Source organism: Ottowia sp. oral taxon 894 (genome assembly GCF_001262075.1).
Classification (GTDB): domain Bacteria; phylum Pseudomonadota; class Gammaproteobacteria; order Burkholderiales; family Burkholderiaceae_C; genus Ottowia; species Ottowia massiliensis.
This window is the reverse complement of sequence record NZ_CP012073.1, coordinates 1,576,570-1,631,862: the sequence shown is the minus strand read 5'-3', so window position 1 is coordinate 1,631,862 and position 55,293 is coordinate 1,576,570. Positions and strand designations below refer to the sequence as shown.

The following is a 55,293-nucleotide window of genomic DNA, read 5'->3' as shown; positions in this document are numbered from 1 at the left end:
CGCCAGCGCAACGGCGTGCTGGTGTATCTGAACCTGGCCGCGCGCGCCATTGAAATCGTGCCCGATCGCGGCCTGGCCGAGCGCGCGCCGCCGCCCGAGTGGGCCGCCGTATCTGAACGGCTGGCTGGCGCGCTGGGGGCCGGGCGCTTTGAAGAAGGGCTGACGAACGCGCTGGCTGAAGTCACGGCCCTGCTTGAAAAGCACTTTCCCGAGTCGCCGGATGCCGCCTGCCGCCCGGCGCCGGATAACCAGCTGCCCGATGCCGTGGTGCTGTGCTGACCCCCCTCTTTCCCTTCAAAACGCTTCCCGAATTCCAGCAAATCGAAAGGCAGACTGACCATGCAAGACCTCACTCCCGCCCAGGCCGCCCTGCGCGACGCCGCCCGCAACTACCACCGCCAGCCCACGCGCGGCAAAGTGGCCGTGGTGCCCACCAAGCCGCTGTCCAACCAGCATGATTTGTCGCTGGCGTATTCGCCGGGCGTGGCCTATCCGTGCCTGGACATTCAGGCCAATCCAACCCTGGCGGCCGAATACACGGCGCGCGGCAATCTGGTGGGCGTGGTCACCAACGGCACGGCCGTGCTGGGGCTGGGCGACATCGGCCCGCTGGCGGGCAAGCCGGTGATGGAAGGCAAAGGGTGCCTCTTCAAGAAATTCGCGGGCATCGACGTGTTCGACATCGAACTGGCCGAGCGCGACCCCGACAAGCTGGTGGACATCATCGCCGCGCTGGAGCCTACGCTGGGCGGCGTGAACCTGGAAGACATCAAGGCGCCCGAGTGCTTTTACATCGAGCGCAAGCTGCGCGAGCGCATGAACATTCCGGTGTTTCATGACGACCAGCACGGCACCGCCATCATTGCGGGCGCGGCGCTGCTCAACGGGCTGGAGCTGGTGGACAAGCGCATTGAAGACGCCAAAGTGGCCGTCAGCGGCGCGGGCGCGGCGGCGCTGGCCTGCCTGGACGTGCTGGTGGGCCTGGGCGCGAAGCCGCAAAACATCTTCGTGTGCGACTCCAAAGGCGTCATCTACGAAGGCCGCCCCGGCGGCTTTGACGAATCCAAGGCCCGCTACGCACAAAAAACCGAAGCGCGCACGCTGGCCGACGTGGTGCGCGGCGCAGACGTCTTTCTGGGCTGCTCCACCGCCGGCGTGCTCAGCGCCGACATGGTCAAAAGCATGGCCGACAAGCCCGTCATCCTGGCGCTGGCCAATCCCAACCCTGAAATCGACCCCGCCGAAGCACGCCTGGCGCGGCCCGACTGCATCATCGCCACGGGCCGCAGCGATTACCCCAACCAGGTGAACAACGTGCTGTGCTTTCCCTACATCTTCCGTGGCGCGCTGGACTGCGGCGCCACCCGGATTACCGAGGAAATGAAGCTGGCCTGCGTGCGCGAAATCGCCGCGCTGGCCAAGGCCGAATCCAGCGCCGAAGTGGCCGCCGCCTACGCGGGCAAGGAACTGAACTTCGGCCCCGACTACATCATCCCCACGCCGTTTGACCCGCGCCTGATCCTGCGCATTGCCCCCGCCGTGGCCGAAGCGGCCGCGCGCTCGGGCGTGGCCACGCGGCCCATCACCGACATCGCGGCCTACCGCGCCTCGCTGGAGCACTACATCTACCAGTCCGGCATGCTCATGCGCCCCGTCATCTCCGCCGCCCAGGCTGTGCCCGCCGCGCAAAAACGCGTGGTGTATGCCGAAGGCGAAGACGAACGCGTGCTGCGCGCCGTGCAAAGCGTGGTGGACGACGGCCTGGCCACGCCCCTGCTCGTGGGCCGCCAGTCCGTCATTGAACGCCGCATCGCCAGAGCCGGCCTGCGCCTGAAAGTGGGGCGCGACGTGCAGGTGTGCGACCCCGAAACCGACAGCCGCTACGAAACCTGGTGGAAGGAATTTCACCGCCTGATGGCGCGCAACGGCGTCACGCAAGAAGCCGCGCGCGCCGCCGTGCGCCGCTCCACCACCGTGCTGGCCGCCCTCATGGTCCGCATGAACGACGCCGACGCCATGATCTGCGGCACCCTGGGCCGCTTTGACGTGCACTTCCAGCACGTCAGCGACATCATCGGCAAGGAACCGCACGCGCCCTGCATGGCCGCGCTCAACGCCCTCATCGCCGGCGGCCGCACCCTGTTCATTGCCGACACCTACATCAACAGCGACCCCGGCCCTGAACTGCTCGCCAGCATCGCCCGCCTGGCCGTGCAGGAAGTGCGCAACTTCGGCCTGCCGCCCAAAGTTGCCTTCCTCTCGCACTCCAACTTCGGCTCATCCACGCGCCCCTCGGCGCTGAAGATGCGCGCCGCGCGCGACCTGTTCCGCCAGCAAATGCCCGATGTGGAATGCGACGGCGAAATGCACGGCGACGCCGCCCTCTCGCCCGAGCTGCGCGCCCGCAGCGTGCCCGACAGCACCTTGAGCGGCGAGGCCAACCTGCTCATCTGCCCCAGCCTGGACACAGCCAACATCCTCTTCAACGTGCTCAAAACCACCGACGGCAACGGCGTCACCATCGGCCCCATCCTGCTGGGCGCGGCCGCGCCGGTGCATGTGCTCACGCCCAGCGCCACCGTGCGCCGCCTCATCAACATGACCGCCCTGGCCGTGGCCGAAGCGCAAAGCCGCCGCGCCGCGCACTAACGCTGGCGAACCATGAGAAAAAAAAGCGGGCCAAGGCCCGCTTTTTCATGCCCGCAACAGCCGCCCCAAGCGCCGAGAAACCGACATGCCGCAGACATGCAGGCGTGCCGTTTTTAGCTCCTTTATCAATAGCATGATGTCCTTATGAAACATGCTGTGAATGGGTTTTTATCCCCCTCGAATTCGCTACTGTTTTTGACACCTTCTGGCAGGCGCGCCGGGGCTTGCCCGGGGCTGGCCGCGAGCAGGCTTTCATGGCGGCTTCACAGCGGCCTTACAGCTGCATTTCGTGCTCGTGAAAGCGCCGCAGGCTGCTGCGGTGGGCGATGCTCACGAGGGTGAGGCCGGGCAGGTCGCGGGTGAGGCGGGTGTAGAGGCGTTCTTCGGTTTCTTCGTCCAGGGCGCTGGTGGCTTCGTCCAGAAAGAGCCAGCGGGGGCGGTGCAGCCAGATGCGGGCAAAGGCCAGGCGCTGCTGCTCGCCGGGGGAGAGCTGGCGCGCCCAGTGGGCGCTCTCGTGCAGGCGGTGCGTGAGGGCGGGCAGGCAGGCCCAGCGCAGGGCGGCCTGGCAGTCGTCGTCGCTGAAGGCGGTTTCGAGGGCGGGGTAGGCCAGGCAGGCGCGCAGGGTATCGATGGGCAGGTAGCTTTGCTGGGGCACGAAGAGGGTTTCGGCGCGGGGGGCTGCCGCAGCGCCGGGCGCTGTGGCTGTTTTGGGCGTTTCAGCGGTTTCGGGCGCTTCAGCGGTTCCGGGCGGGGTGGCAATGTGGCCGTGGCCGTGCGTCCACAGGCCGGCCAGGGCGCGCAGCAGGGTGCTTTTGCCTGCGCCGGAGGGGCCGCGCAGCATCCAGCGCTCGCCGGGGGCGATGCGCCAGTTCACCACGGGGGTGAGGGGCCGCCCGCCGGGGCCGAGGGCTTGCACGCCTTGCAGGGCGTAGCCGCTGGCGGCGGGGCCGCGCTGGCGGGTGATGCGGGGGGCGCTGGCCGTTGCGCCGCTGGCGGCTTGCAAGGCGGCGTCAAATTCGGCCAGGCGCGCCAGGGCCGAGCGCAGCAGGGCGAGGTCTTTGTATTTGTAGATGAACCACGAGAGGGCCACGCGCACGCGCATGAAGCTTTGGATGAGCTGGGTGAGGTCGCCCAGGGTGATGATGCCTTTGAACAGGCGCGGGCCTTGCAGCATGTAGGGCACGAGCGCGCCGACTTCGGTGTAGGCGTTGTCGGCGATGGTGATGCGCTTGGTGTAGTTCATGATGTCGCGCCAGTTGTGGCGCACGGCGGCGAAGCGGGCCGAAAGGCGCGCTCTTTCGGCGCTTTCGCCGCCGTAGAGGGCGATTTGTTCGGCGCTTTCGCGGATGCGCAGCAGCGCGGCGCGAAAGTCGGCTTCGGCCTGCTGCTGGCGGTAGTCGATTTGCACCATGCGGCCGCCGATTTTTTCAATGGCCCACGAGCCGCCCAGCGCGTAGATGAAGGCCACCCAAAGCATGTAGCCGGGCACTTGCAGCGTTTGGCCCCCGAGGGTGATGGCCAGTGCGCCCGACAGGCCCCAGACGATGGCCGAGAAGGTAAAGAGGCTGACGAAGTTGCTGATCAGCCCCAGCCCCAGGGTGAGCGTGCCGCTGGCGACCATGCGCAGGTCTTCAGCCACGCGCTGGTCGGCGTTTTCAAGGCTGCCGCCGCGATGGCTGCCGCCTTCGCCCTGATCGCCCTGATCGCGCTCCAGCCGCCAGAAGGCGTTGCCCGCCAGCCAGCGGCGCAGGTGTTCTTCGGTCATCCAGGCGCGCCAGCGCATTTCCAGCGATTGCGCCAGCCAGGTGCGGGCGGTGTTGAGCACCAGCCCCGTGAGCGCCAGCGCGGCCAGCGCGGCCAGTTGCGGCCAGAAGGCGGCTTCGTTGAGCTGCTGGAGCGCGTCGTAGAAGTCTTTTTGCCAGTAGGTGATGCGCGCGGCGCGCCACACCAGCGCCAGATCCAGCGCGATGACGGCAGCCAGCAGCCGCCAGCCCGGCCCGCTGTCAGGCGAGACCCAGTAGGCGCGGATGATGGGCCACGCGCCCGCGCGCGAAGCGGGGGCGCTCATGTGCGTAGGGGCCTCGAAGGCATCAGAAAGAGAAGCAAATTCAAGGGGGTAAGAATCCCGTTATGCGCAGTATTCACTAGGACCTCATGCTATTGATAGAGAAGCGAATTCAGAGATGAAAAACGCCCCGCAAGCGGGGCGCGGGCGCTCAGGGCCTGCCCATGATCTGGCCGCAAGGGGCGAAGGCGCGGATCGGAATGGACTGCGAGGCAGCAGACCGCCCGGGTCCGCGCCCCATCCATGCTTTCCGCCCCCACGGACTGCGAGCGGGTTTTCAGAACTGCGCGCGCAGCGTGAGCTGGAAGTTGCGCGGATCGCCGTAGGTGTTGTAGGTGCCCAAGCCGCCCAGGCGGGTGTAGTAGGTGCGGTCAAACAGGTTGTTGGCGTTGAGCTGCACGTCCCAGTGGCTGTTGATGCGGTAGCGCGCCATCAGGCTGGCGACGGCGTAGCCGCCCTGGCGGCGCGGCGAGAAAGCAGAGGAGGCGGTTTTGCTGAAGGCGCTCACGCCCAGCCCCACGCTCAGGCCCTGGAGCGGGCCGGATTCAAAGTGCCGCATGCCCCAGAGCTTGAGGTTGTGGCGCGGCTCCCAGAACTCCCAGCGCATGCCGGCGTTGTTTTTGTCCACGATGTATTTGGAGTTTTGGTAGGTGTAGCCTGCCTGCACTTCCCAGCCTGGGGCCAGGCGGCCTGTCAGCTCCAGGTCCGCCCCCCGGCTGCGCACCTTGCCCAGGTTCACGTAGAAGCCGGGGTGACTGGGGTCTTCCATGGCGCGATTGACGTCGCGCATGTCGTAGATGGAGGCGGTGAACAGCGCCCGTCCGTCCAGCAGAGCGGCCTTGGCGCCCACTTCGAACTGACGCCCTTCGCGCGGGTCAAGCGTGCTGCCGTCCACGCGCTCGTTGGACAGCGGGGTGAACATGGTGGAGTAGCTGGCGTACACCGTCCACACGGGGTTGATGTCGTACAGCGCGGCGGCGTAGGGCGTGAAGTGGTTGCGCGACTTGCTGCCGCCTTCCTGCCACTCGGTCGGCTTGGAGGGCGCGATGCGGCGGCTGCGGGTTTTGTAAGTGCTCCAGCGCCCGCCCAGCACGATGGTGAGCGGCTCGGCCGCGCGCAGGCGAAGCTGGCCGTAGAGGCCATGCTGGCGATCGGCGGACTGGCTGCCCGATTCAAAGGGGCCGCCAAAGTCGCTGATGCTGTTCGGCTGCCCGAAGGGCACATTGGGCACGAGGTCCCACGGGCGCAGCCACTTGTGGCCGTAGGTGGTGGCGTTGAAGCGGTCCAGGTTCGCGCCCACCAGCGCGCGGTGCTCGCGGCCCCACAGATGGAAGGGGCCGCTGGCGAACACGTCCGCCGTGTGGCGCGTGTCGGCAATCTCGCCGTGGCGGCGCACGTAGTTGAGCGTCATCGTGGCGCGGTTCACGCCGGAAGAAGGGAAAGCATCGTGATACAGCTGATCGCGCTCCCAGCGCGTGAGCTTGGCCGCCAGCTTCCAGCCGTTGGCAAAGCGGTGCTCGGCATCGGCCGTGTACCAGCGGTGCGTCCAGCCGGTGCGGTTCCAGTCTGGCGAGACGTTGGTGCGGCGCGAAATGTTCAGCAGCTCGCCCGTGGACCACGCGGGCAGGCCCGACATGCCCGCCCGCAGGCGGTCGCGCTGGTAGGCGGCGGCGACGGAAAGGGTGGTTTGCGGCGTGGCGTCCCAGTCCAGCGTGGCATAGCCCACCTGCTTGCGGGTATGCGCGCGTTCGATGGACCAGCCCTTGTCGGTGAGCGCCAGCACGGCGCGGCCGCGCAGCGTGCCGGCGGCGTTCAATGGCCCCGTCACGTCCACGCTGGCCTGGTGGTTGCGCCAGGTGCCTGTGCCCACGCTGCCTTCCAGGCCGAAGGCATGTTTGGCGCGCTTGCGCGCCAGGTTCACCGTGCCGCCAAAGTTGCTGCCCGCGCTGCCCGTGAACAGGCCGGAAGGGCCGCGCATGACTTCCACGCGGTCGTAAACGGCCAGGTCCAGCTGCTGCTGGCCGGAGAGATTGCCGCCCGGCACGCCGTCGTACGTGACGTTCATGCCGTAGCCGCGCGAATAGAACTGGCTCTGATGCATGTCGTTGCTGATCACCGTCACGCCGGTGGCCATGTTCAGCGCCTCCGTCACCGTGGCGGCGTTCTGGTCGCGCACGCGCTCGCTGGTGATGACGGAAACCGACTGCGGCACTTCGCGCGCGCTCAGCGGCTCTTTGCCGCCCACGGTGGTTTTGCTGATGTAGCCGGACGATTCGGCGCTGTCGGTCACGCGCACTTCTTCCAGCGTCTGAATCTTCTTGGGGTCTTGCGCCTGCTCGTCGGCCACGGATGCCTGCGCCGCCGCCAGCGCGGGAAAGGCCAGCGCCAACGCCAGCGTCAGGGGCCTGAGAGCCAGGCGCGAGGGGTTTGGATGGAAATTCATGATGGGTATCCGGAGGCGCGCGCGGCGCCCCTCTTGTGAAATGGAATGGAAAAGGAATGAAAAAGCGGATCGCCGCGCGCCTGGGCGCATCAGCCCATGCCGCGCAGGCGCGTGATGCCTTGCAGGCCCGCGCGGCCGCCGCAAGGGCGCGCCCCGGCAGTCAGCAAGCGTCAGGGGAAAGTCAGCGGAAAAGAGGGTTTGAGAGGAGGCGCGGACTGGCGCACAGCGGCCAGCGGCCCCGCTTCGCCCAAAAAGGCCGTCAAAGGGGCGGCCCGCGCCCTGGCAAGGCGCGCAGGTGGCGCGCTGCCTCCACGGGCGGCCGCCATGCGGGCGCGGTCAGCACGCGAACCAGGCGCGCCGCGCTGGCCCGCGCCAGCGCCCCCGCAGGCGCGGGCGGCGCAGGCAGCAGCAGCTGCATGAAGACGCACCACGGGCAGCCCGCAGGCGCAGACTGGGCCAGCGGCTGGAAAGGAGCGCCGTCCTGGGCCTCGCCTGCCACGGCCACCCACTCCATGCCTTGCGCCGTGCACAGCAGCACCTGCTCGCCCGCCGCTGCGTTCAGCAGGGCCGGATGCGCCGCCGCCCAGAGTACGAGCAGCGCCGCCGCCAGCGCCCAGAAGCGCCGGGCGGAGACAGGCAGGCGGCACAGCACGCCAGGCCGGGAAAATGCACGAACAGTCAAGAAAAGCCCCGAAAACTGCAACAAGACTTGGAAAAAGGTGGCGCAGTGTAGGGGCATGCGCGCCAAAAATCCAGCGTCCGCAAGCTGCCTGCAAGCCGCCCGAGTGCGGCGTTTGGAACCTGTTCAGCGTCTGGCCGTGAGGGGGCTGCACGAACCTCGCGCTCCGGCAGGGCGTTCGCAAGGCTCCAGAGCGCCCAAGCCCGCGCTTCTCGTGCTTTTCGTGCTTTTCGTGCTTTTCACGCCTGCGGCGCAGCTTGCACGCAGGCATCTGAAAACGCCGCCGCGCGCCGCTGGCGCTGCTTGCAATTTTCTTGATTCAAGATAAGAAGAAAGGCGGCGCGCGGTGTGCCTGCAACAGCGCGGCCAGCTCGCCCATGTGGGCGAGCACGCGCGACGCGCCTGCGGCCCGCAGCGGGTGCGGGCTGGCGTGCGGATCGTCTGGCGGGCAGTAGGCCCAGACGGTGCAGCCAGCGGCCACGCCGGCGGTGATGCCGGGCACGGTGTCTTCCACGACCAGGCAGCGCCCGGGGCTGACGCGCAAGTGGCGGGCGGCGGCCAGATAGACGTCAGGCGCGGGCTTGCTGGCGGGCATTTCGTGGCCGCTGAAAACGGCGGTGCCAAACAAAGGCGCAAGGCCGGTCTGGGCCAGCTGCATTTGCACTTTCTGCCGGTCAGCGCCGGAGGCGCAGGCGATGCGGCCGCCAGTGCGGGCGTGGGCGGCGTGCACGGCTTCGCGCGCGCCGGGCACGGCTTGCAGGCGCGCGGCCAGCTCGGCATTGCGGCGGGCGTAGAAAGCCTGCATCCACGCCTCCGTCAAGGGCTGGCCGGTGTGCTGCTCGATGACGGTGCGCTGGCTGCGCACGGTGACGCCCAGAAAGCGCGCGCGGCATTCGGCTTCGCTCATGGCCCAGCCGCGCTCGGCCAGCATGTGGCGCAGCACGCCGAGGGTGATGGGTTCGCTGTCTACCAGCACGCCGTCGCAGTCGAACAAAACGGCTTCAAACCGGGCGGGCGGGCGAGGGGCGGGCGGGGCGGAAGACATGAAAAAGAGGAGCAGATTCAAGGCCAGTAAAAACGGCTTTTGCGCACATTCGACCAGGAGGTCATGCTACGAAGAAAGGAGCGAAATGAGGCCGCAAAATGAGGCCGCAGCCGCTCACGCCGTCAGCCGTTTGACGCCGGGCAGCTCGCAAGCGTAGATGGCGTTGCGCAGGGCGGCAATGGCTTCGTAGCGGGTGAAGCTGCGCCGCCAGGCAAGGACGATGCGGCGGGTGGGCGCTTGCTGGCCTTCGCCGCGGGCGACAACGGGCAGGTAGCGCACATGGGGGTGCATGAAGCTGGTGCGCACGGCGTGGGCCTTCGCGCGCCGGCCTCGCGCGGGCGCGTCCGGCGCGTTGGATGCGTTTGGCGGCTGCCAGTTTTTGGGCGCGGCCATGCGGGGCACGAGGGTGATGCCCATGCCGGCGGCCACCATGTGCTGAATGGTTTCGAGCGAGGAGCCTTCAAAGCTCTTGCTGATGCCCTCGGCGTTGCTGGAAAAAAGGGCGTGCTCGGGGCAGACCTGGAGCACGTGGTCGCGAAAGCAGTGGCCTGCGCCCAGCAAAAGCATGGTTTCGTTCTTGAGCTGGCGGGTGGTCACGCTGGGCAGCGCGGCCAGCGGATGCGATTCGGGCACGGCGGCCAGGAAAGGCTCGTCGTACAGGGGCGCGATGGCCAGGCCCGCGTCAGGGAAAGGCTCGGCCAGGATGGCGCAGTCGATATCGCCCGTGCGCAGCATCTCCAGCAGGCGCACGGTGAAGGTTTCCTGCAACAGCAGGGGCATTTGCGGCGAGAGGCGAATGTTTTGCTGCACCAGATCGGGCAGCAGGTAGGGGCCGATGGTGGGGATGACGCCGAGCTTGAGCGGGCCGCTCAGGGGGTTTTTGCCGCGCTTGGCGATTTCGCGCACCCCGTTAGCCTGCTCCAGCACGCTTTGGGCCTGGCGCACGATTTCTTCGCCCAGCGGGGTGACGGTGACTTCTCCCGCGCCGCGCTCGAAAATTTTGACGTCCAGCTCTTCTTCCAGCTTTCTGACGGAAACCGATAGCGTGGGCTGCGAGACGTGGCAGGCCTCAGCGGCCTTGCCAAAGTGCTTGTGGCGGGCCAGTGCAACGATGTATTTGAGTTCAATCAGGGTCATGGAGGGGCTGTTTTTCTGTGCTTGCCGCCATTGTCGGCGGTGCGCGGGGCGGCGAGCGCCAGAAAGCATCTGCAAGAAAGGCAGCCGCCGTGGCTTCAGCGCCCTGGCCCTGGCCGCCGCAGCTCTCCGGAAGCTGCCCCGGGCTGTCCGGAATACGCGCGGCTGCGGCGTGCCCTCTGCGCCCTGTGCAAAAGGAGCCGGAAAAGCGCCGGGCGCGCAGCCCACAGGTTCAGCCCACTAAAAAAGGAGCAAATTCAAGGGGGCCAAAACAGCGCCTTGCGCAATCTCCACTAGGACCTCATGCTCCAAATAGAGGAGCAAATGTTTTGCTCCTCTTGCCCCGCCTGGGGCCAGCCTTTGCGCCGCCTCTCAAAGGCTGGCAAACAAGTCGTTGAGCGCCTCGCTCATGGTGGGGTGGGTGAAGATTTGGCTCTTGACGTAGCTGGCGGGCACGCGGTGGTCGATGGCCATCTTGAAGAGGTTGATGATTTCGTGCGATTCGGCGCACAGCAGGGTGACGCCCAGAATTTCACCCGTGCCGGCATCGGTCACGGCCTTGAGCAGGCCGTCGGTCTGGCCCAGGATCTTGGCTTTCGGAATGGCCTCGGCCTTGAGCGTGGCGACTTTGATGTTGCGGCCCGCCTGGCGCGCGGCAGCTTCCGTCATGCCAATGTGCGCCAGCGGCGGCTGGGTGAAGACGGCCGTGGGAAACGACGCGCGGTCTGCCGTGCTGCGCTGGCCCTGGCCAAAGAGCTGATCGCGCACGATGCGCCAGTCGTCCAGCGAGATGTAGGTGAACTGCGGGCTGCCCGCCACGTCGCCCATGGCCCAGATGTGCGGGGCGGCGCGCAGGTGTTCATCCACCTGGATGAAGCCGCGCTCGGTCACGGCCACGCCTGCTTTCTCAAGCGCCAGGCCGTCGGTATTGGGGCGGCGGCCCGTGGCCAGCAAGATGGCGTCGGCGTCAAAACGGCCTTTGGAAGTGACGGCGGTGGTGTGCTGCGCGCCTTCTTCAAAGCGCTGCGTGGCCGCGCCCAGCACCAGGCGCACGCCTTTGGCCTCGAGAATGCGCTGCATCTCGGCGGCGATGTCGCGGTCTTCGCGCGGCAGGAAGGTTTCGCCTGCATCCAGCACGGTGACTTCGCTGCCGAAGGCGCGGTACATGAAGGCAAATTCCAGCCCGATGTAGCCGCCGCCGACGATGAGCAGGCGTTGCGGACGCTCGGCCAGGGAGAGCGCGCCGGTGCTGTCGTAAATGCGCTTGCCGTCCACGCCTTCGATGCGGGGCACAACGGGTAGGCTGCCGGTGTTGATGAAGATGCGATCAGCCGTCACGCGCAGCTCGCCTTCGGGGCCGCTCAGCATGACGGTGTGCGCGTCTTCAAAGCGGGCGCGGGCATTGATGACGCGGGCGCGTTCCAGGCCATCGAGCTTGGCGAAGTTGGCGGCGCGCAGCTTGGGAATGAGGCCGTTTTTGGCCTGCATGGCGGCGCCGAACACGGCGGCCTTGTCGGCTTCCAGCGCGCGGCGTTCGCCCTCGGCGATGAGTTTTTTGGAAGGGATGCAGCCCACATTGATGCAGGTTCCGCCGTACATCTGGGCAGATGCCTCGGCCAGGAGAACGTCCTGCCCGTGCTGGGCCAAATCAGCGGCCAGCGTTTTGCCAGCCTTGCCAAAGCCGATAACGAGATTGGGTGTGTGCAGGGTTTGCATGAAGCGCCTTTTTGAGAAAAGCTTTCGCCAAATAAAAGAAGAAATGAAAGAGAAACGCTGCTTTTTCTAGCTGCCGCCATGCAGCCCGGCCCGTGCAGGAGCTGAAACAGGCGCGGCGGCAGAAGCCGGGGCAGGCTTTTTGGCGGCCAGCTGGTCAAGAAGCCGCTTATTGACGCTGTGCACGGCTTCGAGTTCCTGCTTCATGGCCTTGGTCACCTGCATGAGCGCGGACAGCTTGCGGTTGGATTCGCGCAAATGCTCCGCCATGCGCTGCGAGAGCGTCATCAGCAAATGCACAGCCACCTTGGGCTGCTCTTGCGTGAGCTGCAAAAGCGTGTCGCGCGTGAGCACGGCCAGCGCCAGGTCTGTGGCGGCTATGCAGGTGGCCGAGCGGGGCACATCGGCAATGAAGCCCATCTCGCCAATCAGGCTGCCGGGGCCAAGAATGGTGACGACCACGCTTTCGTCAGAGGCGGAGGCGCTTTCCACGGTAACTTCGCCATCAACCACCAGGGCCATGAAGCCGCTGCCCGCAGCTTCGCCCTCGCGAATCAGCACTTCGCCCGCATTGACCAGCTGCGGGTGCATGTAGCCCACGATCAGGCGCGCCTCAGCCAGGCTCAATCCCAGCCGCGCGCCGCCCGATACCAGCAGCTGCGCGGCTCTTTCCTGCGCGGAATCACTCATCATCCCAGCCTCCAAAACCTGAAAACCTGTTCACAACCCATCCTGATCCGCCCCTGGGCCACGCACGGACAAACGGTGAACAGGTTCTAGCACAGGCCATATCTGCCAACGCGGCGCATGCCAGACGAAATCAGAAACGCCGCCAGCAGCCAAGGCGCAAGGGCTTTTCCCATTCCCATGATGCATGGCAAATTTTCTTTAACCAACGGGCATGTATTTTCCGATAAATCGAATTATTTTCCCAAAGCGTACTTCGTGAATCATGAGCGGCAAGACATGCTTGCCGCATTCTCCCGCAAAACACTTGCCCCGGTCATTTTACGCCTGCGCGAAAAAATAGCTTGCAGATCCCAAAGCGGTGCCTCATGGCGTTCGTCTTAAACAAAATTCTTGCGCCAAACTCACCCACTGGACAAGCATATTTCGTTCACAAATAAAAAGCCCCGCATAAAATGCGGGGCCTTATCGTTTATATAAGCCATTTGGCATCGAATCTTGATCTGTTCACATTAACGCAAGGATTGAGTCGCACGCACCGAATGAAAAGACTCCATCGAACAGCGCGCATTATTTGATTGATATCGACGCCTGGCTTATTTTCAAACAGAATCAACGTTTTTGACGGTACTTGCGCAGGGCCGCAATTTCAGCGGCCAATACCGCCAACTCGGATGTGGCGCGGGCCATATCGATTTCACTCTTGGCATTGCGCAGGTTTTCTTCCGCTTCTTTTTTGGCGGCCTGGACTTTTTTGTCGTCCAGGTCTTTTCCGCGAATGGCCGTGTCGGACAGCACCGTCACGCGATCGGGTTGCACTTCCAGAATGCCGCCTGCCACGAAAATGAATTCTTCCCCTTTACTGGTGTGAATGCGCACCGACCCCGGCCGGATGCGGCTGATCAACGGCGTATGACGGGGATAGATGCCCAGCTCTCCCAATTCGCCCGGTAGCGCCACGAAAGTAGCCGTGCCGGAAAAGATGGACTCTTCCGCGCTGACCACATCGACATGAAAGGTTTCAGCCATGCTTGCTCCTGTGCTGGGGCGCGGGCCATATGACCGCAAGCCAGGGCTTTGCCCTTTCTTGCGCCACGCACCCGCGCCAGTCGCTGGATTTCCGGCAGGAAATCAGATCTTCTGGGCCTTTTCCATCGCCTCGTCAATCGTGCCAACCATGTAGAACGCCTGCTCAGGCAGATGGTCGCACTCGCCATTGACGATCATTTTGAAGCCGCGAATGGTTTCTTTCAGCGGCACATATTTGCCGGGCGATCCCGTGAACACTTCCGCCACGTGGAATGGCTGAGACAAAAAGCGCTGAATCTTGCGGGCGCGGGCTACGGCCAGCTTGTCTTCAGGGCTGAGTTCGTCCATGCCCAAAATGGCAATGATGTCGCGCAGCTCCTTGTAGCGTTGCAGCGTGCCCTGCACCTGGCGCGCCACGTTGTAATGCTCTTCGCCCACAACAAGCGGATCCAGCTGGCGGCTGGTGGAATCCAGCGGATCAACTGCGGGGTAAATGCCCAGCGCGGCAATGTCGCGCGACAGCACCACCGTGGAATCCAGGTGGGCGAACGTGGTGGCGGGCGACGGGTCGGTCAAGTCGTCAGCGGGCACATACACCGCCTGGATGGACGTGATGGACCCCACTTTGGTGGAGGTGATGCGCTCTTGCAGGCGCCCCATTTCTTCGGCCAGTGTGGGCTGATAGCCCACGGCGGAAGGCATGCGGCCCAACAGGGCGGACACTTCCGTTCCCGCCAGGGTGTAGCGGTAGATGTTGTCCACGAAAAACAGCACGTCACGCCCTTCGTCGCGGAAGGATTCGGCAATGGTCAGCCCTGTCAGCGCCACGCGCAGGCGGTTGCCGGGCGGTTCGTTCATCTGGCCGTACACCATCGAAACCTTGGACTCGCCCAGGTTCTGCTGATTGACCACGCCCGCGTCGGACATTTCGTGATAGAAGTCATTGCCTTCGCGGGTGCGTTCGCCCACGCCAGCAAACACCGACAAGCCGGAGTGCGCCTTGGCAATGTTGTTGATGAGCTCCATCATGTTCACGGTTTTGCCTACGCCCGCACCGCCGAACAAACCCACCTTGCCACCCTTGGCAAAGGGGCAAACCAAGTCAATCACCTTGATGCCCGTTTCCAGCACTTCCTGTGAAGGCGAAAGCTCGTCATAGGCAGGCGCCTTGCGGTGAATGGAGGCCGTCATCGTCTGTTCGATGGGGCCTCGCTCGTCGATGGGATTGCCCAGCACATCCATGATGCGGCCCAGCGTGGCTTTGCCTACAGGCACCGTAATGGGGTGGCTGGTATTGCTAACCACCATGCCACGGCGCAGGCCGTCAGACGATCCCAGCGCGATGGTGCGGACGATGCCGTCACCCAGCTGCTGCTGAACTTCAAGCGTCAGCGCAGAACCCTCCATCTTGAGGGCGTCATACACCTTGGGCATGTGCGTGCGCGGAAACTCGACGTCCACGACAGCGCCGATGCACTGAACAATTTTTCCTTGAACTTGGGCCATATTTGCTCCAATACTGAATTTCTTTATATAGATGCGGTACGGGGCTTTCCCGAAATCAAACGGCTGCTGCGCCTGCCACGATTTCCGTCAGCTCGGTCGTAATGGCCGCCTGGCGCGTCTTGTTGTAGACCAGCTTCAATTCATTGATGACATTGCCCGCGTTGTCTGTTGCCGCTTTCATGGCGACCATGCGGGCGGACTGCTCGGACGCCATGTTTTCAGCGACGGATTGATAAACCAGCGCCTCAACGTAGCGAACGAGCAGATCGTCAATCACGGACTGGGCATCAGGCTCGTAGATGTAATCCCAATTGATATTGCGCACATTGCTGTCGCGCGCCTGCTGCTGCATTCGTTCGGCTGACAGGGGCAGCAATTGCTCAACCACAGCTTCCTGCTTCATGGTATTAATGAAGCGCGTATAGGCAATATGGACCGCCTGCAATTCACCCGCTGCGTACTGATCCAACAGCACTTTTACTGGGCCAATAAGCTTCTCGAGATGAGGCGTATCGCCCAGTTGAGTAACCTGCGCCACCACAGGCGCCCCAATGCGGTTCAGAAAGCCCAGGCCTTTATTGCCAATAGCCACGGCTTGCGCAGCAACGCCCTCGCTTTGAAGCTCGCGCAGCTTGCCCGTGATCAGGCGCATGACATTGGTATTCAGACCGCCGCACAACCCTTTGTCAGTCGTGACAACGATCAGCCCCACAGCGGAAGCCTTATTGATTTGCATGAAAGGGTGCACATAATCTGGATGCGCCTGCCCCAGATTAATGGCTATATTGCGCACCTTCTCCGCGTAAGGGCGAGCCGCACGCATGCGGTCCTGCGCTTTGCGCATCTTGCTGGCGGCCACCATTTCCATGGCCTTGGTGATCTTTTTGGTGTTTTCCACCGATTTGATCTTGCCGCGTATTTCCTTGCCAACTGCCATTGCTGCTTCCTTGTATCAGGCCCAGCCTGGTCAGGCAAAGGTTTTCTTGAACGCCTGAATGGCCGCACTCAATTCGGCTTCTGCATCAATGCACAGCTTCTTGAACGCCTTTTTCTCGTCGCTATCTGAGTCTTTGGCAGGCTTGGCATCCCATTTGGCGCCGTTCTTTTCGATGGTTTCAAGCAATGCAGCATGCTTATCTTTCAGATAAGCATGCAAGCCACTTTCAAACGCCAATACCTTCTTGACATCCACATCGTCCATGAAATTATTGTTCACGGCGAAAAGAGACGCTCCCATCAGACTGATAGACAGAGGGCTATATTGGGGCTGCTTGAGCAATTCCGTCACCCGTGCGCCACGATCCAACTGCTTGCGAGTCGCTTCATCCAAATCAGAGGCAAACTGGGCAAACGCCGCCAATTCACGGTATTGCGCCAAATTGGTACGAATACCGCCCGACAAACCTTTAATCCAGTTGGTTTGCGCCGCGCCACCCACACGAGAAACGGAGATACCCGCATTGATGGCGGGACGGATGCCAGCGTTGAACAAATTAGTTTCAAGGAAAATTTGTCCATCCGTGATCGAAATCACGTTTGTTGGAACAAAGGCGGACACGTCACCCGCCTGCGTTTCAATAATGGGCAAAGCAGTCAGAGACCCCGTTTTGCCTTTCACTTCCCCTTTGGTGAAAGCCTCAACATAGTCCGCATTCACACGGGCTGCGCGCTCCAGCAAACGGCTATGCAGATAAAACACATCACCCGGGAAGGCCTCGCGCCCAGGCGGTCGGCGCAACAAGAGGGAAACCTGACGATAAGCCACGGCCTGCTTGGACAAATCGTCATAAACAATCAGCGCATCCTGTCCGCGATCACGGAAATATTCGCCCATGGTGCAGCCAGAATACGCGGCCACATACTGCATGGCGGCAGATTCAGAAGCTGACGCTGCCACCACGATGGTGTATTCCATGGCTCCGGCCTGTTCAAGCGCGCGCACCACATTCTTGATGCTGGACGCCTTTTGCCCAATCGCCACATACACGCAGGTCATATTCTGACCTTTCTGATTGATGATGGCATCAATGGCTACGGCCGTTTTACCAGTCTGGCGGTCGCCAATAATCAGTTCGCGCTGACCGCGTCCCACAGGCACCATGGAATCAATCGCTTTCAAGCCAGATTGAACAGGCTGACTGACGCTCTGACGCGCAATCACGCCAGGAGCCACTTTTTCAATAACGTCCGTCAATTTGGCATCGATTGGACCTTTGCCGTCAATTGGCTGCCCCAGCGCATTGACCACGCGTCCAATCAATTCAGGTCCCACGGGCACTTCCAGAATGCGTCCCGTGCATTTGACAGTATCACCCTCCGAAATATGTTCATAGCCCCCCAGAATCACGGCGCCAACAGAATCGCGTTCCAGATTCAGCGCCAAGCCAAAAGTGGCCTGGCCATCAGGCGCCACAGGAAACTCCAGCATTTCGCCCTGCATGGCATCGGAGAGGCCATGAATGCGAACAATGCCATCAGTGACAGAGACTACTGTGCCTTGGTTGCGAATTTCGGAGCCAACGCCCAGCCCTTCAATACGGCTTTTGATAAGTTCAGAAATTTCGGCTGGATTGAGCTGCATGACTCTTTCCTTTGTTCATTGGGTTATCGGTCCGCTTGCGCCGTCAGGCGGAAAGGGCCATCTTCATTTGCTGCAAGCGTGCGCGCACTGAGGTGTCAAGCACTTCGTCGCCCACCTTGACTCGGATGCCGCCAATCAAATCCGGCATTTGCTCCACTCGTAGCCGCAATTGGCAGCCAAAGCGTTTTTCGAGTGTTAATTTGAGCGCCTTCAGATCCGGCTCGGCAATAGGAAATGCGCTGTAAACAACTGCATCAGCCTCTTCCGTCACGCTGCTAATCAGCGCACGGAACTGTCGCGCCACTTCCGGCAGCGCTGCCAAACGCTCGTTGTCAATGACTACGCGCAGAAAATTTGCTCCGCGCTCAGGCAAGGCTTTGGGAAGCAACCCCGACACAAGCTGAAAAACCTGCCGCGCATCGACACGCGGATCAGCTGCGAACTCAAGCAGCTGACCATCAGCTGCAACGGCAGCCAATGCATCAAGCCACTCCTGAGCCGCAGATAAATCTGACCGCTCCGCCTGAAACAACGCTTCCGCATACGGACGCGCAATAGTGGCTAGTTCAGCCATGAGCACTCCTCGCTTTTCAGATCACAGCTCAGCCTTCAGGCGATTCAACAAATCCGCATGAACGCTGGCATTCACCTCTTTGCGCAGGATTTGCTCCGCCCCCTTGACTGCCAATGCGGCCACATCTTCCCGCAAAGCCTCGCGCACACGGACGGCCTGTTGCTCGGCTTCAGCTTTGGCGGCAGCCAGGATTTTGTTGCTTTCTTCTGCCGCCCTGGCTTTGGCCTCTTCTATGATGGTTTGCGCCCGGCGATCGGCATCTGCCAAGCGTTGCGTCGTTTCATTGCGCGAGGCAGCCAGCTCTTTCTCGACACGTTGATTGGCGGCAGCCAACTCGGTTTTTGCCTTATCGGCAGCGGCCAGTCCGTCGGCAATTTTCTGGGCACGTTCGTCCAGCGCTTTTGTGATCGGCGGCCACACGAACTTCATCGTGAACCAAACCAGGATCGCAAAAACAACGGCCTGCAGAAACAGGGTCGCGTTGATATTCACGGTTCAACTCCTTTCATCCCGGAAAGGGAGAACCGGTCAAGCGGCGATCTGGAAAGGATTGGCAAATGCGAACAACAGGGCAACAGCGACGCCAATCAGAAAAGCGGCGTCAATCAGCCCTGCCAAAATGAACATTTTGGTTTGCAGCTCATTCATCAGTTCAGGCTGACGGGCAGAGGATTCAAGAAACTTGCCGCCCATGAGCGCAATGCCAATAGAGGCGCCAATGGCACCCAGGCCCACAATAAATCCACAAGCCAAAGCGACGAGGCCGAGAATGTTTTCCATGATTGCTCCTGATAAGAAAAGGAAAAGAAAAAGGAAATCGTTGAGAATCAGTGCGAGTCGTGCGCCTGCCCCACATAAATTAACGTCAGCATCATGAAGATGAACGCCTGCAGGGTAATTACCAAGATATGAAAGATAGCCCAAGCGGAACCGGCAATCACGTGCCCGACCGCCAGCCAGAAACCACCGGAAACGGGATTGAACTGCCACGCCCACGCACCGCCCATCAAAGCCACCAGCATGAACACCAGCTCGCCCGCGAACATATTGCCAAACAGCCGCATGCCATGCGAAACCGTCTTGGCGATGAATTCGATAATCTGCATCACAAAGTTGATTGGATACAAAAATAGCTTGTCGCCAAACGGCGCCGCTACCAGCTCATGCGCCCAGCCGCCCACACCCTTGATTTTTACGTTATAGAACAGGCAAACAAGAAGAACGCTGACTGACAGACCCAGCGTGGTAGAAAGATCGGCTGTTGGAACGACGCGCATGTAATCCTTGTAACCCATCGCCGGGCCTGCCGAATGCCACATGGCGGGTATCCAGTCAACTGGCAGCATATCCATGGCATTCATCATGAAAATCCAGACAAACACGGTAAGCGCCAGGGGAGAAACCAGTTTACGGCTCTTGGCATTATGAATCACGCCTTTTGCCTGATTCTCAACCATCTCAGCCAGTATTTCGACAGCCGCCTGAAAGCGGCCCGGAACACCGGAAGTAGCCCTTCGCGCCCCCAGCCACAACAGCCAGCAACCGAGTGCACCACAAACAACAGACCAAATCAACGAATCGACATTGAAGAGGCTGAAATCGACAATGCTCTTTTGCGAGGCGGCCTCAAAAGAAAAATTGCTTTGCAGATGATGCAAGTGATGCTGGATGTATTGTCCAGCTGATGGCGCGTGCCCAACAGTTTCAGAAGCCATGTTGATTCGTCACAAACCTTGTTTTCTCATGTCCTTTAAGACATCGCTTTCCGGCGCGCCGACTGCCACCAAAGAGATAGCCAATACGACTTGATCACCAGCACGAAACCAGCCAGCAACGCCAGCCAGTCAAGTTGCGATCCCAGCAGCCGGGGCGCCATGCACAACATGGCTACCGTTAGCGCAATCTTGGCACCTTCCCAGACAAAAAGACGAAGAAGCGACACGCCCGCCAGCGGGGTCTGCGGCCGCCACAGGCCCGTTGTGCCAAAGGCGAACAGCGCTGCTGGCAACACTACCGCCGCACTGCCGTATGCGACTGATCCAGCCGCACTGCGCGATTGCGTCAGCGCCCAGACCAACAAGCTCACAAACGCGCCGACAGTCATCTGCATCAGCAGCGTGCCTGTCAGCGACAGAGACCGATGGTTCTTGCGCCATTGCTGCGCCTGCTGGGCAGTCAATGGGGGCGGTGTTGTCTCGACTCCATCCTCATCAGGAAAACTTGCGAATTCCACTTCAGACGACGCCTGCGCGGCACATTCAGCCATCTCAACGTCTCCTTCAAGGTTTTCGCAAACTTTTGCAATTATATGGACAATCTTTTGCCCTTCCGCCTCCTTTTGAACCCTTATTCAAAGCAGCAGATGGGGCGCGCTTCTGCTTCTTTCTTTTAGTTAGGCCAAGGACCGTCACCCAGGCGCAGATTGGTTTGCACGGGCGCATCGGGATCAATCAGCGGCTGCGGACGCGGGCCGGGGCGGGCCATCGCAGCGACCGGGCTGTTTTGGGTTTCGTCGCGTTCGCAGAAAACGGGAGCGGGAATGCCTGTGTAATGCAGCGCCACCAAGCGTTTGTGCAACCCCAGGCCGAATTCGGCCCGTAGCGTTTCATCGGCATACTGCAGCGCGCCGCCATCGGCATCCGCACCGGCCTGGCGCTCCAGCACGACAAAGCCGCGCAGCCCCTCCACAATGGCCATGTCCTGATACAGGCGGGCCTCAAATTGCAGCTCGTACGGACAGTGGTAGCGCAAACGCGGTGCATCGAGCATGGCGGCACATCCTGGCAGCGCAACCGCTATCAGAACCATAGCTGCACGGGCTGTATTGACGGGGACTTGCGGCATTTTTTAATCTGATCCGCAACCCCGCTTCACCGGGGCCAAAGCGCCCACATGCGCAGCGGCTGCTTCAGCCGTCCGGCCAATGCGCCCGCTTCCTCGCCCCAGCCTGCAAAGTAGTCGGCCCGAACCGCGCCCGTAATGGCGCTGCCCGTGTCTTGCGCCAGCACCAGCCGGTTGAGCTGCGCCTGCGGCCCCGAACTGGAAATCCACACGGGCGTGCCATAAGGAATACTTTGCGGATCCACGGCGATGGAGCGCCCCGGCGTCAGCGGCACGCCTTGCGCGCCGCGCGGACCAAAGTTCGCATCCAGCTCGCTCATGGCTTCCTCGCGAAAAAAAGTCACGCGCGGATTGCTCCACAGCATCTCCTGCTGGCGATGCGGGTTCCGCGCCGCCCATGCCTTGATGCCCGGCCAGGTCGCGTCTGACACCGCTCCTTGGTCCAGCAACCAGCGGCCCACGCTCTTGTAAGGATGACCGTTCGTGGCAGCGTAGGCCAGCCGCACCAGCCGCTGGCTGCCATCCGGCTCGCTCACCACGGCCCGGCCCGATCCTTGTATTTGCAGCATCAGCGCATCCACCGGATCGGCCAGCCACATCAGCTCCTGCCCGGCCAGCGCCGCGCGCGCCTGCGGCAGCTGCTCCATCTGCTGGCGCGAATACCACGGCCCGCGCGCGCTCACGCCTGGCGGCGGGCGATGCAGCGGCACGGCAAAACCCGGGCGCTGCACGCGCGAAGCTCGCACCACCGGCTCAAAGTAGCTCGTCAGCAGACCCTCACTGCTCGCACTGGCAAGCGCCTCCACGCGATAGGGCCGCAGCCGCGCGCGCATCCATTGCTGCTGCTCCTGCGGCGTCGCCAGTGTCAGGCGGCGCACTTCATCGCACAGCGGCGCAAAAACTGGGCCAGGGCGCTCGCAGCTTTGCAGCCATGCAAACCAGGCTTGATTGGTATCGTCTTGCTCAAAGCCGGGCAGCTCGGCCCAGCGCACCGGCGTCCAGCGGCTGCGCGCGCGAATCATGGGCGGCGGCAGCGGGGCTGAATCCGCAGGGTCATACGCCATAGGCGGCAACGGCGGCGCCAGCTCGCTTTCATCAGGATGAGGGACGCTGGCACAGCCAGCCAGCCACGCGGCCAGCGCCAGCATCATCAGCCAGGCGCTGAAATGGATTGTTTGAGGCATGGGGCGCGATTGTGCGCAAAGGCATGCAAGGCGGCGTTTCTTGCTGCAACGCGCTCAGAAATCGCCCTCAAACACAAAGCCCCGCCGGCAAAGTTGGCTCATCCCTTCAATCAAGCGGTCTGGCATGGCAGGCCATGCGCGCCAATGTGGCGCAGCTGCTAGATGGGCGAGTGTGTTATCCGTCAGCCGCGCTTGCGCCTTGTCGCCCACGCCCGCTTTTCAGCGCTTACCGGCGCGCCGTGAACAAAGTTTTCACATGCGGCCAAAGGCCCAGCCGGTGGCGGCGGGCGCGCCTTCCACCTGATCAAGCAGGCGCAGCAGCGGAGTCAGTTCAGCGTAGCGGCCAGCGGTGTGGCGGATGTAGGCCAGAAAGCGCGGGGCGTCGGCCAGGTATTGGGGCTTGCCGTCGCGCAAGGTGAGGCGCGCGAAGATGCCAGCCACTTTCAGATGGCGCTGCAAACCCATCCACTCCACGGCGCGCCAGAAGCTGGCGAAGTCGGCATGCCAGTCTTCAAAGTCCATCAGGCCGGCCTTGCGCGCCTGCTCCCAGTAGCGGATGGTGATGTCGAGCACGAATTCCTCGTCCCAGCTCATGAAAGCATCGCGCATGAGGCTGGCGATGTCATAGGTGACCGGGCCGCAGACGGCATCCTGAAAGTCCAGCACGCCCAGCGGGCCGCCGGCCTGCGCGGGGAGCATGAGGTTGCGGGGCATGTAGTCACGGTGCACAAAGACTTGCGGTGCTGCAAGGTTGCGGGCGGTGATGAGGCTGAAAACGCCATCCAGCGTCTGGCGCATTGCGGTATCCACGGCCATGCCCTTGTGCCGGGCCAGATACCACTCGGGAAAGAGTTCCAGCTCGCGCCGCAGCAAAGCCGCGTCATACGGCGGCAGCGCGCCGGGGCGGCTGGCGGCCTGCCAGCGGATGAGGCTTTCAACGGCGGCCATGAACAGCGGGCGGGCGGCGTCCACGCGGGTTTCGGGCGGGGTGGCATCCAGCGTCTGAAGCATGGTTTGCGCGCCCAGGTCAGTCAGCAGCATGAAGCCGTCTTCCTGCGCCCAGTCCAGCACGCGGGGCACGTGCAGGCCCGCCGCCTGCATGAGCGCGGCCACGTGCACGAAGGGAGCGCAGTTTTCGTGCGCGGGCGGCGCGTCCATCACGATGAAAGAGCCGCCGCCTGCCGCATCCACGCGCAGGTAGCGGCGAAAGCTCGCGTCCGCCGAGGCCGGGCGCACGCTGGCAGGCAACAGGCCGTAGGCCGGGGCCACGCGGGCCAGCCAAGCGTCAAAAGCGGCATGGCGGATGGCGTCAGACCACGCAACGGCGGGCGGAGAAACGGAATCGGCAGTCATGGAGCGGACGGTGCAAGAAAAGAAAGAAAAAAGGAGAAAGCGGGGCGGCCGCGTGACAGCGTTGAAAAGGTGCGAAACGGTGAAAAAGCGCCGTGAAAGGCAAGCCGGAAAACCGGCTGGCGGCCGGAAAGAGTGAAGGGCAAAAGCAGGCCAAAGAGGCGCCCAAAGGGTGCTCATGGATAATTCAAATTCATTCTACGAACGCTGCGCTGCCCGCCCCGGGCGGCTTTTTCCTGCCCCCGCCGTGCCGAAAGCGCCCCTTCCTTCTTTTCTTCATGCCGCTTCACGCCTTGCGCCGCTGGCTTGCGCCGCTTTTTTCTGTGCGGCGGCGGCTGCGCAAGGCTCTAAAAGCAGCGCGCCGCTGGCCTTGCGCGCCACGCCGCAATTGCGCGAAGCCCTGCCGCCCAGCGGCGCGGCGCTGCCCGTGGCGGTGCGCGCTGATGCGTTCACAGGGCAAAGCCGCCAGCGCGTGACTTTGCAGGGCAACGCCGAACTGCGCCGCCCGGGCCTGACGATCAAGGCCGACTGGCTGGAATACGACCAGGTGAGCGACACCGCCCGCGCCCGGGGCCATTTGCGCATCAACCGCGCGGGCGACCGCTACACAGGCAGCGAAGGGCAGATGCAAGTGGAGGCTTTTGAGGGCCATGTTCTGGAGCCAGGCTACGAGCTGCTGGCCACGGGCGCGCACGGGCAGGCGGCGCGGCTGGACTTTCTGGATCAGGACCGCTTCACCGTGCAGCAGGGCGACTACACCACCTGCCAGCGCGGCGGCCCCGATTGGGCGCCCGACTGGCTGCTGCGCGCTGACGTGCTGGAGATCGACCAGGAAGAAGAGATGGGCCACGCAAAAGGCGCGGTGCTGCGCTTCAAGGGCGTGCCGCTGCTGCCGCTGCCTTCCATGAGCTTCGCGCTGGGCAGCCAGCGCAAATCAGGCTGGCTGCCGCCCACCGTGGGGCTGGACAGCACGTCGGGCCTGAACCTGATGGTTCCCTACTACTGGAACATCGCCCCCAACCGTGACGCCACCGTCACCCCCGCGCTGATGAGCAAGCGCGGGCTGGATTTGGCCGGGCAGTTCCGCTACCTGGAAAGCGACTACGCGGGCGAAATCAATGCCAATGTGCTGCCCAATGACCGCCTGCGCGGCCGCACGCGCTGGGGCCTGTTCACGCGCCACAGTGGCACGCTGCGCGCGCCATTGGCCGCAGGCGGGCCTATCGGGCTGTACATGAACATCAACCGCGTAAGCGACAACGATTTCTGGCGCGACTTCACGCACCGTGGCGTGTCGCTTTCCACGCGCCTGCTGGCCACCGACGGGGGGCTGAGCTGGTCGCGCGGCCATTTTTCGCTCACCGCCCGCGCCCTGAAGTGGCAGACGCTGCAAGACGCCGACTCGCCCATCGTCCCCCCTTACGACCGCCTGCCGCAGCTGGCCGCCCGCTGGGCGCGCACCAGCGACGCCGGGGCGCTGGACTATTCCGTAGAAGCCGACTTCACCCGCTTTCGCGCGCTGGCCCATCTCACCGGCCAGCCCAATGCCAGCCGCGCCTACATTCACGCGCAGGCGGCCCGGCCCTGGACGGCGGCCTGGGGCTTTTTCACCCCCCGGCTGCAAGTGCACGCCACCAACTACCAGTTTGACGGCGAGCTGGGCAATGGCCGCCGCAGCGCCAGCCGGGCGCTGCCCACCGCCAGCCTGGACGGCGGCCTCATCTTCGAGCGCCGCGCCAGCTACTTTGGCCGCGCCTTCCGCCAGACGCTGGAGCCGAGGCTGATGTACGTCTACACCCCGTTTCGCGACCAGAGCCATCTGCCCAATTACGACTCGGGTCTGTACGACTTCAACTTCGCCACCATCTGGGCCGCCAACGCCTTTGCGGGCCATGACCGCGTGGTGGACAACAACCTCGTCACCTTTGGCCTGACCAGCCGCCTGCTGGCCGCTGACAGCGGCGCCGAAACCGTGCGCCTGGCCGTGGCGCAGCGCTACCGCTTCGCGCCTCAGCGCGTTACCCTGCCCCACGGCACGGGCACCAACAAGGGCCTGTCTGACGTGATGCTGGGCGCCAGCACCCGCTGGCAGACCGATGGCGGCGCGCGCTGGATTTTTGACGCCGTGGCGCAATACAACCTCGACAAGCACGAATCCACCCGCACCACCGTCTCGGCCCGCTACACGCCTGGCGAATACCGCACCGTCAACGTGGCCTGGCGGCGCGAGCGCGATCTCGGCTCCCAGCAAATCGACCTGGGCTGGCAATGGCCGCTGGACCGCATCTGGCAGCACGAAAGCTGGCGCGGCCAGACCAGCGCCGCCAGCGGCTGCAACACGGGCCGCTGGTACGGCGTGGGCCGCATGAACTACAGCGTGCCCGACCGCAAGCTGGTCGATGCCGTGCTCGGCGTGGAGTACGCCGCCGGCTGCTGGATAGGCCGCGTGGTCATGAGCCGCCTGCAAACCAACACCACATCGGCCACCAAGAGCCTGATGTTCCAGCTCGAATTCACCGGGCTGGCGCGCATCGGCAACAACAACCCGCTGCAAACCCTGCGCAACAACATACCTGGCTACCAGACCTTGCGCGACGAAACCGTGGCTCCCAGCCGCTTTACACGCTATGACTAACTCCTTCCTGCGCCGCCGCCCCCAGCGGGCGGCCCTCGCCGCCGCCTTGCTGGCCCTGCCCCTGCTGGCCCTGCCCGCCCGCGCCACTGACGCCGCCGCCGATACACAGCCCGGCAAGGCGCAGACAAACAAGCCCGCCCAAAAAGCGGCCTCAAAGCCCGCCCGGCGCGCTCCCAAGCCTGCCAAGGCCGCTGCCCCAAAACCTGCGGCCAAACCTGCCGCAAAACCGGCAACGAAGCCCGCCGCCAAACCGGCTGCGGCAAAGCCCGCCGTGCCCTCCGCTTCCGCCGCTTCCGCAGCGCCCGAACCTGCCAGGCCTGCCGCCGCGCAACAGGCCGATTTCATCGTGGCCGTGGTCAATGACGAACCAGTCACCAACAACGAGCTGCGCGGCCGCATGGCCCGCGCCGAGCGCCAGCTCCGGTCTCGCGGCGGCGCTGCGCCAGGCGAAGCCGAACTGCGCCGCGAAATGCTGGAGCGCCTCATCGCCGAACGCGCCCAGCTTCAGTACGCCAAGGAAACCGGGCTGGAAGTGGACGAAGGCGCGCTCAAACAGGCCGAGCTGTCCATCGCCCGCCAGAACCAGCTGCCCGACGTGGCCGCCCTGCACCGCCAGCTCGCGCAGGAAGGCATCGCCGTCAAGGACTTTCAAAACAGCGTGCGCGAGCAGGTGCTGCTGGCACGCCTGCGCGAGCGCGAAATCGAGCCGCGCGTGCGCGTGACCGACAAGGAAGTCGATGCCTACATTCAGGAACAAACCGGCCAGAAAGCCACGCCGCAGCAGGCCCTGAACCTGGCCATGATCCTCGTGGCCGTGCCCGAAAACGCCAGCGCCGAAGAAACGGCCCGCCTGCAAAAGCGCGCCGAAGAAGTGGCCCGCCGCGCCCGCTCGGGCGAAGACTTCGCGGCCCTGGCGCGCGAGTTTTCCGACGCCAACAACCGGGGCAGCGACGGCGGCGTGCTCGGCCTGCGCGATGAAGACCGCTACCCTGCCCTGTTCGTGGACAGCGTGCGCCGCGCCCGCGTAGGCGACATCGCCGGCCCCGTGCGCTCCGGCGCGGGCTTTCACATCCTCAAGCTGCTGGAGCGCAAGCGCAGCGAAACCCTGCCGGAAGTGACCATTCCCCAGACCCGTGCGCGCCACATCCTGCTGCAAACCGGCCCCACGCAAAGCGAGCAGGTTGCCAAATCGCGCCTGGCCGACTTCAGGCGCCGCATCCTCTCCGGCCAGGCCAGCTTCGAGCAGCTCGCGCGCGAAAACTCGCAAGACGGCAGCGCCGCCGAAGGCGGCGACCTCGGCTGGGCCACGCCCGGCCAGTACGTGCCCGAATTCGAGCAGGCCATGAACAACCTTGACGTGGGCAGCATCAGCGAGCCTGTCGTCAGCCGCTTTGGCGTGCACCTGATCAAAGTGGAAGACCGCCGCCAGGCATCGCTGTCTGCCGCCGAGCAGCGCCAGCTGGCCCGCAACGTGCTGCGCGAGCGCAAGGCCGAAGAAGCCTTCGACACCTGGGCGCGCGAAGTGCGCGGCCGCGCCTACGTGGAATACCGCGAGGCCCCGCGCTGAAAGCCGCTTCCAGGGGCTGTATTTCGCTCCTCTATCAATAGCATGAGGCCCTACTGGAATGGGCGCAGAAGCTGTTTCTGGCACCTCTGAATTTGCTCCTCTTTCTGAATCCATTCGCCCGGGCGCCAGACTGGCGTTTTCCCTGAACAGCTTCTCGGCGGGCCGCCCCGGCGCGGCCCGCGCTTTTGGCGCAGGCCCGAAGCCGCCCGCCCCATGACCCGCGTCCCATCGCCCACGTCCAATCACTGAAATACCCAAAATGCCCGCGACTGCCTTTCTGCCCCTTCTGCCCGGCCAGATCATTGAAGGCCGCCCCGCCACGCTCGGCGTGCTCGGCGGCGGCCAGCTGGGCCGCATGTTCGTGCGCGCCGCGCAGGCGCTCGGCTTTGAAACCGTGGTGCTCGACCCTGACCCCGCCAGCCCCGCCGGACGCTCCTGCCACCACTTCATTCAGGCTGCTTACGAAGACGCAGAGGCCCTGCGCGAAATGGCGCGCCTGGCCCACGCCATCACCACCGAATTTGAAAACGTGCCTGCCGCCTCCTTGCGCGAGCTGGCCCGCCTGCGCCCCGTCACCCCGTCGGCGGACACCGTTGCCATCGCGCAAGACCGCATCCGTGAAAAGGCCTGCTTCGCCCAATGCGCCGCGCAAAGCGGCGTGCCCCCTGCGCCCCACGCCGTGATCGAAACAGAGGCTGACCTGGCTGCCGCTTCTGGAAACCTGCTGCCCGGCGTGCTCAAAACCGCCCGCCTGGGCTACGACGGCAAAGGCCAGGCGCGCGTGGGCACGCGCCAAGAGCTGGCCGACGCCTGGCACGGCATGGGCCGCCGCGCCTGTGTGCTTGAAAAACGCCTGCCGCTGGCTGCCGAATGCTCCGTCATCGTCGCGCGCGGGCGCGACGGCCAGACGGTCTCCCTGCCCGTGCAGCGCAACCTGCACCGCAACGGCATCCTCGCCGTCTCCGAAATCCACGAAGGCAACATCCCCGCTCCGCTGGCCGCCCAGGCGCAGGCCGCCACCTGCCGCCTGGCCCACGAGCTGGGCTACGTGGGCGTGCTCTGCGTCGAATACTTCGTGCTGGAGGACGGCTCGCTCATCGTCAATGAAATGGCGCCGCGCCCGCACAACAGCGGCCACTACAGCATTGACGCCTGCGACCTCTCCCAGTTCGAGCTGCAAGCGCGCGCCTTGGCCGGCCTGCCCTTGTCCGCGCCGCGCCAGCACAGCCCCGCCATCATGCTCAACCTGCTGGGCGATCTCTGGCTTGACGCCGCCGGCCAGCCGCGCCAGCCCCCCTGGCGCCAAATCCTGGCCCTGCCCGGCGCCCACCTGCACCTCTACGGCAAAACCGAAGCGCGCCCCGGTCGCAAGATGGGCCACCTCACCTTCACCGGCCCCACCCCCCAGGCCGCCCGCGCCAACGCCCAGACCGCCGCCGCCCTGCTGGGCATCGAGGCTTTCTGAAAGCCTGCTTGCAGGCTGCCCACGAGGGGCCTGGGCCGGATGAGCGGCAAGGCGCAAGCCATTCGGGGCTGCGCCGTTCGCACGCAAGACGGGGAGCTGAAACGCCAGGCTGAATGCTGAATACACGGCATTATTCAGCTCCTTTATCAATAGCAATATGTCCTAGTAGATATTGCGCGAGACGGCATTTTCACCCTCTCGAATCCGCTCCTGTTTTTAATGTTTCCTGGCGAGCGAGGCTGGTGCCGCCTTCGTTTTGCGGGCAGTCCGCTTTTTATTCTTGCGCTTCAGGCGCAAAGCGCGGGTCGGCGGGAGCGCCGCCGCATTCGGCCTGCTGCGCGCCGCGAATGTGTTCGTAGATGGCGTGAATCAGAGGCTGGCAGCCTTCGCGCGTGAGGGCGGAAATTTCGTAAACCGGGCCTTTCCAGCGCAGGCGGCGCACAAAGTCCTGCACGCGGGCCGCGCGCTCTTGTGGCGGCACCATGTCCAGCTTGTTGAGCACCAGCCAGCGCGGTTTTTCGTACAGCGCCTGGTCGTACTTTTTCAGCTCCTGCACGATGGCGCGGGCCTGCTCCACGGGGTCGGTCTCCTCATCAAACGGGGCCAGATCGACGATGTGCAGCAAAAGCCGCGTGCGCTGCAAGTGGCGCAGAAACTGGTGGCCCAGGCCCGCGCCTTCGCTGGCGCCTTCGATGAGGCCGGGAATGTCAGCTACCACGAAACTTTGCTGCGGCCCCACGCGCACCACGCCCAGGTTGGGGTAGAGAGTGGTGAAGGGGTAGTCGGCGATCTTGGGGCGCGCGTTGCTGACGGCGGCGATGAAGGTGGATTTGCCCGCGTTGGGCATGCCCAGCAGGCCCACGTCGGCCAGCACTTTCAGCTCCAGCTTCAGGCTTTTTTGCTCGCCGGGCTTGCCGGGCGTTTTCTGGCGCGGGGCGCGGTTGATGGCGCTTTTGAAGCGCAGGTTGCCGTGGCCGCCTTCGCCGCCTTTGGCGATCATGATTTTTTCGCCGGGCCGCAAAAGCTCGTGCAGCACTTCGCCTGTCTGCGCGTCGCAGATGAGGGTGCCGACGGGCATTTTCAGCGTCACGTCTTCGCCTGCCGCGCCAAAGCGGTCAGACCCCATGCCGTGCTGGCCGCGCTTGGCTTCGTGGCGGCGGGCGTAGCGGTAGTCCACCAGCGTGTTCAGGTTGGCATCGGCCACAGCGTAAACGTGGCCGCCGCGCCCGCCGTCGCCGCCATCGGGGCCGCCGAATTCCTTGTATTTCTCGTGGCGGAATGACACGCAGCCATTGCCGCCATCGCCTGCCGCCACATCGATCAGGGCTTCATCAACGAATTTCATGGAAATTGCTCCGGCTGCGAAAACAAAAAAGCCCCGCAGGCAGCGCTGCGGGGCCGGGCATTGTGCCTTTGGCGAAAGCCTGAACCGGCTCTTGGAACAGGTTTCAGGCCGCCAGGGGCGTGACCACCACGGTGTGGCGGTTCAGCGCGCCCTTGGTCACGAAAGAGACTTTGCCATCCACCAGCGCGAACAGGGTGTGGTCCTTGCCCACGCCCACATTGGCGCCCGGATGGAATTTGGTGCCGCGCTGGCGCACGATGATGGAGCCGGCGGGAATGCTTTGGCCGCCGAACACCTTCACGCCCAGCATCTTCGGTTTGGAATCGCGGCCGTTGCGTGTGGAGCCGCCGCCTTTTTTGTGTGCCATGTCTGTTTCTCCTATGGGGTCAGAAAGACTGTGTATGCCTGTTTGCCTGAAGCGCAGCTCAGGCGGCGATGGCGCCGATTTCCAGCTCGGTAAACAGCTGGCGGTGGCCCTGGCGCTTTTGATAGTGCTTGCGGCGGCGCATCTTGAAGATGCGCACTTTGTCGTGCTTGCCGTGCGCCAGCACTTTGGCCTTGACGCTCGCGCCGGCCACCAGCGGCGTGCCGAGCTTGACGGTGTCGCCGTCGAACACGGCCACCACTTGCTCCAGCACGATTTCCTGGCCAACGTCCGCAGCAATCTGTTCTACCTTGATCTTGTCGCCGGCGGCCACGCGGTATTGCTTGCCTCCGGTTTTTACGACTGCGTACATGGAAAAAATCCTCTCAGTGAAATGAAAAGCTCCGTTTGGAAAGCGCCCGTGCGGGCCAAACGGAACCGCGCATTCTATCTGCCCCGCCCGTGTTTCGCCAAACGCCTGTCGCGCAAGCAGATAATTCGCGGCCATGAGCACTCCCTACGCCTCCTTTCCCGCAGGCCGCCCGCGCCGCCTGCGCCGCGATGACTTCACCCGCCGCCTGGTGCGCGAAAACCGCTTGAGCGCCGATGACTTCATCTACCCCGTGTTTGTGCTGCAAGGCCAGGGCCGCCGCGAGGCCGTGCCCTCCATGCCCGGCGTGGAGCGCCTCTCGCTCGATTTGCTGCTGCCCGTGGCCGAGGAATGCCTGGCGCTGGGCATCCCGGCGCTGGCCCTTTTCCCCGTGATTGACGCCAGCCTGAAAGACGCGCAAGGCAGCGAAGCCGCCAACCCCGAGGGCCTCATTCCCGCCGCCGTGCGCGGCCTGAAGGCGCGCTTTCCCGAGCTGGGCGTGATGACCGATGTGGCGCTAGACCCCTACACCAGCCACGGCCAGGACGGCCTGCTCGATGAAAGCGGCTACATCCTCAACGACCCCACCGTCGCCCAGCTCGTGAAGCAGGCCTTGGCACATGCCGCAGCGGGCGCGGACATCGTTGCGCCCAGCGACATGATGGATGGCCGCATCGGCGCGGTGCGCCAGGCGCTGGAAGCCGCCGGCCACGTTCACACCCGCATCATGGCCTACAGCGCCAAATACGCCAGCGCCTTCTACGGCCCTTTCCGCGATGCCGTGGGCAGCGCCGCCAGCCTGGGCAAAAGCAACAAAAAGGTCTATCAGATGGATCCGGCCAACAGCAACGAGGCGCTGCGCGAAGTGGCGCTGGACATTGCCGAAGGCGCCGACATGGTCATGGTCAAGCCCGGCCTGCCGTATCTGGACGTGCTGCGCCGCGTGAAAGACGAATTCGCCATGCCCACTTTTGCCTACCAGGTCAGCGGCGAATACGCCATGCTCAAGGCCGCCGCCCAAAACGGCTGGCTCGCGCACGACGCCGCCATGCTTGAAAGCCTGCTGGCCTTCAAGCGCGCCGGCGCCGATGGCGTGCTCACCTACTTCGCCCGCGAAGCCGCCCGGCTGCTCAAAAGCGGCGCGCCCTATTGATTCATGGCCTCCGGCCTGCCGTGGCCCGTGGACAATCCCGCGCCATGACTGCCCCCGCAACCCTGACTCTGACCCGCCCCGATGATTGGCACTTGCACGTGCGCGATGGCGCCGTGCTGCCGCTGCTGATGCGGCATGCCGCCGCGCAGTTTGGCCGCGCCATCATCATGCCCAATCTGCGCCCGCCCGTGACCACCGTCGCGCAGGCGCGGGCCTACCGCGAGCGCATCCTGCAAGCCCTGCCTGAAGGCGCAGCCTTCGAGCCGCTGATGACGCTTTATCTGACCGACAACACCCCGCCTGCGGAGATCGAGCGCGCGCGCGAAGCCGGCATACACGCCCTCAAGCTCTACCCCGCCGGCGCCACCACCAACAGCGACGCGGGCGTGACCGATCTGCGCAAGACCTGGCCCGCGCTGGAGGCCATGCAGCGCCTGGGCCTGAAGCTGCTCATGCACGGCGAAGTGACCGACCCGGCCGTGGACTTGTTCGATCGCGAGGCCGTCTTCATCGAACGCGTGCTCGCGCCGCTGCGGCGCGACTTTCCGGCGCTGCCCATCGTGTTCGAGCACATCACCACCCAAGACGCCGCCCAATACGTGGCGCAGGCTGATGAAGGGCTGGCCGCCACCATCACCGCCCACCACCTGCTCTACAACCGCAACGCCATCTTCACTGGCGGCATCCGCCCGCATTACTACTGCCTGCCCGTGCTCAAGCGCGAGGAGCACCGCCAGGCGCTGCTGCAAGCGGCCACCAGCGGCAACCCGCGCTTTTTCCTGGGCACCGACTCGGCCCCCCACGCCGCGCATCTGAAAGAGTGCGCCAGCGGCTGCGCGGGCTGCTACACCGCCTACGCCGCGCTGGAGATGTATGCCGAAGCCTTTGAAGCCGCAGGCGCGCTGCACCGCCTGGAAGCCTTCGCCAGCTTCCACGGGCCAGACTTTTACGGCCTGCCGCGCAACAGCAGCCAGATCACGCTCGCGCGCGAGAGCTGGACGGCGCCCGAGAGCTTCGCCTGGGGCGAAGGCTCGCTCAAGCCCCTGCGCGCGGGCGAGGCGCTGGCCTGGCGGCGCGTGGGCTGAGCGCCTGCTCGCGTCCAGCCCGCCTGCCTTGCCCCAGAAACAGGAGCAAATATCAGGGGGCCGAAATGCCGCTCCGCGCAGCTTCTACTAGGACGTTGCGCTACGGATAAAGGAGCACAAGATACGGCTCAACCGCTGGCTGGCAGGCCCAGCTTCTGGCGCGTGGCGGCGTCGGGCGGCTGCAGAAAGGCCAGCGCGCCCACTTCCAGATTGCCTGTGGCGATGTACACGTTGGCAAAGCCTGCGGCGCGCAGCGTCTTGTTCATCAGCGCGGGGCTGAAGCCGGTTTTGTGGGCGAAAAAGTCCACGCCGCTGCGGGCGATCTGCGCGCCCCAGCCGTAGAGCACGTCCAGCACCTGAATGGGGCCGCTGGCGCTTTGGTAGAGCACATCGTCCGGCTCCAGGCGGCGCTCGACGGCGATGCGCATCACTTCCTGAATGTCAGGCACGCGGATGAAGGCAAAACCCTGCGGCTTGAGCACGTGGATGAAGCCCGCCAGCACCCTGGGCACGTCGTGGCGGAAGTAGTGCTCCAGGTTGTGGGAGCAGTAAACGGCGTCGTACTGGGCGGCGGGCGTGCTGGTCAGCTCGCGTGCATCGCACAGCAAATCGGGCTTGCCGGTGGGGTCTATGTCCAGCAGCAGATGCTCGTAGCCGTCAAAAATGGGCGGCAGGGCAATGGCTTTGGAGTTGCCGCCGACGTTCAGGACTTTGGGCTGGGTCATGTCTTGTGTTTGGGTGTTGGGGCTTGAAACAGAAAGAAGCAAGGGCGGCAAGCATAGCGACGCAAGGGCGGCCTGGCGCAGCCCGCCTGGCCTGGCGGCCCGGGGGGGCAAACCGCCCGCCGGAGCTGGCGCAGGGCTGCTGTAGCGGACTGATTCCTGCTATTTGATTAGTAGCATTACGCCCTAGTGAAGCGTGCGCAAATGCCATTTTTCAGGTCCTGGATTTGCTCCTGTTTCAGAAGTGATTCCGGCCTTGCTGGCGCATGTCTGGCGCGTGTTCCGCCGCGCCAGACGGCCTTGATGGATGGGCTGCTATGGCCGCTGATCTGCCGCCGCGCCGCGCTGCTGCGCCTGCAAGGCGGCGCGCACGGCGTCGAGCGCTGCGCTGGTGTCAGGCCGCAGGCCGCGCCACCAGGCAAAGGATTCGGCGGCCTGCTCCACGAGCATGCCCAGGCCGTCCGACTGGCGCGGGCAGCCTGCCGCGCGGGCGGCCTGCATGAAGGGCGTGGGGGCCGCGCCATAAACCATGTCGTACGCCAGGGCAGCGGCGGCCAGCAGCGCGGCGGGCACGGCAGGCGACTGCGCGGCCAGCGAGGCCGAGGTGGCGTTGATCACGATGTCAAAGCCCTCATGCGGCGCAGACAGCGCCGCCAGCTGCTCCAGCCCCATGCCGCGCACGGGGCAGCCAGGCAGGCGCGGGGCGAATTCGGCGGCCAGCGCTTCGGCCTTGTCCGCGCTGCGGTTGGCAATGCGCAGGCAGGCAATGCCCGCGCGGGCCAGCGGCAGCAGTGCGCCGCGCGCTGCGCCGCCTGCGCCCAGCAACAGCACGCGCTGGCCTTGCAAGGGCTGGCGCAAGCGCGCGGTGATGTCGCGCACCAGGCCTGCGCCGTCGGTGTTGTGCGCTTCGATGCGGCCTGCGGCGTCAAAACGCAAGGTGTTGGCCGCGCCGGCCAGGCGGGCCTCGTCGCTGGCGGCGTGGGCGGCGGCCAGGGCGCGCAGCTTGAAGGGCAGCGTCACGTTCAGGCCGCGCCCGCCAGCGGCGATGAAGGCGGCCAGTGCAGCCTCAAAGCCGCCGGGCTGCGCGCCGCCGTCTATGGCCTCATACGTCATGCGCTGCCCCGTGGCGCGGGCGAACAGGGCGTGAATTTGCGGCGAGAGGCTGTGGCCGATGGGGTGGCCGATGACGGCATAGCGGTCAGGTGCGGACATGACGGCAAGGAAGGGGGCAAGAAAGGGAGCAAGAAGATGGGCGGCAGGGTAGCGAATGGCGCATGGCTGGCTGAAAAGGGGGCTGAAAAGGGGCTTATTTCGCTCCTTGATTCATAGCATGACGTCCTAGTGGAAACTGCGCAAGGCGGTCTTTTTGTACCATTATTTTGCTCCTGTTTTTGTGATGCCTGGCGCGATATAGTGCCGGGCCTTGTTTCCCGCTGACCGCCATGCCCGCCGCGACATCGCCCCCACCTGCTGAAGAACCCGTTTCGGTGCAGCGCCTGCACTTTGCCTGGGGGCGGCAGCCGCTGTATCAGGGGCTGTCGGTGCGGGCGCGCCAGCCGGGCGTCTATGGCCTGTTCGGGCGCAATGGCTGCGGCAAATCCACTTTGCTGAAGCTGCTGGCGGGGCTGCTGGCGCCGCAGCGCGGGCAGGTGCGGGCGCTGGGGTTTGTGCCGCGCCAGCGGCTGCCGCAGTTTCTGGCGCAGGTGTATCTGCTGCCGGAGGAGTTTCATCTGCCCAATCTCACGCCGCTGGAGCTTCAGCGCACGGAAGGCGGTTTTTGGCCGCGCTTTGACGCGGCGCTGTATGCCGCCTGCCTGCAAGCGTTGCAGGTGCCGCTGGCGCAGCCTTTCGCGGGCATGAGCCTGGGGCAGAAAAAGAAGGCGGCCATCGCCTTTGCGCTGGCGGCGCAAACGCCGCTGCTGCTGATGGACGAGCCGACCAACGGGCTGGATATCGTCAGCCGCGCGCAGTTTCGCGCGCTCATGGCGCGGCCCGAGCAGGCGTGGCGCACGGTCATCATCAGCACGCATCAGGCGCATGACCTGGAAAGCGTGCTGAACCATTTGTGGTTCATGGATCAGGGCCGCATCGTGCTGGACGCCAGCATGGCCCGCCTGGCGCAGTGCCTGCACATGGGCGTGGCCGCCAGCGAGGCCGATTTGCCCGCCGCCACGCTGCATCGCGAGCCGCTGGGCGCGCCATCGCCCCGCACGCCCTGGGCCTGGGTGGCGCGCCGCGAGCCAGCGGCAGCGCCTGACGCGCCCGCCGCGCCCGTGCAGCTGGAGCTGCTTTACAAGGCGCTGAGCCTGGCGCCGCAGGCGCTGCTGGCGGCCATAGGCGATGAAGGCGCTGAAACCGGCGAGCCGCCCCAAGGGCATTGGCCGCAAGAGGAGACGCAGCCATGAAGCAGGCATTTTTCAGCCCCCGGCGCTTTGCGCGGCTGGCGCGCCAATACGCGCGCGAGCATGGGCGCGGCTGGGCCGTGGCGGCGCTGGCGCTGGGCGTGCTGCTGGCGCTGCTGGCCGTCATGGCGCTGTCGGTCAGCTCTTACGGCCACGGCATGCAATCCGGTTCGCAAGCCGGCTTTTATTACACCGGCCTGCTGCTGTCGGGCTATCTGGCGGCGCACCGTTTGCATGGCGTGTGGCGCTCGCGCGAGGCGGCGCTGGTGTATCTGATGCGGCCCGCCGCCGTTTTCGAGAAATGGCTGCTGGCTGCGCTGCTGGCGCTGCTGGTCTGGCCGCTGATTTACAGCGCCGTGTTTGCCGTGGTGTATGGCGTGGCGGCGCAAGTGGGCTACGGGCTGGCCGTGGGCGCGTATGAAGACATGCTGCGGCACGGCGGCAACTGGAGCCGCCCGCCCGATGCGGCCGACTACGCCCTGTTTGTGCCCTTGCGCCAGCTGAAAAACGCGCCTGGCCTGGTGGCGCAGGGCATGCTGGCGCTGGCCTATGCCGCGCTCATGGGCTACGCGGCGGCCACGCTCACCTGGTTTGGCCGCCATGCGGCGCTGCGCGCGCTGCTGCTGCTCATTGCGCTGGGCCTGATCACGCTGGTGCTGCTGGCGGGCCTGGGCAACAGTTCCAGATGGGACTACGTGCTGTTTGACGCCTGGCTGCGCTCGCGCCCGCTGCCCTTGTGGGCCAGCCTGCTGGCGACGGCCTTCTGGCTGGGCGTGCCCGCGCTGCTGTGGCTGGCAAGCTGGCGCGCCTTGCGCGAAAAGGAGCTGGCATGAACGCGCCCGGCCGTCCCCGCTCTCTGGCCGCGCCGCTGCTGGCAGCGGCCATCGTGCTGTTCTGGCTGTGCTTTGCCCTGCCCGAGTGGCTCATGCCCGACGCATTTGACGAAAAGCGCCTGGCCTGGCCCGAAGGCGCGGCGCAAAGCGTGCGGCGCGTGGTGGTGGACCAGAGCCAAACCGGGGAGCGCTACTACGTCCCCGGCATCCGGCTGACATGGTCTGCCACGCAAGCGCCTGAAATCAAGATTGACCGGGCCGTGGGCGGCGAGGCCGGCGCGTTGGTCGATCTGCAAGTCAAAGGCGACACCCTCTACATCCGCCCCCGCGCGGATGCGGCGCAACAAGTGCGCGTGCCGATGGTGGACTCGATCGCCTTGCCCATGCAAGTGGCTGAAGTGCAAGCCTGTTCGCTGCGCCTGTTTGACACGTCATGCCAGCCTTGCGGTCAAAAGCCGGACACGGCAGAAAAAGACACGCTGCCCGCCCTGACGCTGCGCGGCCAGCGCATCGCCGTGGTGGGCGAAACACACATCGGCCAGCTGCATATCGACGCCACGGACAGCTCTGCCTTGTGCCCCAAAGAAGAAGAGGAATCGCGCAGCTGGCTGGAGCAGCCCGACATCGAGGTGAACGCCCGCCACGTGCAGGCGCTGCGCATTCGCGCGGCGGGCGGCTCGCTGGACTTGCGTGAAATCAGCCATCTGGACACCGTGCCCGTGACCGCCCCCGGCAAGCTGAAATTGAAGCTGGACCGCATTGAAGACGCGCACCGCGTGCGCTGGCAGCCCCTGCCGCCCTGACTTCGGGCAGGCCCCAGCCAAGAGGCATCAGAAACAGGAGCGAATTCAAAGGGGATAAAACCGCTCTCGCGCCCATTCCACCAGGACATCATGCTATGGATTAAGGAGCGGATTCAGGCCGCTTTCCTCCTTCGCCGCCGCCGCGCGGGCTTCTTCAGAGCCGCCCCGGCGGCCCCGTTTTGCAGCGGCTCACGCTTCCATCAGCTCGGGGTCGGTGGACTCCATCTCGTAGCTGACGGCCACCAGCGCCAGGCGGGCCGCCACGCCGTACATGTAAAAGCGGTTGGGGGCGCTGGCGCCGGGTTTGGCGCCGGGGCGGGGCAGGTGGTCGCTGCCTGCAAGGGCCAGGGGGCGCTGGCGGGCGTCGGGCGTGTCCAGCACTTCGCCGGAGCCGCGCCCGGCGTTCAGGCGGTAAAAGCCCCCGACCACGTAGCGGTCAATGGTGTAGATGACCGGCTCGGCCGTGGCGCTGTCCAGCCGCTCTTGCGTGAGCACGCCTTCTTGCACGACGTATTCGGCCGGCTCCGCCGCAGCGGCCTTGCCCTTGCCGCCCTTGCCCCTGGCTGGCTTGGGCGCGGGCAAGGGGGCGATGTCGCGCGCGTCATGCACGGCCATGGCGGGCATGCTGCTGGAACCCAGATTGGCCTTGACCACGGCGAAGGGCTTTTCATGAATGCCGTATTCCTTGTATTTGCGCCGCACCTTCGCCAGCAGCGCGTCTACGGCGGCGCGCAGCTGGTCGGCCCCGGCCTGCGTGTGCAGGTCAATGGGGCCGGTGACGGCTGACAGCGGGTTGAGCAGCCAGGCGTCAATGCCGATGAGCTTGCCAAAGCGCTTGCACACCTCGGCATAGCAGTGGTGGAACACGCTCTTGCGCCGCACGCTGCCGCCCGCCTGCAAGGGCGGCAGCAGGTATTGCTCGTGCAGCTCTTCCAGAATGCCCGGCGCGCCCGCGTTGAGCCGGTTGTTGAGCAAGATGGTGCAGGGGGTGAAGTGATCCAGCCCCAGCCGGTAGGCGCTGCGCTGCGCGGCTTCAAAGGTGAGCAGCTGGCCATCGGCGGCGGCGTAGCTGGCCGCGCTGGCAATGGCCGGGTCGATGGAGCCGTAGCGCACGTTCAGGCCCGCCATGCGGAAGATGTCGCGCAGGCGCTCCAGTCCGGCCAGGTAGTCCGGCTGCGGTGTGCCGTTTTCGGGAATGATGAGCAGGTTGCGCGCTTCAGGGCAGATTTTTTCGATGGCCGCCTGCGCCGCCTGCGCCGCCAGAGGCATCATGCTGTCGGCCAGGTGCTGCCAGCCGTCCGGGAAAAGATCGGCCGCCACGGGCGCGAGCTTGAAGCCGGCGTTGCGCACGTCCACGGCGCAATAAATGGGCGGCGTGTGCTCCATCCACTCCAGGCGGAACCAGCGCTCGATGACGGGCGTGGCGTCGAGGATGCGTTGTTCAAGCTCGTTGATCGGCCCGGTCAGGGCGGTGGTGAGGTGGGGAACCATGTGTCAGGGTCTTTCGCGGCAGGAAGGGAAAAGGGGCCAGACAGCAGCTGGCGCATTCTAGGCCGCGAGATGCCGGCCTTTTGCGAAAGGCTCCCAGGTGCGCAGTCTTGCAAGCGCCTGTCCGCAGGCGCGAAAAAAGCGGCGAAAAGGACGGCTTCCTGCGGGCAGGCCGTGAACCGGCCGCTCCAGGCTCAAGGTCCGCCCCGCCGCTTTGCTTGCCAGCGCAGTTCTGCACATCAAAAACAGGAGCGAATTTTGCGCCTTGAAAATGGCTCCTGCGCCCGTTTCACTAGGACGTCATGCTCTAAAACAAGGAGCGTAAATTATGCTTTCCAGCACCCGGAAAACGGCCTGTGGATTGCCGCGCGCGCTCACTGCCGGATATGCCCTTCGCCCAGCACCACCCATTTGAGCGAGGTCAGCCCCTCAATGCCCACGGGGCCGCGCGCGTGGAATTTGTCGGTGCTGATGCCGATTTCCGCGCCCAGGCCGTATTCAAAGCCGTCGGCAAAGCGCGTGCTGGCATTGACCATGCAGCTGGCCGAGTCCACTTCGCGCAAAAAGCGCTGGGCGTGCGCGTGGCTGCTGGTGAGGATGGCGTCGGTGTGGTGGCTGCCGTAGTGGTTGATGTGGGCCATGGCTTCATCCAGCCCCGCCACGACCTTGATGGCGATGATGGGCGCCAGGTATTCGGCGCGCCAGTCTTCTTCTTGCGCGGCGGCCAGTTGCGGCTGTGGTTGCGGCTGCGGCTGGCCGGGCGGCAGGCTTTGCCGCCATTTTTCAAGCAGCGCCAGGCTTTCGGCGTCGCAGCGCATGAGCACGCCTTTGGCCGCGTAGATGGCGGCCATGCGCGGCAGAAAGCTTGCCGCCACGCCACGGGCCACCAGCAGCGTTTCGGTGGCGTTGCAGGGGCTGTATTTCTGGGTTTTGGCGTTGTCGGCCACTTTCAGGGCCAGGTCTTCGTCGCACGGCTCGTCCACGTAGGTGTGGCACACGCCGTCCAGGTGCTTGATGACGGGCACTTTGGCTTCGGCGCTGATGCGCTCGATCAGGCTGCGGCCGCCGCGCGGGATGATGACGTCCACATATTGCGGCATGGCAATGAGCGCGCCCACGGCGGCGCGATCGGCCGTGGGCACCAGCTGCACGCCGTGCGCGGGCAGGCCGCTTTCTTCCAGCGCCTGCGCGCACAGGGCAGCCAGCGCCTGGCAGGACGTCAGGGCTTCGCTGCCGCCGCGCAGGATGCAGGCGTTGCCGCTTTTGATGGACAGCGCCGCCGCCTCGATGGTCACGTTCGGCCTGCTTTCGTAAATCATGCCGAACACGCCCAGCGGCACGCGCATTTGCCCCACGCGGATGCCGCTGGGCTGCTGGCGCAGGCCGGTGATTTCGCCAATCACGTCGGGCATGGCCGCCAGCTGCTCGCAGCCTTGCGCGGCCGTTTCGATGATGGCGGGCGTGAGCTTGAGGCGCTCGCGCATGGGCGCGCTCAGTTCGCTGGCGCGGGCCAGATCGCGTGCATTGGCCTCTTGCAAGGCGGCGGCGTTTTCGCGCAGCAGCCGCGCCAGCGCGCGCAAGGCGCGGCTTTTGCTGGCGGCGCTGGCGCGGGCCATGTGCGCTGCGGCGGCACGGGCCTGGCGGCCCAGGGTGTCCATGAGGGCGGCCAGGCCGCTGTCGGTGTGTTGTTCAGTCATGCGCGGCATTGTGGCGCAGGGCCGCAGGCCAGGCAGGCAGGCGGGGCAGCCCTCCGCGCCGGCCCCGCCTGCGCCGGACATCAAAGCGCAGCATTAAAAACAGGAGCGGATTTGAAGGGCATGAAATGCCGTTCTGCGCAATATCCACCAAGAGGCATTGCTATGAATAAAAGAGCTGAATAAAGCGCCGTCTCCGGCCTCTGCGCATGCCTTGCCCGCCCGGCCTTCTGCGCGCTTTGAACCGGTTCTCAGCGCGCGCGGCTGCGGTCCACTTCGCCGGTGGCGGCGCTCACGTGGAGCTTGACGGGCTGGCCCTGCGCGTCGCGCGCCTTGACTTCGTAGAAGCCGCGCTTTTCCAGCTCGATTTCGCGTATGTCGGTATAGCCTGCCGCTTGCAGCTTGTCATGGATTTGGCCGATGTTCAGGATGGGCTGCGCGGCGGCGGGCGCGGTCTGCGCCGCCGTGGCGGCGGCTTGCTGGGCATGGGCGGCTGCGCCGGTGAGCGTGGCGGCCAGGGCAGCGGCGGCGAAAAGCGGGCGCAAAAAGCGGGCGGTCATCATGATGGATTTTCCTTTGCTGAATGAAAAAGGGGTTCAGTGAAATGGCGGCTTTCAGTCGTCAAAGCGGTTGCGTTCGATTTCACCGGTTTGCGCGTTCACGTGCAGTTTGACGCGGCCGCCTTGGGCGTTGCGGGCCTTGACTTTGTAATGGCCATATTTTTCCAGCTCGATTTCCCGGATATTCACGTAACCGGCGGCTTCCACGCGGTCATGAATCTGGCGGATATTCAGGGCGGGCGCGGCGGTCTGGGTGGCTTGCGCGGCGCGGGGGGCAGCGGGCTGGGCGGCCTGCGCCAGGGCGCTGGCGCCGACAAGCATGGCCGAGGCGAGGGCGGCTGCGGCGAGGAGGGATCGGGTGGCGTTCATGAAGGTTTCTCCTGTATGAATCAAAGGGTTGAAAATCCGCCTCAATGGCGGCGCTGCGTATTGTTGAAAAACCAGACTGAATTCAGGCTGAAGGTTTTATTCATTCCGCATTCAGGTTTTCAATACGCAGGCCGGCAAAAGCGGAGCGCCTGTTTTTCAAAAGCGCCGCCGAATGAAAAGTGAAAAAGGCGTTCATTTTCCATTCAGGCCCGGTTTGCAAACGGTTTGCGCATTTTCAGCGCCTGCGCTGAATCAGGGCTGAAAGGCGTGTTCAGCCTGCATTCAGGCGCGCGCGGTTACGGTTGCGGTTACACACAAGGCGTTTGCGCCGCCTTGCGCCCGTGCTGCTGCCTGTGCCGCCGTTTCTCACTCCCACAATCCGCCCTGCCATGAAGCGCCGCCATTTCCTGTTTCAGTCCCTGCATTCCGCCCTGGCCGCCACGCTGCTGGCCGCGCTGCCCGCGCGCGCCGATGACGACGACGATGATGACGACGACGATGATCACGACCGCGCCCGCCGCGCCGTGGAACAGGGGCGCGCCTTGCCGCTGCGCGTGGTGCTCGATCAGGTGGAGCGCCAGTTTCAGGGCCGGGCCGTGAACGTGGAGCTGGTGCGCGAGCACGGGCGGCTGATTTATGAAATCCGCCTGCTGCAAGCCGATGGGCGGGTGGTGAAGCTGGAGGTGGACGCCGCCAGCGGCGCGGTGCTCAAGGTCAAGCAAAAGTCAAGGAAGGACTGAAGATGCGCATCCTCGTTGTGGAAGACGAAGCCACGCTGCGCCGGCAGCTGGTGCAGGCCATTGCCGCCGCCGGGCACACGGTGGAAGAAGCGGCCGACGGCGAGCAGGCGCACTACCTGGGCGATGTGGAGTCGTTTGACGCCGCTGTGCTGGATTTGGGCCTGCCGGGCATGGACGGGCTGACGGTGCTGCGGCACTGGCGCAGCGTGGGGCGCGGCATGCCGGTGCTCATTCTCACGGCCCGCAGCGCCTGGCACGAGAAGGTGGCGGGTATTGACGCAGGCGCGGATGACTACCTGGCCAAGCCCTTTCACATGGAAGAGCTGCTGGCGCGGCTGCGCGCCTTGCTGCGCCGCGCGGGTGCGCACACCAGCGCCGAGTGGCGCTGCGGCCCCATCCTGCTGGACACGCGCCAGGCGCGCGTGCTGGTGGACGGCATGCCGCTGACGCTGACGAGCCACGAGTTCAAGCTGCTGTCGCTGCTGATGCAGCGCAAGGGGCAGGTGCTCTCGCGCACCGAGCTTTCGGAGCACATCTACCCGCAAGACGGCGACCGCGATTCCAACACCATCGAAGTGTTCGTGGGCCGCCTGCGCAAAAAGCTGCCGCCCGGCCTGATTGAAACCGTGCGCGGCATGGGCTACCGGCTGGTGGAAGCGCCAGCGGCATGAGCGCAGCGCACAAGGCCCAGGCCGCGCCGGGCGAGGGCGGCGCGCGCGCTGCGGCTGATGCCGCCCCATCCGGCCCTGCCCATGAGTCATCCGCTGGCGGCGGCTGGCTGCGTTCCCTGCGCGCGCGGCTGCTGGCGGGCGCGCTGGCGTGGATTGCGCTGGCGCTGGCGCTGGCCGGCTGGGGGCTGCGCAATCTGTTTCAGGAACACATCACCGCGCAGTGGCAGGCGCAGCTGGCGGTGCAGCTGGACCAGCTCTCGGCGGCCGTCAATCTCTCGCCCGGCGGCAGCATCACGCTTGCGCCCGAGCCGGGCGATCCGCGCCTGTCGCGCCCGCTTTCGGGCGTGTATTGGCAAATCGACCGGCTCCAGGCCCGTGGCGATGGCGCTTTCTCCGTGACCCAGCCTGCCGCCGCCCGTTCGCGCTCGCTGTGGGACCAGACCTTGCCCCTGCCCGCCACGGCCCCGGCCCCGCCGCCATCGGCCCAAGACGGCTCTGGCGGCGGCTTGGGCGGCGGCGCTGGCAGCTTTGCCGCTGCGCGGCTGCAAGACGGGCAAGGCCGGCAGCTGCTGGCGCTCACCCGCATCCTGCAACTGCCCGAAGACGAAGCGCCCCCGCTGCGCCTGACCGTGGCGGCCGACCACGCCCTGGTGGCCGAGCCGCTGCAAGGCTTTACCCGCCTGCTGCTCATCGCCCTGGGCACGCTGGCCGCCGGGCTGGCCGCCGCCGTGGCCGTGCAGTTGCATCTGGCGCTGCGCCCGCTGCACCTGCTGCGCCAGCGCCTGGCCGCCGTGCGCCGGGGCGAGGCCGACGCGCTGCAAGGCCGCTTTCCGCAAGAAGTGCAGCCGCTGGTCAGCGAGTTCAACCACGTGCTCGGCGAAAACGCCCGCATGGTGCAGCGCGCCCGCACGCAAGCGGGCAATCTGGCGCACGCCGTGCACACGCCCCTGTCCATCATGGGCAACGCCGCCGCCGCCGAAAGCGGGCCGCTGGCCCGCCTGGTGCAAGAGCAAGTGGACAACGCCCGCCGCCAGGTGGACTACCACCTGGCCCGCGCGCGCGCCGCCGCCGCCACCCGCGCCACCGGCCTGCGCACCCCCGTGCGGCCCGCCATGCAGGCGCTGGCGCGCACCATGCAGCGCCTGCACGCCGGGCGCGGCGTGACTTTCGATGTGCAGGCCGGCGAGGCCCTGGCCTTCAAGGGCGAGCCGCAAGACCTCTACGAAATGCTGGGCAATCTGATGGACAACGCCGGCAAATGGGCCGCGCGGCGCATCACCGCCGCCGCCGCCATCGAAGGCGGCAGTCTGCTGATTACCGTGGACGACGACGGCCCCGGCATCCCCGCCGGGCAGCGCCAGCGCATCTTCCAGCGCGGCGCGCGCCTGGACGAAAACCGCCCCGGCTCCGGCCTGGGCCTGGACATCGTGCGCGACATGGCCGAAACCTACGGCGGCCGCATCGAGGCGGGCGAATCTCCCGCTGGCGGCCTGCGCATGAGCCTGCGCCTGCCAGCGGCGTGAGCGCCTGCCCGCGCGCTGGCCCGCGAAAGCGCGCAAGACGAATCAGGACAGGCAGGGCGAAAGCCGCAGCCAAGCGGCCTATTCCGCCCCTTTATTCCGCTCCTTTATTCGTAGCGTGATGTCCTAGAAGAAACTGCGCCAGAAGGCATTTTGCCCCCTTTATATTTGCTCCTGTTTCTGATGCCTTCTGGCCCGCCGCGCCAAGCTTGCGGCGCGCGGCCTGGAACTTAAAACCCGTTTGCCAAACAGGTTCTCAGGCCCCGCGCGCGTCCACGCGCACCACGGCGGAGACGGCGCCTGCGGCCAGGCCGCCTTGCACGGCAATCATGGCGTCGTGCAGGTTCACGGTGGGATCGCAGTGGCTGGGAATGAGCCAGACGGTGTCGCCCACGGCGGGCAGGGGGCCGCCAGCCGTGGCGGGGCGCAGGATGCCGTGTTCGTCGCCGCCGCTGGCGTAGATGAGGGCGGGCTGACCAGGCAGGGCATGCACGAGGGGCGGGCCGCTGTCGAGCGCAATGCTCTTGCAGCCTGCGTCGCAGACGGCGTGCCCGTCCTGCACGCTGATGACTTGCGATTTGACGAAAAGGGCCTGCTCGAAGGCAGGCTGGGCGTTGTCGCGTTCGTTGCGGGCGTAGTCGGCGTCCATGAACAGGAAGCTGCCGGGTTGCAGCTCGTTCCACAGGCCGCTGGCCGCTTCAAGGCCGAAGGTGCCGGTGCCGCCGCCGGTGATGATGGCGGGCGCCAGATTGGCCTGGGCCAGCGCGTCGCGCGTGGCGGCCACGCGCAAGGCAGCCTGGCCGATCGCGTTGCGGCGCTCGGCCACGGTGCGCAGGTGCTGCGCGCCGCCGTGGTAAGCGTGCAGGCCCGCGTAGCGCAGGCGGGCGCTGCCTTGCAGGCGCTGGACCAGGGCGACGGCGGCAGGGCCGGGCGCAACGCCGCAGCGGCCCTGGCCGACGTCGATTTCAATGAACACGTCAATGGCGGCGCTGGTGGTTTGCATGGCCAGGGCAAGGCGGTCAATGCCTTCGTCGCTGTCCACGGCAATGGCGAGCTTGCCGCTGCGGTTTTTGAGCAGCTGCGCCAGGCCAGCCACGCGGCGCAGCTTGGCGGGGGAGACGATTTCGTTGCTGATGAAGATGTCATTGACGCCGCCTGCGGCCAGCGCCTCGCCTTCGCCCGCGGTTTGCACGCACACGCCGACGGCGCCCGCCTGCATTTGCAGCCGCGCGATATCGGCGCTTTTGTGCAGCTTGGCGTGCGGGCGCAGCTTGATTTGGTGCTTGGCCGCGAATTCAGCCATGCGCTGCATGTTGCGATTGACGGCTTCGGCATCCAGCACGAGGGCGGGGGTGTCAATGGCGTCGGGCTTCTGGCCTTGCAGGGCGGCAAAGCGGCTTTGGTGATTACTGGCTGCGTTCATCAAGCGGTTCCTGTTGGTCAAAGTGGAAAGTATCGGCCCAGGCGATGAGGGTCAGGCCCTCGGGCGTGTAAAGCAGGCGGTTGATGGCGGCATTGGCCAGCGGCCAGCTGCGCGGCTCTTGCAGGGGCAGGCGCATGGCATGGCGGTAGAGCATGTCGAGCATGCCGCCGTGGCCCACGAGGACGATTTGCCCGCCTGCGTGCCTTTGGGCCAGACGGGCGGCGGTGGAAAGGATGCGGCGCTGGATGTCCGTCAGCGTTTCGCCGCCTTCAGGGGCGTAGGTGATGTCGCGCCCGCGCCAGCGCGCGGCTTCTTCGGGAAACTGCGCCTGCACTTGCTCGAAAGTCCAGCCCTGAAAGCGCCCCAGGTTGCGTTCGCGCAAGCCTGGCTCCAGCACGAGCGGCGCGCCGCAAGCCTGGGCAATGGCGCGCGCGGTGGCGCTGGCGCGCTGCAAATCGCTGCTATAGACGGCGGCCACGCTCTCGCCCGCCAGCGCGCGGGCGGTTTGCCGCGCCTGCCACTGGCCGTGCGCGTTCAGGGGCACATCCAGATGGCCCTGCATGCGGCTGGCGCGGTTCCAGTCGGTTTCGCCGTGGCGGATGGCGATGATGCGCGTGGCCTGCATGGGGCGTCAGATGGGGCGGAGCGCTGGCGCGCGCGTCAGCGGCTGGCCTCGCCCAGCGGAATGACCACGCGCCGCCAGCCTGCGGGCGGGGTGGGAAAGCCTTGCAGCGCGGCATCAAACAGCGCTTGCAGCACGGTGTCGGATGCGCCGCGCGCGCCATCGTGCTGGGCGCGGGTTTCATACAGCACCTGGCCGCTGCGGGCGTCGCGCATGATCAGGCTCACGCGGCTGGCGTAGTAGCGCGTGGGGGTGTCCCACATCCACGCGCCGCCATAGAAGCTGCCCGTGCCCAGGCCGAAATAAAAGCGCCCCGGCCAAAAGCCCCAGCCGTCATCCCAGCCGTAATAAGGATCGCCCCAGGGATTGACCCACTGCGGCGTGACGTGCGCGCTGGCCTGCACGGTGATGCGGGCGGCTGCGTCATCGCGCACCAGTCCGGCGCGCGTCAGCGCGGCCTGCGCCAGCGCCTGCACGCGCGCCGTGCCCGGCTGGCCCGCCTGCAATGGCAGCTGCTCAAAGCGGTAGTGCGCGCCCGCCAGGGCGGCAGCGCCAGCCGATACAGCGGGCGCTGCAACGGCGGCTGATTCCACATCAGCGTCAATCTGGCGCACGCCAGCGCAGGCGGTCAGCAAGAGCGCGGCAGCGCCGGCGGCAAGCAAGGCGGTGAATCTCATGGCAAATCCTTTCCGTGCAAGCAAAAAGAAGCGAATGCGCATTGTGCGCTCTTGCACCCTTGCGCCCGCAAGCATGAGCAGGCAAAGAAGGCCCGATGCCGCATGCCGGGGCTATAGTGCGCGCCCGTTATCAACCAGACCCCTGCATAGGGACAACAAACCATGTCTTATGAACTGATTCAGACCTGCACCGAAAGCAATGAGCGCATTGGCGTCATCACCCTCAACCGCCCGCAGCAGCTCAACGCGCTCAATGACCAGCTGATGGACGAGCTGGGGCTGGCGCTCAAGGCGTTTGACGCCGATGACAAAGTGGGCTGCATCATCCTCACCGGCAGCGAGCGCGCCTTTGCCGCTGGCGCGGACATTGCGGCCATGCAGAAGCTGAGCTTCGTTGATGCCTACAAGGGCAACTTCATCACCCGCAACTGGGAAACCATCCGCAGCATTCGCAAGCCCGTGATTGCCGCCGTCAGCGGCTTTGCGCTGGGCGGCGGCTGCGAGCTGGCGATGATGTGCGACTTCATCATTGCCGCCGACAACGCCAAATTCGGCCAGCCTGAAATCAAGCTGGGCATCATCCCCGGCGCAGGCGGCACGCAGCGCCTGCCCCGCGCCGTGGGCAAGGCCAAGGCCATGGACATGATCCTCACGGGCCGCATGATGGACGCGCAGGAAGCCGAGCGCGCCGGCCTGGTCAGCCGCGTCGTGCCCGTGCAAGATTTGATGGGCGAGGCGCTGAAGGCCGCCGAGGCCATTTGCAGCTTTGGCCAGGTGGCCGTGATGGCCGCCAAGGAATGCGTGAACCGCGCCTTTGAAAGCGCCTTGAGCGATGGCGTGATGCACGAGCGGCGCCTGTTCAACGCCCTGTTTGCCACGGCAGACCAGAAAGAAGGCATGGACGCTTTCTTGAACAAGCGCCCCGCGCAGTTTACCAACCGGTGATACAATTCGCACCTTTGGCGCTTTAGCTCAGTCGGTTAGAGCGATGGAATCATAATCCACAGGTCCGCGGTTCGAGTCCGTGAAGCGCCACCAGACTTCCTTTCAAAAAACCTTCGCAAGCGCCCGTTTCGCGCAGCGCAGCATCAAGGCACCGGGCTGATTCGCCCAGTGCCTTTTTTTCTGCCTGGCGCGGGCCCGGCGCAGTCGCTTTCTCATTTGCTTTCTCGCTTTCAGGGAGCCATCATGAAACCCATTCGCCCCGCACTTGCATCCGCCCTGGCTGCCTGCGGCCTTACGCTGTGTGCGCTGGCAGGCAGCGCGCAAGCGCAACAGGTGCAGGCCCAGCAGGTGCGGCGCTTTTTCCCGGCTGGCGTGGAACACGGCGTCATCGCCTTTGGCGAGCCGCCTCACATCACGCTGGACGGCAAGCCCATGCTTTTGGCGGCAGGCACACGCATCCGCAGCGAAACCAACCGCGTGATGCTCTCCGGCGCGCTCACCGGACAGACGCACATGGTCAATTACGCGCTGGGCCCCAGCGGCGAACTGCGTGAAATCTGGATTCTCACGGCCGAGGAAATCAGCGAGATCAACCAGTCCCGCCTGATTCGCCCGCGCCCCTTCAACGACACGGAGCGCAACCCGTATCGCGGCAACTGAACGCGAGCCGTGAACGGGCAGACGCACGCGAAGCGCCGCCTTGAACCAGGTTCCGCTCCTTGTTTCATAGCATGACGTCCATACTGCATGGGCGCAGGCGGTGTTTTCAGATGCCTTGAATTTGCTCCTTTTCCAGAAGCTGTCGCTGCCCGCTTCCATCAAACTTCCCACGAAAACTTTCGCCATGTCCCGCAAAGTCTTCATCAAGACCTTTGGCTGCCAGATGAACGAATACGACTCGGCCAAGATGGCTGACGTGCTGGCCGCCGCCGAAGGCTACGAGTCCACCGACGACCCGGAGCAGGCCGACCTGGTCATCTTCAACACCTGCTCCGTGCGCGAGAAGGCGCAGGAAAAAGTCTTCTCTGACCTGGGCCGCATCAAGCACCTCAAGGACAAAGGCACGCTCATCGGCGTGGGCGGCTGCGTGGCCAGCCAGGAGGGCGAGGCCATCATCGAGCGCGCGCCGTATGTCGATGTTGTCTTCGGTCCGCAAACCCTGCACCGCCTGCCCGATTTGCTGGCCGAGCGCCGCCGCCAGAACGCGCCGCAGGTGGACATCCGCTTTCCCGAAATCGAAAAATTCGACCACCTGCCGCCCGCCCGCGTGGAAGGGGCCACGGCCTTTGTCTCCATCATGGAAGGCTGCTCCAAATATTGCAGCTACTGCGTCGTGCCCTACACGCGCGGCGAAGAATTCAGCCGCCCGTTTGACGACGTGCTCACCGAAATCGCCGGCCTGGCCGCGCAAGGCGTGAAGGAAGTGACGCTGCTGGGCCAGAACGTGAACGCCTATCGCGGCCCGATGGGCGGCAGCGGCGAAACCGCCGACTTCGCCCTGCTCATCGAATACGTGGCCGAAATACCGGGCATCGAACGCATCCGCTACACCACCAGCCACCCCAACGAATTCACCCAGCGCCTGATTGACGTTTACGGCAAGGTGCCCAAGCTCGCCAGCCACCTGCACCTGCCCGTGCAGCACGGCTCCGACCGCATCCTCATGGCCATGAAGCGCGGCTACACCGCCATGGAATACAAAAGCATCATCCGCCGCCTGCGCGCCGTGCGCCCGCAAATCAGCCTCTCCAGCGACTTCATCGTGGGCTTTCCGGGCGAAACCGACGCCGATTTCGACAAGATGATGAAGCTCATCGACGATGTGGGCTACGACAACTCCTTCAGCTTCATCTTCAGCCCCCGCCCCGGCACGCCCGCCGCCAATTTGCAAGACGACACCCCGCACGACGTCAAGCTGCGCCGCTTGCAGCGCGTGCAGGCCGCGCTGGAGCAAAGCGAGCGCGCCATCAGCGCCAGCCGCGTGGGCACCGTGCAGCGCATCCTGGTGGAAGGCCCCTCGCGCAAGAATCCGCAGGAACTCATGGGCCGCACCGAATGCAACCGCGCCGTCAATTTCAGCGGCGGCGAGCAGCCCGCGCGCCTCATTGGCCAGATGATTGACGTGCGCATCACCGAAGCCATGCCGCACTCCCTGCGCGGCGCGCTGATCTGAAGAACGGCTGGCCGAAGGCAGAGCGCGGCCCTGCGGCTCAGCAGGGCGCAGTGGAAAGTGCGCCGCGAGTGTCAGTCCGGCGCCCCGGCCTTTTCAGGGCGCGCACCTCAGCAGCCCGCAAGAAAAAAGTGCAGATGTAAATAGGCGCGGCCTCATGCGCGCAAGACAGGGGAACGGCTCAATTTCGCTTCTGAAACCATAGCAATAGGCCTTGATAAACAGTGCGCAAAGCGGCCTTTGCACCCTTTTGAATTCGCTCCTGCTTTAAGAGCCAGATTGGAGTCTGTCCGTGGAGCGAAAAATGCGGCCTCGAGCGGCTCTGGGGCGTTGCAAATTCTCTTGAGCCGCAAGACCCGTCTGCGATTTGCGTCTTGCCGCCCCCAGATGCACCCCTTCGACCTCCGCAGCAGTCTCTGGCAACCCCTCAAAAAAGAAGCGAACTGAATAGAAGCAAAACGCCGTTTTGCCCAGTGTCCACTCGGACATCATGCTATGGATAAATGAGCAACAGCTTCATTCAATGTCCGGCTGCGAGCGCAAAAAGCGACCCCGTCGGTCTATGGCGCCGCAACCGTTCAACCACCAGCCAGCCCGTTTGCGGTTTGCGTCTAGCCGCCGCCAAAAAGCTCGTCCGTTTTTTGTCTCTTGCGAACAGCCTTTTAGGCAGCTTGACAGGCAGGGCGATCCGGAATTCCCGCTTCCATTGCCCAGTCGCGCCCTGCCTCGCGCCGGGCGTGGCTTCAATGGCAGCCGCCGCCCTTGCTGCCTTCACTGCAACCGTTGCACTTGCTGCAAGCAGAGCCTGAGGCGCCGCCAGCGGTTTTCTTGCGAAAAACGAATTTGCGCAGCATGTAGATAAAACAGGCGGCGACGATGAGGCCGACGATGATTTGCTGTGTCATCCCAAAATCCTTGATGCAATCTGATAGACGATGAGGGCGAACAAGTAGGCTGCGGCAAACAGGCCGCCCGTGATCATCAGAGTGTGGCGGGCCGAATTGGTTTCGCGCCGGATGGTGGCCAGCGTGGCCAGACACATGGGCGCGTAGATGTACCAGGCCAGAAAGGCAAAGGCGGTGGGCAGACCCCAGTTGTCGTGCACCACGGGGATGAGGGCCGTTTCCAGCGCTTCTTCGGAGCTGGCTGTCATGGCATAGACAGTGCCCAGGGCCGAAACAACCACTTCGCGCGCGGCAATGCCGGGAATCATGGCGATGCACATCTGCCAGGTAAAGCCCAGCGGCGCGAAAAACGGCTGAATGAGATGACCCAAATGGCCTGCGATGCTGTAGTCAATGGCCGGCTGCGTGGCACCTTCGGGCGCGCCGGGAAAGCTCACCAGCGCCCAGAGCACCACGCTCAGGGCAAAAATCACCGTGCCCGCGCGCATCAAAAAGGCTTTGACCTTGCCCCACAGGCTGATGAGGATGTGCTTGAAGTTGGGCATGCGGAAGGTGGGCAGCTCCATCAGCAGCGGAAACTGCTGCACGTGGCCGCGCTTGCGCGCCAGCACCTTGAGCACCCAGGCCGTGAAACCCGCTGACACAATGCCTGCCAGGTAAAGGCCAAAGAGCGTGAGGCCTTGCAGGTTGAAGATGCCCAGCACGGTTTCGTCAGGAATGACGGCGGCGATGATGAGCGCGTAAATGGGCAGCCGCGCCGAACAGGTGAGCATGGGCGCAATGGCGATGGTGACCAGGCGCTCGCGCGGGTCTTGAATGGTGCGCGCCGCCATCACGGCAGGCACGGCGCAGGCAAAGCTGGACAGCAGCGGAATGAAGGCGCGGCCCGACAGGCCGCTGCGCGACATGGCGTTGTCCAGCAGCAGCGCCGCGCGCGGCAGATAACCGGAGTCTTCCAGCAGCAAGATGAAGGCAAACAGGATCGTGATTTGCGGCAGAAACACCAGCACGCTGCCCACGCCGGCCAGGATGCCGTCTTTGATGAGACTGGCTAGCGGGCCTTCATCCATGTTCTCCGTAATCACATCGCCCAGCCAGGCGAACGAATCTTCAATCATCCCCATCACCGGCTCGGCCCAGGCGTAAACCGCCTGGAATACCAGCATGAGGATCAGCATGAGAATCAGCATGCCCCAGACCGGGTGCATCACGATTGCATCCAACTGGCGGTGCCAAGCGGGCAGGGTGAGTTCGTGGCGCACCACCTGGCGCAGGATGTCTTCGACCTGCGCATAAAGGGCGTTGCTGTCCAGCGCGTCAAGCCGTTTTTCCGCCTCTCCGAGCGTGAGGGCATGAGCGGCACCTTCAGTCTTGCGCGGCAGCCTGGCCACCGCCTCGCGCACGGCGCGCATGCTGCGGCTGTCAATGGCCGCCGTCTCCAGCACAGGCACACCCAGCAGTTCACTAAGCTTGGCCGCGTCAATCTTCAGGCCACGATGGCGCGCCACGTCACTCAAGTTGAGCGAAACCACCATGGGCAAGCCCAGCGTCTTCACCTCCAGCACCATGCGCAGCGTCATGCGTAGGTTGGTCGCGTCGGCCACGGAGACAATGGCGTCAGGCTGCTGCCCGAGCTTGCCCAGCACCACGTCGCGCGCCACCTTTTCATCAGGGCTGGTTGCTCGCAGGCTGTAAGTGCCGGGCAGGTCAATCACCACCACGTTCGGGTCGTCAACAAACCGGCCTTCGCGCCGGTCCACCGTCACACCGGCATAGTTGGCCACCTTGGCATTGGAGCCGGTCAGGCCGTTGAACAAAACCGTCTTGCCACAGTTGGGCGCGCCCAGCAGGGCGAATCGACTCGCAGTCATCACAAGATTCTTCGTGAAAAAAGAGTGATTTTCACTCTTCCACGCGACACATGATCTTCGCCGCCTCCGGTCTCCTCAATGCGAACTGGGACAAATTGCCCAGCCGCACCGCGTAAGGCCCGCGTTTGAGCAGGCCGTGTGACAGCAGCGTGATGGACATGCCTTCGGAAAAGCCCAAGTCCGTTAGCCGCTGGGTTACCAGCGGATCGATGTCGCCGAACTCGGCGCTGGGGATGATGGAGACGATGCGCGCCTTGGCACCTTTTTCAACATCAATCAAAGATACATTGTTTTTCATGATTTCGCATTATAACAACAAGGTGACATTCCTGCGTTTTACCAATGCATAGTCAAAATGCATTGACTTATATAAATCCGTCAATTGGCATAGAGTCCACCCATTTCCCATCTCTATCAAATACAGCAATCCAATTCATATCCCTGGAAGATGTCAATGGCAAAAAAAATAAATCCTTCTTCGGCAATTCATTGCCTGCTTTTTCTATTTTTTTCAATTTATCCTCGATTTGCGCTATAGGCTTAATATTTTTTTGTATCTCTACATTATTCCAATTCCACTTCTGCCATAACACAGGTCGCATCGAAACAGAGACACCCTGCAATGACAATTCCATGCTTTTTATAACATCCTCTGGCTTTTTTGCCACAGTCCACTCTATTTTCTTCCATGGTGGAAATTCGCAGCTAAGATTTCCAAGTTCGCCGCCAGCACAATCTGATAAATATAATTCATTTTTTCCGACGGCAACCAGACGATCTGCCTCAAAAACAATTGCAACCGGGCGCGACTCTTCTAACACATACAGCCCATAACCTAAAGCAGTCAGTTGAATTGCTCCTATCAAGCTCAAATCCATTATCAATTCGCGCCGTGATTTATCAGGACTCGCCAACACAAGAGTAAGTAATGGACCGCACACAACATCCACCCCAAGCAACAAAAAATATATTGCAGAGACCCTGAACAGCGTCGACATCACCCCTGCATACCAGAAACCAAACACAAGCCATGCAGCCCCGCTCGCAATCAGCATACAAACCGCAAAGTGCTTGATTGCCAAGCGAGCAGCAAACCTTATTCTTTGCCTAAAAATTGATTGATCCATTCTGTTTTACTTTATCGAGTATATGTATCTACTGAAGCAACACCTTACCTGCATTCAGCCGGAGCATATTTAGTTTCTATGCCATTTGCAGTAATTGCAGCCCCCATGCTTCTGGAAGTTGCTACCTGGTTAGTCGACGACGTACACGCCCAATCCACAGGTCCTGTTAATCCACTATTGATTGCCGTAGCGAAATCTTGATAACCCGCCGCACTCTTGACGAATGGATAAAAACCCAGCTTGTTGTTGACACTCGACACTCCGACGTTTGCCGTGTTGAATGAGAC

The 55,293-nt window shown here is 64.4% G+C and carries 53 protein-coding genes and 1 tRNA gene (2 of these 54 cut by a window edge); 18 read left to right on the top strand and 36 right to left on the bottom strand.

Annotation, left to right across the window (positions count from 1 at the left end; translation table 11 throughout):
* Both ADJ79_RS07010 and ADJ79_RS07005 read left to right on the top strand, forming a co-directional pair.
* On the top strand, positions 1 to 279 hold the 3' portion of the coding sequence (locus ADJ79_RS07010; RefSeq protein WP_050715360.1) for a TPM domain-containing protein. Its footprint begins 264 nt before the window's first position; only the last 279 of its 543 coding nucleotides appear in the window; its start codon lies off the left edge, out of view; it ends in the stop codon at positions 277 to 279.
* 60 nt (positions 280 to 339) lie between these two features.
* Positions 340 to 2,649, top strand: coding sequence for an NADP-dependent malic enzyme (locus ADJ79_RS07005; RefSeq protein WP_050715359.1), 2,310 nt, complete (start codon positions 340 to 342; stop codon positions 2,647 to 2,649).
* A 274-nt stretch (positions 2,650 to 2,923) separates the two neighbouring features.
* Here the strand turns inward: ADJ79_RS07005 and ADJ79_RS07000 are convergent, their stop codons facing one another.
* From ADJ79_RS07000 to ADJ79_RS06970, 7 genes are all read right to left on the bottom strand, one after another.
* Entirely contained in the window at positions 2,924 to 4,717 is a 1,794-nt protein-coding gene (locus ADJ79_RS07000; protein WP_050715358.1) for an ABC transporter ATP-binding protein/permease, read from the bottom strand.
* 274 nt (positions 4,718 to 4,991) lie between these two features.
* Positions 4,992 to 7,157 carry a TonB-dependent siderophore receptor gene (locus ADJ79_RS06995; RefSeq protein WP_050715357.1) on the bottom strand — a complete coding sequence of 722 codons (2,166 nt, stop codon included), beginning with the start codon at positions 7,155 to 7,157 and terminating at the stop codon, positions 4,992 to 4,994.
* 259 nt (positions 7,158 to 7,416) lie between these two features.
* A complete protein-coding gene (locus ADJ79_RS06990) occupies positions 7,417 to 7,809 on the bottom strand; it encodes a DUF2946 family protein (protein WP_050715356.1) in 393 nt (130 codons plus the stop codon).
* Between the two features lie 346 nt (positions 7,810 to 8,155).
* Positions 8,156 to 8,881, bottom strand: a complete 726-nt coding sequence (locus ADJ79_RS06985; RefSeq protein WP_050716486.1) for an HAD family phosphatase — start codon at positions 8,879 to 8,881, stop codon at positions 8,156 to 8,158.
* Positions 8,882 to 8,995: 114 nt separating this feature from the next.
* Positions 8,996 to 10,018, bottom strand: coding sequence for a LysR substrate-binding domain-containing protein (locus tag ADJ79_RS06980; protein WP_050716485.1), 1,023 nt, complete (start codon positions 10,016 to 10,018; stop codon positions 8,996 to 8,998).
* A gap of 369 nt (positions 10,019 to 10,387) precedes the next feature.
* The gene (locus ADJ79_RS06975; protein WP_172674041.1) at positions 10,388 to 11,731 is read right to left on the bottom strand and encodes an FAD-dependent oxidoreductase; all 1,344 of its coding nucleotides are present in this window, start codon (positions 11,729 to 11,731) and stop codon (positions 10,388 to 10,390) included.
* 66 nt (positions 11,732 to 11,797) lie between these two features.
* A complete protein-coding gene (locus tag ADJ79_RS06970) occupies positions 11,798 to 12,418 on the bottom strand; it encodes a cyclic nucleotide-binding domain-containing protein (RefSeq protein WP_158241629.1) in 621 nt (206 codons plus the stop codon).
* 117 nt (positions 12,419 to 12,535) lie between these two features.
* Here ADJ79_RS06970 and ADJ79_RS14190 point away from each other — a divergent pair, with 117 nt between their 5' ends.
* Positions 12,536 to 12,799, top strand: a complete 264-nt coding sequence (locus ADJ79_RS14190) for a hypothetical protein (protein WP_156304068.1) — start codon at positions 12,536 to 12,538, stop codon at positions 12,797 to 12,799.
* 228 nt (positions 12,800 to 13,027) lie between these two features.
* Here ADJ79_RS14190 and ADJ79_RS06965 read toward each other — a convergent pair whose 3' ends face one another.
* The 12 genes from ADJ79_RS06965 to ADJ79_RS06910 form a co-directional block, all read right to left on the bottom strand.
* Positions 13,028 to 13,444 (bottom strand): F0F1 ATP synthase subunit epsilon, encoded by a 417-nt coding sequence (locus ADJ79_RS06965; protein WP_050715354.1) that lies wholly within the window; start codon positions 13,442 to 13,444, stop codon positions 13,028 to 13,030.
* A 102-nt stretch (positions 13,445 to 13,546) separates the two neighbouring features.
* Complete coding sequence (atpD, locus tag ADJ79_RS06960; RefSeq protein WP_050715353.1) at positions 13,547 to 14,950, bottom strand: F0F1 ATP synthase subunit beta; 1,404 nt, start codon at positions 14,948 to 14,950, stop codon at positions 13,547 to 13,549.
* A 55-nt stretch (positions 14,951 to 15,005) separates the two neighbouring features.
* Positions 15,006 to 15,887, bottom strand: coding sequence for a F0F1 ATP synthase subunit gamma (atpG, locus tag ADJ79_RS06955; protein WP_050715352.1), 882 nt, complete (start codon positions 15,885 to 15,887; stop codon positions 15,006 to 15,008).
* Between the two features lie 30 nt (positions 15,888 to 15,917).
* Entirely contained in the window at positions 15,918 to 17,531 is a 1,614-nt protein-coding gene (atpA, locus tag ADJ79_RS06950) for a F0F1 ATP synthase subunit alpha (RefSeq protein ID WP_050715351.1), read from the bottom strand.
* Between the two features lie 43 nt (positions 17,532 to 17,574).
* Entirely contained in the window at positions 17,575 to 18,105 is a 531-nt protein-coding gene (locus ADJ79_RS06945; RefSeq protein ID WP_050715350.1) for a F0F1 ATP synthase subunit delta, read from the bottom strand.
* Positions 18,106 to 18,126: 21 nt separating this feature from the next.
* Positions 18,127 to 18,597: a F0F1 ATP synthase subunit B gene (locus ADJ79_RS06940; protein ID WP_050715349.1), complete on the bottom strand. Its 471-nt coding sequence runs from the start codon at positions 18,595 to 18,597 to the stop codon at positions 18,127 to 18,129.
* Positions 18,598 to 18,633: 36 nt separating this feature from the next.
* Positions 18,634 to 18,885: a F0F1 ATP synthase subunit C gene (gene atpE, locus ADJ79_RS06935; protein ID WP_050715348.1), complete on the bottom strand. Its 252-nt coding sequence runs from the start codon at positions 18,883 to 18,885 to the stop codon at positions 18,634 to 18,636.
* 47 nt (positions 18,886 to 18,932) lie between these two features.
* Positions 18,933 to 19,820, bottom strand: a complete 888-nt coding sequence (gene atpB, locus ADJ79_RS06930; protein WP_050715347.1) for a F0F1 ATP synthase subunit A — start codon at positions 19,818 to 19,820, stop codon at positions 18,933 to 18,935.
* A 35-nt stretch (positions 19,821 to 19,855) separates the two neighbouring features.
* Positions 19,856 to 20,371, bottom strand: a complete 516-nt coding sequence (locus tag ADJ79_RS06925) for an ATP synthase subunit I (protein ID WP_050715346.1) — start codon at positions 20,369 to 20,371, stop codon at positions 19,856 to 19,858.
* A gap of 122 nt (positions 20,372 to 20,493) precedes the next feature.
* Positions 20,494 to 20,874, bottom strand: a complete 381-nt coding sequence (locus tag ADJ79_RS06920) for a hypothetical protein (protein WP_050715345.1) — start codon at positions 20,872 to 20,874, stop codon at positions 20,494 to 20,496.
* 101 nt (positions 20,875 to 20,975) lie between these two features.
* Positions 20,976 to 22,130 carry a murein transglycosylase A gene (locus ADJ79_RS06915; protein WP_156304067.1) on the bottom strand — a complete coding sequence of 385 codons (1,155 nt, stop codon included), beginning with the start codon at positions 22,128 to 22,130 and terminating at the stop codon, positions 20,976 to 20,978.
* Between the two features lie 252 nt (positions 22,131 to 22,382).
* Positions 22,383 to 23,483 carry an aminoglycoside phosphotransferase family protein gene (locus ADJ79_RS06910; protein ID WP_050715344.1) on the bottom strand — a complete coding sequence of 367 codons (1,101 nt, stop codon included), beginning with the start codon at positions 23,481 to 23,483 and terminating at the stop codon, positions 22,383 to 22,385.
* A 244-nt stretch (positions 23,484 to 23,727) separates the two neighbouring features.
* Between ADJ79_RS06910 and ADJ79_RS06905 the strand changes: the two genes are divergently transcribed.
* The 3 genes from ADJ79_RS06905 (at position 23,728) to ADJ79_RS06895 (ending at position 29,147) form a co-directional block, all read left to right on the top strand.
* Positions 23,728 to 26,115: an LPS-assembly protein LptD gene (locus ADJ79_RS06905; protein ID WP_253273796.1), complete on the top strand. Its 2,388-nt coding sequence runs from the start codon at positions 23,728 to 23,730 to the stop codon at positions 26,113 to 26,115.
* The gene (locus ADJ79_RS06900) at positions 26,108 to 27,682 is read left to right on the top strand and encodes a peptidylprolyl isomerase (protein ID WP_082203173.1); all 1,575 of its coding nucleotides are present in this window, start codon (positions 26,108 to 26,110) and stop codon (positions 27,680 to 27,682) included. Before ADJ79_RS06905 ends, ADJ79_RS06900 begins: the two co-directional genes overlap by 8 nt.
* Before the next feature lie 259 nt (positions 27,683 to 27,941).
* Entirely contained in the window at positions 27,942 to 29,147 is a 1,206-nt protein-coding gene (locus ADJ79_RS06895; protein ID WP_050715343.1) for a 5-(carboxyamino)imidazole ribonucleotide synthase, read from the top strand.
* Positions 29,148 to 29,421: 274 nt separating this feature from the next.
* Here ADJ79_RS06895 and cgtA read toward each other — a convergent pair whose 3' ends face one another.
* From cgtA to rplU, 3 genes are all read right to left on the bottom strand, one after another.
* Complete coding sequence (gene cgtA / locus ADJ79_RS06890) at positions 29,422 to 30,492, bottom strand: Obg family GTPase CgtA (RefSeq protein ID WP_050715342.1); 1,071 nt, start codon at positions 30,490 to 30,492, stop codon at positions 29,422 to 29,424.
* A 103-nt stretch (positions 30,493 to 30,595) separates the two neighbouring features.
* Positions 30,596 to 30,859, bottom strand: a complete 264-nt coding sequence (gene rpmA / locus ADJ79_RS06885; RefSeq protein WP_050715341.1) for a 50S ribosomal protein L27 — start codon at positions 30,857 to 30,859, stop codon at positions 30,596 to 30,598.
* 58 nt (positions 30,860 to 30,917) lie between these two features.
* Entirely contained in the window at positions 30,918 to 31,229 is a 312-nt protein-coding gene (gene rplU, locus ADJ79_RS06880) for a 50S ribosomal protein L21 (protein ID WP_050715340.1), read from the bottom strand.
* A 133-nt stretch (positions 31,230 to 31,362) separates the two neighbouring features.
* On the opposite strand from rplU, the gene hemB reads away from it, so the two are divergent.
* Positions 31,363 to 32,379: a porphobilinogen synthase gene (hemB, locus tag ADJ79_RS06875; protein ID WP_050715339.1), complete on the top strand. Its 1,017-nt coding sequence runs from the start codon at positions 31,363 to 31,365 to the stop codon at positions 32,377 to 32,379.
* Positions 32,380 to 32,423: 44 nt separating this feature from the next.
* Positions 32,424 to 33,464 carry a dihydroorotase gene (gene pyrC, locus ADJ79_RS06870; protein WP_050715338.1) on the top strand — a complete coding sequence of 347 codons (1,041 nt, stop codon included), beginning with the start codon at positions 32,424 to 32,426 and terminating at the stop codon, positions 33,462 to 33,464.
* Between the two features lie 128 nt (positions 33,465 to 33,592).
* On the opposite strand, the gene ADJ79_RS06865 is transcribed toward pyrC, so the two are convergent.
* Together ADJ79_RS06865 and aroE are read right to left on the bottom strand one after the other, a co-directional pair.
* A complete protein-coding gene (locus ADJ79_RS06865; protein ID WP_050715337.1) occupies positions 33,593 to 34,189 on the bottom strand; it encodes a class I SAM-dependent methyltransferase in 597 nt (198 codons plus the stop codon).
* A gap of 312 nt (positions 34,190 to 34,501) precedes the next feature.
* Entirely contained in the window at positions 34,502 to 35,398 is an 897-nt protein-coding gene (gene aroE, locus ADJ79_RS06860; protein WP_050715336.1) for a shikimate dehydrogenase, read from the bottom strand.
* Between the two features lie 230 nt (positions 35,399 to 35,628).
* Between aroE and ADJ79_RS06855 the strand changes: the two genes are divergently transcribed.
* From ADJ79_RS06855 to ADJ79_RS06845, 3 genes are read left to right on the top strand one after another with little or no spacing between them, the layout of a single operon-like run.
* Complete coding sequence (locus ADJ79_RS06855) at positions 35,629 to 36,591, top strand: ATP-binding cassette domain-containing protein (RefSeq protein ID WP_082203172.1); 963 nt, start codon at positions 35,629 to 35,631, stop codon at positions 36,589 to 36,591.
* Positions 36,588 to 37,421 carry a hypothetical protein gene (locus ADJ79_RS06850; RefSeq protein WP_050715335.1) on the top strand — a complete coding sequence of 278 codons (834 nt, stop codon included), beginning with the start codon at positions 36,588 to 36,590 and terminating at the stop codon, positions 37,419 to 37,421. The genes ADJ79_RS06855 and ADJ79_RS06850 overlap by 4 nt, the downstream gene beginning before the upstream one ends.
* Positions 37,418 to 38,224 (top strand): hypothetical protein, encoded by an 807-nt coding sequence (locus tag ADJ79_RS06845; RefSeq protein ID WP_050715334.1) that lies wholly within the window; start codon positions 37,418 to 37,420, stop codon positions 38,222 to 38,224. The genes ADJ79_RS06850 and ADJ79_RS06845 overlap by 4 nt, the downstream gene beginning before the upstream one ends.
* 189 nt (positions 38,225 to 38,413) lie before the next feature.
* Here ADJ79_RS06845 and gshA read toward each other — a convergent pair whose 3' ends face one another.
* The 4 genes from gshA to ADJ79_RS06825 all read right to left on the bottom strand — a co-directional run bounded on the left by gshA (position 38,414) and on the right by ADJ79_RS06825 (position 42,335).
* Complete coding sequence (gene gshA, locus ADJ79_RS06840) at positions 38,414 to 39,715, bottom strand: glutamate--cysteine ligase (protein WP_050715333.1); 1,302 nt, start codon at positions 39,713 to 39,715, stop codon at positions 38,414 to 38,416.
* A 371-nt stretch (positions 39,716 to 40,086) separates the two neighbouring features.
* Positions 40,087 to 41,370: a glutamate-5-semialdehyde dehydrogenase gene (locus ADJ79_RS06835; protein WP_156304269.1), complete on the bottom strand. Its 1,284-nt coding sequence runs from the start codon at positions 41,368 to 41,370 to the stop codon at positions 40,087 to 40,089.
* Between the two features lie 287 nt (positions 41,371 to 41,657).
* The gene (locus tag ADJ79_RS06830) at positions 41,658 to 41,969 is read right to left on the bottom strand and encodes a PepSY domain-containing protein (RefSeq protein WP_253273795.1); all 312 of its coding nucleotides are present in this window, start codon (positions 41,967 to 41,969) and stop codon (positions 41,658 to 41,660) included.
* Positions 41,970 to 42,020: 51 nt separating this feature from the next.
* Positions 42,021 to 42,335, bottom strand: coding sequence for a PepSY domain-containing protein (locus tag ADJ79_RS06825; protein WP_050715332.1), 315 nt, complete (start codon positions 42,333 to 42,335; stop codon positions 42,021 to 42,023).
* Between the two features lie 389 nt (positions 42,336 to 42,724).
* On the opposite strand from ADJ79_RS06825, the gene ADJ79_RS06820 reads away from it, so the two are divergent.
* Genes ADJ79_RS06820 through ADJ79_RS06810 form a run of 3 tightly spaced genes read left to right on the top strand, consistent with a single transcriptional unit; the run spans position 42,725 to position 45,269 of the window.
* Entirely contained in the window at positions 42,725 to 43,075 is a 351-nt protein-coding gene (locus ADJ79_RS06820) for a PepSY domain-containing protein (RefSeq protein WP_216597108.1), read from the top strand.
* A gap of 2 nt (positions 43,076 to 43,077) precedes the next feature.
* Positions 43,078 to 43,746 carry a response regulator transcription factor gene (locus ADJ79_RS06815; protein WP_050715330.1) on the top strand — a complete coding sequence of 223 codons (669 nt, stop codon included), beginning with the start codon at positions 43,078 to 43,080 and terminating at the stop codon, positions 43,744 to 43,746.
* Positions 43,743 to 45,269, top strand: a complete 1,527-nt coding sequence (locus ADJ79_RS06810; RefSeq protein ID WP_082203171.1) for a sensor histidine kinase — start codon at positions 43,743 to 43,745, stop codon at positions 45,267 to 45,269. The genes ADJ79_RS06815 and ADJ79_RS06810 overlap by 4 nt, the downstream gene beginning before the upstream one ends.
* 253 nt (positions 45,270 to 45,522) lie before the next feature.
* Here the strand turns inward: ADJ79_RS06810 and ADJ79_RS06805 are convergent, their stop codons facing one another.
* The 3 genes from ADJ79_RS06805 to ADJ79_RS06795 are packed head-to-tail and all read right to left on the bottom strand — an operon-like array spanning position 45,523 to position 47,988.
* Positions 45,523 to 46,689 (bottom strand): DSD1 family PLP-dependent enzyme, encoded by a 1,167-nt coding sequence (locus ADJ79_RS06805; protein WP_050715329.1) that lies wholly within the window; start codon positions 46,687 to 46,689, stop codon positions 45,523 to 45,525.
* The gene (locus ADJ79_RS06800; RefSeq protein ID WP_050715328.1) at positions 46,673 to 47,314 is read right to left on the bottom strand and encodes a histidine phosphatase family protein; all 642 of its coding nucleotides are present in this window, start codon (positions 47,312 to 47,314) and stop codon (positions 46,673 to 46,675) included. Before ADJ79_RS06800 ends, ADJ79_RS06805 begins: the two co-directional genes overlap by 17 nt.
* A 35-nt stretch (positions 47,315 to 47,349) precedes the next feature.
* A complete protein-coding gene (locus ADJ79_RS06795; RefSeq protein ID WP_050715327.1) occupies positions 47,350 to 47,988 on the bottom strand; it encodes a DUF4136 domain-containing protein in 639 nt (212 codons plus the stop codon).
* A 162-nt stretch (positions 47,989 to 48,150) separates the two neighbouring features.
* Between ADJ79_RS06795 and ADJ79_RS06790 the strand changes: the two genes are divergently transcribed.
* The 4 genes from ADJ79_RS06790 to miaB all read left to right on the top strand — a co-directional run bounded on the left by ADJ79_RS06790 (position 48,151) and on the right by miaB (position 51,106).
* Positions 48,151 to 48,933 carry an enoyl-CoA hydratase gene (locus tag ADJ79_RS06790; protein ID WP_050715326.1) on the top strand — a complete coding sequence of 261 codons (783 nt, stop codon included), beginning with the start codon at positions 48,151 to 48,153 and terminating at the stop codon, positions 48,931 to 48,933.
* A gap of 16 nt (positions 48,934 to 48,949) precedes the next feature.
* A tRNA-Met gene (locus ADJ79_RS06785) sits at positions 48,950 to 49,026 on the top strand.
* Positions 49,027 to 49,176: 150 nt separating this feature from the next.
* Entirely contained in the window at positions 49,177 to 49,593 is a 417-nt protein-coding gene (locus tag ADJ79_RS06780) for a hypothetical protein (RefSeq protein ID WP_050715325.1), read from the top strand.
* Positions 49,594 to 49,777: 184 nt separating this feature from the next.
* Positions 49,778 to 51,106, top strand: coding sequence for a tRNA (N6-isopentenyl adenosine(37)-C2)-methylthiotransferase MiaB (miaB, locus tag ADJ79_RS06775; RefSeq protein ID WP_050716477.1), 1,329 nt, complete (start codon positions 49,778 to 49,780; stop codon positions 51,104 to 51,106).
* Between the two features lie 740 nt (positions 51,107 to 51,846).
* Here miaB and ADJ79_RS13145 read toward each other — a convergent pair.
* From ADJ79_RS13145 to ADJ79_RS13140, 5 genes are all read right to left on the bottom strand, one after another.
* A complete protein-coding gene (locus ADJ79_RS13145; RefSeq protein ID WP_082203169.1) occupies positions 51,847 to 52,008 on the bottom strand; it encodes a FeoB-associated Cys-rich membrane protein in 162 nt (53 codons plus the stop codon).
* Positions 52,005 to 53,879, bottom strand: a complete 1,875-nt coding sequence (locus ADJ79_RS06770; RefSeq protein ID WP_050715324.1) for a ferrous iron transporter B — start codon at positions 53,877 to 53,879, stop codon at positions 52,005 to 52,007. The genes ADJ79_RS13145 and ADJ79_RS06770 overlap by 4 nt, the downstream gene beginning before the upstream one ends.
* A 31-nt stretch (positions 53,880 to 53,910) precedes the next feature.
* On the bottom strand, positions 53,911 to 54,177 hold the full coding sequence (locus ADJ79_RS06765) for a FeoA family protein (RefSeq protein WP_050715323.1): 267 nt from the start codon (positions 54,175 to 54,177) through the stop codon (positions 53,911 to 53,913).
* A 67-nt stretch (positions 54,178 to 54,244) separates the two neighbouring features.
* Positions 54,245 to 55,006, bottom strand: a complete 762-nt coding sequence (locus ADJ79_RS14185; RefSeq protein WP_156304066.1) for a fimb protein — start codon at positions 55,004 to 55,006, stop codon at positions 54,245 to 54,247.
* 44 nt (positions 55,007 to 55,050) lie between these two features.
* Positions 55,051 to 55,293, bottom strand: the 3' end of a protein-coding gene (locus ADJ79_RS13140; protein ID WP_082203168.1) for a pilin. It continues 282 nt past the right edge of the window; only the last 243 of its 525 coding nucleotides appear in the window; the start codon falls outside the window, past its right edge; its stop codon occupies positions 55,051 to 55,053.

Bases quoted from the DNA above. Each gene is read 5' to 3' on its own strand.
- ADJ79_RS07005 (WP_050715359.1), top strand. From the start codon at position 340: ATGCAAGACCTCACTCCCGCCCAGGCCGCCCTGCGCGACGCCGCCCGC.
- ADJ79_RS07000 (WP_050715358.1), bottom strand. From the start codon at position 4,717: ATGAGCGCCCCCGCTTCGCGCGCGGGCGCGTGGCCCATCATCCGCGCC.
- ADJ79_RS06995 (WP_050715357.1), bottom strand. From the start codon at position 7,157: ATGAATTTCCATCCAAACCCCTCGCGCCTGGCTCTCAGGCCCCTGACG.
- ADJ79_RS06985 (WP_050716486.1), bottom strand. From the start codon at position 8,881: ATGTCTTCCGCCCCGCCCGCCCCTCGCCCGCCCGCCCGGTTTGAAGCC.
- ADJ79_RS06980 (WP_050716485.1), bottom strand. From the start codon at position 10,018: ATGACCCTGATTGAACTCAAATACATCGTTGCACTGGCCCGCCACAAG.
- ADJ79_RS06975 (WP_172674041.1), bottom strand. From the start codon at position 11,731: ATGCAAACCCTGCACACACCCAATCTCGTTATCGGCTTTGGCAAGGCT.
- ADJ79_RS06970 (WP_158241629.1), bottom strand. From the start codon at position 12,418: ATGAGTGATTCCGCGCAGGAAAGAGCCGCGCAGCTGCTGGTATCGGGC.
- ADJ79_RS14190 (WP_156304068.1), top strand. From the start codon at position 12,536: ATGCCAGACGAAATCAGAAACGCCGCCAGCAGCCAAGGCGCAAGGGCT.
- ADJ79_RS06965 (WP_050715354.1), bottom strand. From the start codon at position 13,444: ATGGCTGAAACCTTTCATGTCGATGTGGTCAGCGCGGAAGAGTCCATC.
- atpD (WP_050715353.1), bottom strand. From the start codon at position 14,950: ATGGCCCAAGTTCAAGGAAAAATTGTTCAGTGCATCGGCGCTGTCGTG.
- atpG (WP_050715352.1), bottom strand. From the start codon at position 15,887: ATGGCAGTTGGCAAGGAAATACGCGGCAAGATCAAATCGGTGGAAAAC.
- atpA (WP_050715351.1), bottom strand. From the start codon at position 17,531: ATGCAGCTCAATCCAGCCGAAATTTCTGAACTTATCAAAAGCCGTATT.
- ADJ79_RS06945 (WP_050715350.1), bottom strand. From the start codon at position 18,105: ATGGCTGAACTAGCCACTATTGCGCGTCCGTATGCGGAAGCGTTGTTT.
- atpE (WP_050715348.1), bottom strand. From the start codon at position 18,885: ATGGAAAACATTCTCGGCCTCGTCGCTTTGGCTTGTGGATTTATTGTG.
- atpB (WP_050715347.1), bottom strand. From the start codon at position 19,820: ATGGCTTCTGAAACTGTTGGGCACGCGCCATCAGCTGGACAATACATC.
- ADJ79_RS06925 (WP_050715346.1), bottom strand. From the start codon at position 20,371: ATGGCTGAATGTGCCGCGCAGGCGTCGTCTGAAGTGGAATTCGCAAGT.
- ADJ79_RS06920 (WP_050715345.1), bottom strand. From the start codon at position 20,874: ATGCTCGATGCACCGCGTTTGCGCTACCACTGTCCGTACGAGCTGCAA.
- ADJ79_RS06915 (WP_156304067.1), bottom strand. From the start codon at position 22,130: ATGCCTCAAACAATCCATTTCAGCGCCTGGCTGATGATGCTGGCGCTG.
- ADJ79_RS06910 (WP_050715344.1), bottom strand. From the start codon at position 23,483: ATGACTGCCGATTCCGTTTCTCCGCCCGCCGTTGCGTGGTCTGACGCC.
- ADJ79_RS06900 (WP_082203173.1), top strand. From the start codon at position 26,108: ATGACTAACTCCTTCCTGCGCCGCCGCCCCCAGCGGGCGGCCCTCGCC.
- ADJ79_RS06895 (WP_050715343.1), top strand. From the start codon at position 27,942: ATGCCCGCGACTGCCTTTCTGCCCCTTCTGCCCGGCCAGATCATTGAA.
- cgtA (WP_050715342.1), bottom strand. From the start codon at position 30,492: ATGAAATTCGTTGATGAAGCCCTGATCGATGTGGCGGCAGGCGATGGC.
- rpmA (WP_050715341.1), bottom strand. From the start codon at position 30,859: ATGGCACACAAAAAAGGCGGCGGCTCCACACGCAACGGCCGCGATTCC.
- rplU (WP_050715340.1), bottom strand. From the start codon at position 31,229: ATGTACGCAGTCGTAAAAACCGGAGGCAAGCAATACCGCGTGGCCGCC.
- hemB (WP_050715339.1), top strand. From the start codon at position 31,363: ATGAGCACTCCCTACGCCTCCTTTCCCGCAGGCCGCCCGCGCCGCCTG.
- pyrC (WP_050715338.1), top strand. From the start codon at position 32,424: ATGACTGCCCCCGCAACCCTGACTCTGACCCGCCCCGATGATTGGCAC.
- ADJ79_RS06865 (WP_050715337.1), bottom strand. From the start codon at position 34,189: ATGACCCAGCCCAAAGTCCTGAACGTCGGCGGCAACTCCAAAGCCATT.
- aroE (WP_050715336.1), bottom strand. From the start codon at position 35,398: ATGTCCGCACCTGACCGCTATGCCGTCATCGGCCACCCCATCGGCCAC.
- ADJ79_RS06855 (WP_082203172.1), top strand. From the start codon at position 35,629: ATGCCCGCCGCGACATCGCCCCCACCTGCTGAAGAACCCGTTTCGGTG.
- ADJ79_RS06850 (WP_050715335.1), top strand. From the start codon at position 36,588: ATGAAGCAGGCATTTTTCAGCCCCCGGCGCTTTGCGCGGCTGGCGCGC.
- ADJ79_RS06845 (WP_050715334.1), top strand. From the start codon at position 37,418: ATGAACGCGCCCGGCCGTCCCCGCTCTCTGGCCGCGCCGCTGCTGGCA.
- gshA (WP_050715333.1), bottom strand. From the start codon at position 39,715: ATGGTTCCCCACCTCACCACCGCCCTGACCGGGCCGATCAACGAGCTT.
- ADJ79_RS06835 (WP_156304269.1), bottom strand. From the start codon at position 41,370: ATGGACACCCTGGGCCGCCAGGCCCGTGCCGCCGCAGCGCACATGGCC.
- ADJ79_RS06830 (WP_253273795.1), bottom strand. From the start codon at position 41,969: ATGATGACCGCCCGCTTTTTGCGCCCGCTTTTCGCCGCCGCTGCCCTG.
- ADJ79_RS06825 (WP_050715332.1), bottom strand. From the start codon at position 42,335: ATGAACGCCACCCGATCCCTCCTCGCCGCAGCCGCCCTCGCCTCGGCC.
- ADJ79_RS06820 (WP_216597108.1), top strand. From the start codon at position 42,725: ATGAAGCGCCGCCATTTCCTGTTTCAGTCCCTGCATTCCGCCCTGGCC.
- ADJ79_RS06815 (WP_050715330.1), top strand. From the start codon at position 43,078: ATGCGCATCCTCGTTGTGGAAGACGAAGCCACGCTGCGCCGGCAGCTG.
- ADJ79_RS06810 (WP_082203171.1), top strand. From the start codon at position 43,743: ATGAGCGCAGCGCACAAGGCCCAGGCCGCGCCGGGCGAGGGCGGCGCG.
- ADJ79_RS06805 (WP_050715329.1), bottom strand. From the start codon at position 46,689: ATGAACGCAGCCAGTAATCACCAAAGCCGCTTTGCCGCCCTGCAAGGC.
- ADJ79_RS06800 (WP_050715328.1), bottom strand. From the start codon at position 47,314: ATGCAGGCCACGCGCATCATCGCCATCCGCCACGGCGAAACCGACTGG.
- ADJ79_RS06795 (WP_050715327.1), bottom strand. From the start codon at position 47,988: ATGAGATTCACCGCCTTGCTTGCCGCCGGCGCTGCCGCGCTCTTGCTG.
- ADJ79_RS06790 (WP_050715326.1), top strand. From the start codon at position 48,151: ATGTCTTATGAACTGATTCAGACCTGCACCGAAAGCAATGAGCGCATT.
- ADJ79_RS06780 (WP_050715325.1), top strand. From the start codon at position 49,177: ATGAAACCCATTCGCCCCGCACTTGCATCCGCCCTGGCTGCCTGCGGC.
- miaB (WP_050716477.1), top strand. From the start codon at position 49,778: ATGTCCCGCAAAGTCTTCATCAAGACCTTTGGCTGCCAGATGAACGAA.
- ADJ79_RS13145 (WP_082203169.1), bottom strand. From the start codon at position 52,008: ATGACACAGCAAATCATCGTCGGCCTCATCGTCGCCGCCTGTTTTATC.
- ADJ79_RS06770 (WP_050715324.1), bottom strand. From the start codon at position 53,879: ATGACTGCGAGTCGATTCGCCCTGCTGGGCGCGCCCAACTGTGGCAAG.
- ADJ79_RS06765 (WP_050715323.1), bottom strand. From the start codon at position 54,177: ATGAAAAACAATGTATCTTTGATTGATGTTGAAAAAGGTGCCAAGGCG.
- ADJ79_RS14185 (WP_156304066.1), bottom strand. From the start codon at position 55,006: ATGGATCAATCAATTTTTAGGCAAAGAATAAGGTTTGCTGCTCGCTTG.